Below are 49,792 nucleotides of genomic sequence, written 5' to 3'. Positions count from 1 at the left end.
GCGCGCATGATCCTGATGCTGAAGAAGAAGGGCTACACGGTGGTGATGGTGGAGCAGAACTTCCGCTTCGCCGCGCCGCTGGCCGACCGCTTCTACGTGATGGAGCACGGGCAGATCGTCGAGCGCTTCGCCGCCGCCGAACTGCAGGCCAAGATGCCGGTGCTGAACGAACTGCTTGGGGTCTGATCCGCGCGCGCCCTCGTGCGTGCGGGTTACTCGATTGATGGTGGCAGGAACGGGTGGCGTGAGCACGCTGCCGAAACTCAGGAGACAAAACATGAAGATGACTCGGCTGGCCGTGGCTGTGGCGGCGACTGTTCTGGGCGCGGTGTCCACGGGGGCATCGGCGCAGGTGTCGGGCGACACCGTGAAGATTGGCTATATCACCGACCTGTCGGGCCTGTACGCCGACATCGACGGCCCGGGCGGCCTGGAAGCGGTGAAGATGGCCATCGAGGACCATGGCGGCAAGGTGCTGGGCAAGCCGATCGAGCTGATGTCCGCCGATCACCAGAACAAGGCCGACATCGCCGCCTCGAAGGCGCGCGAGTGGATGGACCAGCAGGGCCTGGACATGCTGCTGGGCGGCACCAACTCCGGCACGGCGCTGGCCATGAACAAGGTGGCGTCCGAGAAGAAGCGCGTCTATATCAACAACGGCGCCGGCACGGCCCGCCTGACCAACGAGGAGTGCTCGCCGTACACGGTGCACTACGCGTATGACACGGTAGCGCTGGCCAAGGGCACCGGCAGCGCGGTGGTGAAGCAGGGCGGCAAGTCGTGGTTCTTCCTGACCGCCGACTACGCCTTCGGCCACTCGCTCGAGACCGACACCGCCGCCGTGGTCAAGGCCAATGGCGGCACGGTGGTTGGCTCCGTGCGCCATCCGCTGTCGGCATCGGACTTCTCTTCGTTCCTGCTCCAGGCGCAATCGTCCAAGGCGCAGATCCTGGGCCTGGCCAACGCCGGTGGCGACACGATCAACTCGATCAAGGCGGCCAAGGAATTCGGTATCACGAAGAATATGAAGATCGCTGGTCTGCTCATGTTCATCAATGACGTGCATAGCTTGGGCCTGAAGAACACCGAGGGCCTGCTGATGACCGACAGCTGGTACTGGGACATGAACGACGACACCCGCAAGTGGGCGAATCGCTACTTCGGCAAGATGAAGAAGATGCCGAGCAGCTTGCAGGCAGCCGACTACTCGGCGGTCAGCACCTACCTGAAGGCGGTGGAGACGGCCAAGACCGACGATCCGGACAAGGTGATGGCCGAGCTGAAGAAGATGAAGATCAACGACTTCTACAACAAGGGGCAGATCCGCGCCGACGGCCGCAACATCCACGACATGTACCTGATGCAGGTGAAGGCGCCGGCGGAATCGAAGAAGCCTTGGGACTACCTGAAGGTCGTGGCAACGATCCCGGGTGACCAGGCCTTCACGACGGTTGCCGAGTCGAAGTGCGCAATGTTGAAGAAGTAAGCATTGGTTTTGCGCCCCTCTCCCGCTGGCGGGGGAGGGGATAGACACTCAGGCACTCGACGCCAATGGACATATTCGGAATTCCTCTACCCGCCATGCTGTCCCAGTTGCTGCTGGGGCTGGTCAATGGCGCTTTCTACGCGATGCTGAGCCTCGGGCTGGCCGTGATTTTCGGCCTGCTAAACGTCATCAACTTCGCACACGGCGCGCTGTTCATGCTCGGCGCGCTGCTCGCCTGGGCGGGCATGGAGTACGCCGGGCTCAATTACTGGGTCATGCTGGCGCTCTCGCCGATCATCGTCGGCGTGCTCGGCGTGATCATCGAAAAGTCGATGCTGCGCTGGATCTACAAGCTCGACCATATCTACGGGCTGCTGCTGACGCTGGGCATCACGCTGGTGATCGAAGGCGTGTTCCGCTCGATCTACGGCGTCTCCGGCCTGCCGTACTCGCCGCCCGACGCGCTGCAGGGCGCCACCGACCTCGGCTTCATGATCCTGCCGAACTACCGCGCCTGGGTCGTGGTCGCCTCGCTGGTGGTCTGCTTCGCCACGTGGTTCGTGATCGAAAAGACCAAGCTCGGTGCCTACCTGCGGGCAGGTACCGAGAACCCCAAGATGGTGGAAGCCTTCGGCGTCAACGTGCCGCTGATGGTGACGCTGACCTACGGCTTCGGCGTGGCGCTGGCGGCCTTCGCGGGCGTGCTGGCGGCGCCGGTGATCCAGGTGTCGCCGCTGATGGGCCAGAACCTGATCATCGTTGTGTTCGCCGTGGTGGTGATCGGCGGCATGGGGTCGATCATGGGTTCCATCCTCACCGGCCTGGGCCTCGGCGTGATCGAGGGCCTGACCAAGGTGTTCTATCCTGAGGCATCGGCCACCGTGGTGTTCTTCATCATGGTGATCGTGCTGCTGCTGCGCCCGGCTGGCCTGTTCGGGAGGGAGAAGTGATGAGCGGACAAACCGGACAAACCGCGGTGCCTGTGAGCACCGGAACCGTCAGGAACGGAGTGGGTGTGCAGAAGAAGGTGCTTTACGGCTTGCTGCTGCTGGGGCTGATCGTGGCCCCGATGGCGGGCGCCTACCCGGTGTTCGTGCTCAAGGTGATGTGCTTCGCGCTGTTCGCCTGCGCGTTCAATCTGCTGATCGGCTTCACCGGGCTGCTCTCGTTTGGCCACGCGGCCTTCTTCGGCGGCGCCGGCTACGCGGCCGGCCATGCGATGAAGGTCTGGGGCGTGACGCCGGAAGTGGGCCTGATCCTCGGCACGCTGACCGGGGCCGGCATCGGCTACGTGGTCGGCTCGCTGGCCATCCGACGGCAAGGCATCTATTTCTCGATGATCACGCTGGCGCTGGCGCAGATGCTGTTCTTCATCTGCCTGCAGGCGCCGTTCACGGGCGGCGAGGATGGCCTGCAGGGCATTCCGCGCGGCAAGCTGTTCGGCGTGCTCTCGCTCTCCGAGGACATCACGCTGTACTACGTGGCGCTGGCCATCATCGTCGCCGCGTTCGCGCTGATCGTACGCACCGTGCACTCGCCGTTCGGCCAGATTCTCAAGGCCATCAAGGAGAACGAGCCGCGCGCGATTTCGCTTGGATACGATGTCGATCGCTTCAAGCTGCTCGCCTTCGTGATCTCGGCCGCGCTGTCCGGGCTGGCGGGTTCGATCAAGGCGCTGGTACTGGGCTTCGGCACGCTGACCGACGTGCACTGGTCGATGTCCGGCTCGGTGATCCTGATGACGCTGGTGGGCGGCCTGGGCACGCTGTCTGGCCCGATCGTCGGCGCCTTCGTGGTGGTGGCGCTCGAAAACAAGCTTGGCGACATCGGTTCGTTCCTGGCGCACCTGACCGGCATCTCCTGGTTCAACGCGCTCGGCGAGTCGGTGACGATGGTCACCGGCATCATCTTCGTGATCTGCGTGCTGACGTTCCGCCGGGGCATCATGGGCGAGCTGATCGCGCTGACGAGTCGCAAAAAGTAGTAAAAGTGCGAGTGATGACAGGCCGACATGCCCGCTTTTGGGGCTAGGGTTTCTGCTAGCTTGTTTCATACGCACCGCTTCGTTACATTGCATATACGGTTTTCGCAGGTTAAATGGAGGCGGAAGCGAGGAGACGACAGGCGCGCACCCGGTGTCGGGTAGCAGCAGCCAATACAATGAAAAGGCGTTGCCAGGTGATCCTTGGCAGCGCCTTTTTGATTTGTAGCGCCCGCTGGCGCGCCAGGCTTATCTCCCGACCGTCCTTCCTGTCCATGGATCACCCATCCCCGCATTCCTCGCGCCCACAAGGGCTCGTGCGGGTCGGCACCCCTGCCGACGCCGCTTTGATCGACGCCTGGCTGATGGCCCGCGCGCCGCTTGCCGTACCCGAGGCCCGCGCCCGCAGGCTGTCGCTGGAAGCACTCCTGGCGCAGGGTGCGCAGGGGCTTTGTCTTATCGATGGCGCCATCGCCGATGCCGGAAACCCGGGCGGCGAGGCGAGCCCCAACACGGTGCATGGTCTGCTACCGGTGACACTTATCCACAGCTTGTCCACCGGAGGCCGCGTTGCGCTGGCGGCGGAGTGGTGGGGGCCGGCCGATCTGGACGATCCGGCGGCTTCGACGGCGTCCCTCGCCGCCTGCTGTGACGTGCTGGCCGACTGGTGCCGCGCGCATGGTATCCGGCAGGTGTGGCTGGCGCCCGGCTTGCTGGCCGATCCCGCAGCCGCGCCGCGCGGCTTCGCCCCCGGGGCCGACGGGCTCCTGCACCGCAGCCTCGTGCCGACGCCCAAGCAGCTCGGCTGACCTCGGCATCGACCCCAATCCCGCTACTGGCCGGCTTTCCCGGCCGACCCTGACTGTTGCGCCCGCGCCGCTGCGGGTTAATCCCGCCTTTTCGTACGAAATCGCTGTGTTAGACTCGATTCGCATTCCCGACCGCACGGTCGGGGAATGCAACTGCGCAATCCGGGGGTAAACCGCGCAGGACGGGAAAATCAAAAGGGACGGTCTTCGAAGTTCCCGACATTGACGCTGGTGCCAGCGCTGCGCCGGCCATAGAGCCCGAAAAACGGGCCAAACCAAGAACTGAGGGCATCCGCCGGCCGGAATCCGGCGGATGCCTTTTTCCTTTTTTGGAACCGAAGGAGACGAGATGACATTCAAGCGCGCCAGCGTGATGGCCCTTGCCGCCGCCAGCCTGTTCGCCGGGGCGGCCAGTGCCCAGGTCAAGGTGGGGGTCACCGTATCGGCCACCGGGCCTGCCGCTTCGCTCGGCATTCCCGAGAAGAACACGTTCACGCTGCTGCCCAAGGAGATCGCGGGCAAGAAGATCGAGTACTTCGTGCTCGACGACGCCACCGACACCACCACTGCCGTCAAGAACACCCGCAAGCTCATCAGCGAGGACAAGGTCGACGTGGTGGTGGGCTCCACGGTTACGCCGAACTCGCTCGCCATGGTCGACATCGCCGCCGAGAGCGAGACGCCGATGATCTCGATGGCCGCCTCGGCCCGCATCATCGAGCCGATGGACGCCAAGCGCGCCTGGGTCTTCAAGACGCCGCAAAACGACTCGCACATGGCCACTGCCATTGCGGAGCACATGACGAACAACAACGTGAAGACGGTGGCATTCATCGGCTTCGCGGATGCCTACGGCGAAAGCTGGGCGCAGGAATTCGCCAAGGTGGCGGAGATGCGCAAGATCAAGGTCGTGGCCAACGAGCGCTTTGCGCGCACCGACAACTCGGTGACGGGTCAGGTGCTCAAGATGATGGGCGCCAACGCCGATGCGGTGCTGATCGCTGGTTCGGGTACGCCGGCCGCGCTGCCGGCCAAGACGCTCAAGGAGCGCGGCTACAAGGGCAAGATCTACCAGACCCACGGCGTGGCCAACCCCGACTTCCTGCGCGTCTGCGGCAAGGACTGCGAGGGCACGTTCCTGCCGGCTGGTCCGCTGCTGGTAGCCGAGCAGCTGCCCGACAGCAATCCGGTGAAGAAGCCGGCGGTGACCTACAAGACCGCCTACGAGAAGGCCTTCGGCGGCCAGGTGTCGACCTTCGGCGGCCACGCCTGGGACGCCGGCCTGCTGCTGCAGAACGCGATCCCGGAGGCGCTCAAGAAGGGCCAGCCCGGCACCAAGGAATTCCGCAAGGCACTGCGCGACGCCCTGGAGCAGACCAAGAACCTGCCCGTCTCGCACGGCATCATCACCATGAGCCCCACCGACCACCTCGGCATGGACCAGCGCGCGCGCGTGATGGTGCAGATCGTGGATGGCAAGTGGAAGCTGCAAACGAAGTAAGCCGGCATTCGACCGGCGGTACGGAGCAAGTCGCGGAGTCACGAGGCAAAAAAGGGCGCATGGCGATCCATGCGCCCTTTTTTTGTCCGCCGGATCCTGTGATGATGCCCGCATGACCCTGTTCAGGAGGGCGGCGCCGCCAAGCTGGTAACGCCGCACCTCCTTCCACGACACGTTCCCAGACACGGGGAGACAATGGACCTCTCGATTGCGGCCATCCTGGCGCAGGACGGCATCACCTCCGGCGCCATCTACGCGCTGCTGGCACTGGCACTGGTGCTGGTGTTCTCGGTGACGCGCGTCATCTTCATCCCCCAGGGCGAGTTCGTGGCGTATGGCGCCCTGACGCTCGCCGCGATGCAGGCCGGCCACGCGCCGCAGACCACGTGGCTGCTGCTGGCGATGGGCGTGCTGACGTTCCTCTACGAGTGCGTGACCGTGCTGCGCAGTGCCGAACTGCGCCGCACCGCCCCGCGCCGGCTGGCCGTGCTGGCCGGCAAGTACGTCGTGTTTCCGCTGGCCGTTCACCTTGTCGTGCAGCAGTACGGCGGGCAGCCGCTGCCGATGCTCGCGCAGATCGCCCTGACGCTGCTGATCGTGATTCCGCTCGGGCCGATGCTGTACCGGCTGGCGTACCAGCCGCTGGCCGAAGCCAGCACGCTGGTGCTGCTGATCGTCTCCGTGGGGGTCCACTTCGCGCTCGTGGGGCTGGGTCTGGTGATGTTCGGCGCCGAGGGCTCGCGTACCAGCGCGTTCTCCGATGCGCGCTTCGACATCGGCACCTTGAGCGTCTCGGGCCAGAGCCTGTGGGTGGTGGGCGTGTCGGCGCTGCTGATCGGCGCGCTGTACTTCTATTTCGAGCGCACGCTCCAGGGCAAGGCGCTGCGTGCCACGGCCGTGAACAGGCTCGGCGCGCGGCTGGTCGGCATCGGCACCACGCAGGCGGGGCGGTTGTCGTTCACGCTGGCGGCGGCGATGGGCGCGCTGTGCGGCATCCTGATCGCGCCGCTGACCACGGTGTACTACGAGTCCGGCTTCCTCGTGGGCCTGAAGGGCTTCGTGGGCGCCATCGTCGGCGGGCTGGTCAGCTATCCGGTGGCCGCGCTCGGCGCGATCCTCGTCGGCCTGCTCGAATCCTATTCGTCCTTCTGGGCCAGCGCGTTCAAGGAGGTCATCGTATTTACCTTGATTATCCCGGTGCTGTTGTGGCGCTCGCTGACCAGCAAGCATGTCGAGGAAGAGGAGTAAGCCATGACACTGCTGACCGAGAAGCCCGTGGCCGACAAGCCGGTGGAGATCATCCACCCTCGCACGAAGGCGCGCACCCCAGCCGCCACGCGCAATCGTATTTTCACGATGTTGTTCGTCGTCGTGCTGGCCTTGCTGCCTGTGCTGCCGACGCCCGAGTTCTGGATCACGCTCGGCAACTACATCGGTCTCTATAGCATCGTGGCGATCGGGCTGGTGCTGCTGACGGGCGTCGGCGGCATGACCTCGTTCGGGCAGGCGGCGTTCGTGGGCCTGGGCGCCTACAGCACGGCCTACCTGACGACGCAGTTCGGCCTGTCGCCGTGGTTCGGGCTGCTGGTGGGGCTGGGCATCACGATGGCCTGCGCCTACGTGATCGGGCTGATCACCATGCGGATGTCGGGCCACTACCTGCCGCTGGCGACGATCGCCTGGGGGCTCTCGCTGTTCTTCCTGTTTGGCAACCTTGAATTCCTGGGCAAGTACGACGGCCTGAATGGCGTGCCGGTGCTGTCGTTCGTCGGTGTGTCGCTGCAGTCCGGGCGCTCGATGTTCTATCTGATCTGGGTGGTGGTGCTGCTCGCCGTGCTGGCCATGCAGAACCTGCTGAACTCGCGGCCGGGCCGTGCCATCCGTGCGCTCAAGGGCGGCGGCACGATGGCCGAGGCGATGGGCGTGAACACCGCCTGGATGAAGGTGGTGATCTTCGTCGTGGCGGCGGTGCTGGCCTGCGTGTCGGGCTTCCTCTACGCGCACCTCCAGCGCGCCGTGAACCCGACGCCGTTCGGGCTCAACTACGGCATCGAGTACCTGTTCATGGCCGTGGTGGGCGGCGTGGGCCACGTATGGGGCGCGGTGCTCGGCGCGGGCATCCTGACCATCCTCAAGGACGTGCTGCAGGGGCTGCTGCCGAAGCTGCTCGGCTCCACGGGCAATTTCGAGATCATTGTCTTCGGTGTGCTGATGGTGCTGCTGCTGCAATACGCGAGCGACGGCATCTGGCCGTTCTTGCGCCGGCTGTTCCCGTCGGGGCCACCGGTGACGGCGCCTGACGATGCCCAGCCGCTGCCGGTGCGCCAGAAGCCCGAGGCCGGCGAGCTGATCCTCGACGTGCGTGCGGCGCGCAAGCAGTTCGGCGGGTTGGTGGCCGTGAACGACGTGAGCTTCCAGGTGCGCGCCGGCGAGATTATCGGGCTGATCGGGCCGAACGGCGCCGGCAAGTCCACCACGTTCAATCTCGTCACGGGCGTGCTGCCGCTGACGCGGGGCGAGGTGCGGTACCGCGGTGAGGTGATTTCGGGCTTGCCGTCGCGCGAGATCGTCAAGCGCGGCGTGGGCCGGACCTTCCAGCACGTGCACCTGCTGCCGACGATGACGGTCCTCGAAAACGTAGCCATCGGCGCGCACCTGCGCGGCGATTTCCGCCCCCAGGGCGGCGTGGCGGCGGCGATTCTCCGCATGAATCAGGCCGAGGAGCAGAAGCTGCTGTTCGAAGCGCGCCGGCAGCTCGAGCGCGTGGGGCTGGCCGACTGCATGTATATGGAAGCCGGCAGCCTCGCGCTGGGCCAGCAACGCATTCTGGAGATCGCGCGTGCGCTGTGCTGCGACCCGGCGCTGCTGCTGCTGGACGAGCCAGCGGCCGGCCTGCGTTACAAGGAGAAGCAGGCGCTGGCCGAGCTGCTGAAGAAGCTGAAGGGCGAGGGCATGAGCGTGTTGTTGGTCGAGCATGACATGGACTTCGTGATGAACCTGACCGATCGCCTCGTGGTGATGGAGTTCGGGACGCGCATCGCCGAGGGCGTGCCGGAGGAGGTCCAGAAGAATCCGGCTGTGTTGGAAGCCTATCTGGGCGGCGTCGAGTGAGGATATGAGATGAATCTGATTCTGGAAGTCGATGACCTGCATGTTCGCTACGGCAAGGTCGAGGCGGTGCATGGCGCCAGCCTGAAGGTGGAGGCCGGGAAGATCGTGACCGTGATCGGTCCGAATGGCGCGGGCAAGTCCACGATGCTCAACGCGATCATGGGCGCGCTGCCGGTGAGTGGATCGTCGAACGGCGCGGTGCGCTACCTCGGCCATGACATGGCGGGCATTCCGGTGGAGGGGCGCGTCGCGCGCGGCATGTGCCTGGTGCCGGAGAAGCGCGAGTTGTTCGCGTCGATGACGGTGGAGGACAACCTGCAACTGGGCGCGTTCCGTCGCAAGAAGGCCGGCGAGCGCAATTACCTCGATCAGATGGAGGTGGTCTACGGGCTGTTTCCCCGGCTGAAAGAGCGGGCGAAGCAGGACGCCGGCACGCTGTCAGGCGGCGAGCGCCAGATGCTGGCGGTGGGCCGCGCGCTGATGGCCAAGCCGCAACTGCTGATGCTCGACGAGCCCAGCCTTGGGCTGGCGCCGCTGATCGTCAAGGAGATCTTCCACATCATCCACAACCTGCGCGAGACCGGCGTAGCGACGCTGCTGATCGAGCAGAACGCGCGCGCCGCGTTGCAGGTGGCCGACTATGCCTATGTGATCGAGACCGGCGACATGGCGATGGAAGGGCCGGCTTCCGAGTTGGCTAGCAATCCGAAGGTGATCGAAACGTACCTGGGGCTGGCGAAGAAGGCGGCCTAGTGTACGAAGTAGGTACGGTTGGTTACCTGGATGAATGAAAGCCGGCGTTGAGCCGGCTTTTTTATTTGTGCAGGGAATATCAGGCTGGAGTAGATGGGCGGGATGGATGTTTTTTCCCTTGGCTTAGGAAATCTCATCTATCCAGTTCATCCTCCTTCGCCACCTCCAACAGCCATGCGCGGAAGCAATTCAGCGCCACATGGTCGCGCCGCTCCTTCGGGGCGCAGAGGAAGTATCCACGCTGCAGCCGGATCGGCAGATCGAAAGGTGCGACCACTGCGCCGGCGGCGATTTCGTCGCGCACCAGGCAGCGCTGGAGCACCGCCACGCCCATGTCCGCCTTCACTGCCTGGACGAGGATCGACACCTGATCGAAGCCGGTGGCCAGTCGGGGCGCAGCACTGGGTACGCCCGCTGCTTCGAGCCAGTGCTGCCAATTGGCGGGCGCCGTGGTGTGGAACAGCAGCGGTTCCTGGAGCAGATCGGCGGGGTGCTGCCATCTTCCCGCCGCGCGCCGTGCGTGGGCCCGTGCGGGGTGGCAGATCGGCACCATCTCGCGGCCAATCACATAGTCGACTTGCAGACCCGGCCACTTGTCGGCCACGCCGGCGAGCAGCGCCGCATCGGGCGACGGCCCGGAGAGATCCTCGTTGCGGCGATAGGGCACGAAGTCGAGCCGGATGTCGGGGTGTCGGCGGTGAAAGTCGGGCAGGCGCGGCACGAGCCAGACGCTCGCCAGCGTGGGGACGGCTGACAGCGTGAGGTGGTGCTGCCGGGCCTGATCCCGTTGCAGCATCGCCGCGCTGGCGGCTTCGATGGCGGCCAGTGGGCCAGCCACGGCCTCAAGATAGATTCGTCCCGCCTCGGTGAGCGTCAGCCGATGTGCGTTGCGATGGACCAGCGGCTGGCCGAAGTGTTCTTCCAGGCGCGCGATGGCCCGGCTGATGGCGCCCTGGGTCACGCAGAGCGTCTCCGCCGCGCGCGTGAAACTGCCCAGCCGCGCCGCCGTGGCGAACGCGTGCAACTCGGACATCGACGGGGAACGGAGCCGCATGGGGCAGGGCGCGGGGGCGCTTGGTTAGGATGAGCTTTGGTAATGCAACCGTGCAATATAGTCGTTTGTGCGCGACCGGTAAACTCCCGACACTCGACGCTCGGTATCCCCATCGAGAACGATAAAGAGGAGTTTGATCCCATGACCCGAGCCCGTTCCCCGCGACGCCAGTTCCTGCTGACCGGCATCGCCATGGCCGCCACGTTGGGCGCCACCGTCAGCGGCCACGCCATCGCGCAAGGCAGCTATCCGAACAAGCCGATCCGGCTTGTCGTGCCGTTCGCGGCGGGCGGTTCCACCGATCTGTCGGCACGCCTGGTGGCCGAATTCGCCGGCCGGGAGCTGGGCCAGACCATCGTCGTGGACAACAAGGGTGGGGCGGGCGGCTCCATCGGCATGGAGCAGGTGGCGCGCTCGGCGCCGGACGGCTACACGATCGGCATGGCCACTGTGAGCACGCACGGCTCGAACCCGGCCGTCTACCCGAAGCTCGGCTATGACCCGATCAAGGACTTTGCGCCGGTCACCAACGTGATTGCCATCCCGAGTGTGTTCGCCGTCCACCCGAGCGTGCCGGCCAAGACGATGCAGGAGTTCATCGCGCTGGCCAAGGCCAACCCGGGCAAGTACACGTTCGCGTCGCCCGGTGCGGGCTCGCTGGGGCACGTCAACATCGAGAACTTCATGATGCTGGCCAAGATCGACCTGCTGCACGTGCCGTACAAGGGCGCCGGGCTTGCGCTCAATGACGCCGTGGCAGGGCAGGTCAATGCGATCACCGACAACCTGTCGTCCACGCTGCCCCACGTGAAATCGGGCCGCCTGCGCGCGCTGGCGGTGCTGGGCGCGGCACGCTCGTCGCAGTTGCCGAATGTGCCGACCTATAACGAGCTCGGCTTCAAGGACATGGGCGATGGCGGCTGGTTCGGCATCGTCGCACCGGCCGGCACGCCGCCGGCCATCGTCGACAAGCTCAACGCCGCCATCCACAAGGCCATGCAGAACCCCGAGTTCAAGCGCAAGGTCGAGGAGTCCGGCGGTACGTTGGTCCCGACCACGCCTGACCAGTTCAAGGCGCAGATCCAGCAGGCCATGGCCCGCTATGCCCGCGTGGCCAAGGCTGCCAACATCAAGCTGGACTGAGCGATGACGACCTTCGAAGCTGTACAGGGCGACGCCCCGATTGGCCCGTTCTCGCTGGCCGGCCCCCAGGGTGATCCGCTGCCGCTGGTTTGCGATTCTCCGCACAGCGGCGTGTTCTATCCGGACGACTTCCGCGCGGTGGTGCCACTGGCGCGGCTGCGAGGCGGGGAGGACACCCACATCGACACGCTGTGGGAAGCCGTGCCCGAGGTCGGCGGGACGCTGGTCGCGGCCACTTTCCCCCGCGTCTATATCGACCCGAACCGGATGCTCGACGACCTCGACCCGGACCTGCTCGACGGCCCCTGGCCGACCACGCTGGCCCCGGGCGAGAAGACGCGCCTCGGCTACGGGCTGGTCTGGCGCAGGCTGGATGCGAATACCCCGATCTATGACCGCAAGCTGTCCGTAGCGGAAGTGCAGACACGGATCGACCGCTATTACCGGCCGTACCACGCGGTGCTGTCGTCGGCGGTGGAGGCCGCTTACAGCCGCTTCGGCGCGGTGTGGCACTTGAACCTGCACTCGATGCCGAACAACGCCTACGAGCGGCTCAAGATCCAGAGCCCGCACCCGCTGGCGGACTTCGTACTGGGCGACCGGGACGGCACCACATGCGAGCCCGGCCTCGTCAACCTCGTGGAGCGGGAACTGCGGAAGATGGGCTACACCGTAGCCCGCAACGACCCGTACAAGGGTGTGCAGCTCATCGCCCAAATCGGCCGCCCCGCCGAGCGCCGCAATAGCCTCCAGATCGAGATCCGCCGCCCGCTCTATATGGATGAGGCAACCAAGGTACCCAATGCGGGTTTCGTGACCCTCCAGCGGGATTTGGGATTGCTGTCGGCGAGCATCGCCACGTATATCCGCGGGAAGCTTTGAAAGCGGTACGGTGATGTTTCACGTGAAACATCGGAGAGGGAAGGGCCCCGCGGAAGCGGGGCTTTTTCTTTGGGGGCTTAACAGATGACGCCGCCGATGCTTTTGCCGGTTTTCAAGTCGAAACCGACGTAGCACACGTATTCCTTGGCAGAGTATCGTAGACAAGAAATTTCTCTTTTTTCCCTCACGCGAGTCGAGGCGTCCGCACCGCATGCATCAGGCCGGTCCGGCCCAAGGGCGTTGAACATCTCTCGGGCGGCGCTACCCGAGATCAAAAAGGAAATCTTACTGTCGCCTTTGCTGGGCGGGATCGTGTCGCCAAGATAGCCGCCATATACAACGTACTCCACTTTTGCTGGACGAAACTCGTACTCCCATGCCGAAGCTGCAGCGCTCACTGCCGCCACGCCCAGCAATGTGGCGACCAGGACTATAGCCATTTGATATCTCATTGTCCTTATCCTCGGACACGAACGTGCAGATGGTTATCGTGGAACGGCTTCCGGACGACCCGTGGGATTGTGAGGTCGTTAAAGTACACATAATCCACGTGTCCGCATTGCCAAATGAGCTCGACGAGTCGGCGTGTGGCGGCGCGATCATAGGCCGCTTGCTGGTATTCGACTGGCATGTGTTTCCCGTCCTTACGGACGGGCCGAATGTCGATATCCAGCCCATCCCTATGCGATTTGTGGCCTTCGAAATAGGTGCTGTCGGCGAGACTAATGTTCCCGAATCCCAGCTTCCGATCATCGTGCCGGCCCCATTTGAACTCAAGGTTGAACAAGAACGACAGCATATTCGGATGCGCGTATTGCCCCAGGCCCGCGCTGGGCGTTCCATAGGTGTAGTACGACGCTTCCTCTGGCGCCTGCGGCAGCATGTGAAGACCCCGTGAATCCTGGAAATTCATGACTGAACTCCTGTCTGGTGAGTCCAAGATCATGCGCCGAGTCATGTTGCGACGCAAAAAATGCATCAAATACGTCACAAATGACGTGCGTGGCGGAGATCACAGATTGTGTTCCACGTGAAACACTTCCTCCCACCATGTACCGCACCCGCCATGTTTCACGTGAAACATGGTGTCCGACCAAAGTCCCTCATGGGATTGCCGCTATAATTCGGCATCCTGAATTTTTCCGCCCAGCCTCCCGGAGGAGGTGTCCCATGCTTTACCCGAAAGAGTTCGATGTCATTGTCGTCGGTGGTGGTCACGCCGGCACCGAAGCCGCGCTTGCCGCCGCCCGCATGGGCTGCCAGACGCTGCTGTTGAGCCATAACATCGAGACGTTGGGTCAGATGAGCTGCAATCCGTCGATCGGGGGCATCGGCAAGGGGCATCTGGTCAAGGAAGTGGATGCCATGGGCGGCGCAATGGCGGCGGCCACGGACGAGTCCGGTATCCAGTTCCGCATCCTCAACTCCAGCAAGGGTCCGGCCGTCCGTGCCACGCGTGCCCAGGCGGACCGTGTGCTGTATCGCAAGGCGATTCGGACGCGGCTGGAGAACCAGCCGAACCTGATGCTGTTCCAGCAGGCCGTCGATGACCTGATGGTGGAGGGCGACCGCGTGGTTGGCGCCATGACCCAAGTTGGCATCGCCTTCCGGGCGCGGGCTGTGGTGCTGACGGCGGGGACGTTCCTCGATGGCAAGATCCACGTCGGGCTGGATAACTACACGGGTGGGCGTGCCGGCGATCCGGCGGCGGTCTCCTTGTCGGCACGTCTGAAGGAATTGAAGCTGCCGCAGGGCCGGCTCAAGACCGGCACGCCGCCTCGTATCGACGGGCGCACCATCGACTTTTCGGTGATGGAAGAGCAGCCGGGCGATCTCGATCCGGTGCCGGTGTTCTCCTTCCTGGGCCGTCCGGAGCAGCATCCGCAGCAGCTTCCGTGCTGGATCACGCATACCAACAGCCGTACCCACGACATCATTCGCGGCGGCCTGGACCGCTCGCCGATGTACACCGGTGTGATCGAAGGGGTAGGGCCGCGTTACTGCCCGAGCATCGAGGACAAGATCCATCGCTTTTCGAGCAAGGAAAGCCACCAGATCTTCCTCGAGCCGGAAGGGCTGACGACGACCGAGTTCTATCCGAATGGCATCTCCACGAGCCTGCCGTTCGACGTGCAGCTCGATCTGGTTCATTCGATTCGCGGGATGGAGAACGCGCACATCCTGCGCCCGGGCTACGCAATCGAATATGACTATTTCGATCCGCGCGCGCTGAAGGCGTCGCTGGAGAGCAAGGCGATCCAGGGGCTGTTCTTCGCCGGCCAGATCAACGGCACGACCGGGTACGAGGAAGCCGCCGCGCAGGGCCTGCTGGCTGGTATCAACGCGGGCTGCTTTGTGCGCGAGCGCGATGCCTGGACGCCGCGCCGGGACCAAGCCTACCTCGGCGTGCTGGTCGATGACCTGATCACGCGTGGCGTGACCGAGCCGTACCGGATGTTCACGAGCCGCGCCGAATTCCGTCTGAGCCTGCGTGAAGACAACGCGGACATGCGCCTGACCGAGATGGGGCGCGAACTGGGCGTAGTCGATGATGCCCGCTGGGACGCTTTCAATCGAAAGCGCGACGCTGTTTCACGTGAAACAGAGCGCCTGAAGAGCACGTGGGTCAACCCGACGCTGCTGCCGGAAGCCGACGCCGTGCCGCTGCTCGGCAAGGCCATCGAGCGCGAGTATTCGCTGGCTGATCTGCTGCGGCGCCCCGAGGTCACCTATGAGGCACTGATGGCGATGCAGGATGGCCGTCATGCGCCGGAAGGGGTGCTCGATGCAGACCCGATGCTGGCCGAGCAGATCCGCGAGCAGATCGAGATCGGCGTGAAGTACCACGGGTACATCGCCCGCCAGGCCGCCGAGGTGGACAAGCTGGAAGCCAACGAGGCGACAAAGCTGCCGCCTAATTTCGACTACACCGAGGTGCGCGGGCTGGGCTTCGAGGTCAGCCAGAAGCTGAACCAGCATCGTCCGGAAACGCTCGGGCAGGCGTCGCGGATCTCGGGCGTCACGCCGGCCGCGATCTCGCTGCTGTTGGTACACCTCAAGAAGAAGGGCATGGGGCGCGGTGCGTCCGCTGCCGCGCCGGCCGGCAACGGCCAGGAGGCTGCCTGAGTGGGCGGCCCCCGACACCCCGCGATCGACGACGCCGCGCAACGCCGCCGCCTGGAAGCCGGGTTGGCGGCCATCGGCCTGACACTGGCGCCGGCCCAGATCGACACGCTGTTCGCCTACCTGACGCTGCTGCGCAAGTGGAACAGCGTCTACAACCTCACCGCCATCCGTCATCCTGACGAGATGCTCACGCACCATCTGCTCGATTCGCTGACGGCCGTCCCCGCGTTGGCGGAAGCCGCGCGCGCCACGGATGTGGCCGAGCCGGCCCAAGGCAGGGTGCTCGACGTCGGCTCCGGCGGCGGCATGCCCGGGCTGCCGTTGGCGATTGCCTGTCCGGACGTGTCCGTGCTGATGGTCGACATCGTCCAGAAGAAGACCGCGTTCCTGACACAGTGCCGCGCGCAGCTTGGGCTGTCCAACGCCGCCGCGCATTGGGGCCCGGTGGAGAAGCTCGAGGACGCCAGCGGCTATGCCGTGATCACGTCGCGGGCGTTCGCGGAGTTGACCGATTTCGTGAGCCTGTCTGGCCAATTGCTGGCGCCGGGCGGGAAGCTGATCGCGATGAAGGGTATTTATCCACAGGCGGAGATCGATCGCATGGAAGCTGCTGGACTGATGGCGACGTGGCAGGTGGAGGCGGTACCGAAGCTGACGGTGCCGGAACTGGATGCGGAACGGCACCTCGTGGTGCTGTCGCGCCGGTCATGAACGATAATGTGAACAATTCAGCACAAACCGGCCTCGCGCCGGCGGTAAGCACTGAGGAGCAGCAAGCGCCTATGGCCAAGGTATTCGTGATCGCCAACCAGAAGGGCGGTGTGGGCAAGACCACCACCACGGTGAATCTGGCCGCCGGGCTGGCTGCGCAGGGGCAGCGCGTGTTGCTGGTGGACCTCGATCCGCAGGGCAATGCCTCGATGGGCTCCGGCATCGACAAGCAGTCGCTCGAACACAGCGTGTACCAGGTGCTCGTGGGGCTGTCGACGGTGCAGCAGGCGCGCCAGCGTTCCGAGTCCGGCCGCTACGACGTGGTGCCCGCCAACCGCGAACTGGCCGGTGCCGAGGTGGAACTCGTCGAGTTGGACCAGCGTGAGCGCCGGCTCAAGCAGGCGCTGGCCGAGGTGGATGGCGAGTACGACTTCGTGCTGATCGACTGCCCGCCGTCGCTGTCCCTGCTGACGCTGAACGGCCTCTGCGCCGCGCACGGCGTGATCGTGCCGATGCAGTGCGAGTACTTCGCGCTGGAGGGCCTCTCGGACCTCGTCAACACGATCAAGCAGGTCCACGCGAACCTGAACCGCGAGCTGAAGGTGATCGGCCTGCTGCGCGTGATGTTCGACCCGCGCGTGACGCTGCAGCAGCAGGTGTCGGCGCAGCTGGAGGCCCACTTCGGCGACAAGGTGTTCAAGACCGTGATTCCGCGCAACGTGCGGCTGGCCGAGGCTCCGTCCTATGGCATGCCGGGCGTGGCGTTCGACGCCGCGTCGAAGGGCGCCAAGGCGTATCTCGATTTCGGCGCGGAGATGATCGCGCGCGTGCGGCAGCTCGGTTGAGCGTCGCGGATTAGGATAGAAGGATGGCGACCATGAGTACCGCGAAGAAGAAGGGCCTCGGCCGTGGACTGGAGGCACTGCTGGGCGGCCCCGCCGAGATCGTCGAGACCGCGAAGCAGGAGGGCGCGCCCACCGTGCTGCGCCTGGAACAGCTGCAGCCGGGCAAGTACCAGCCGCGCACGCGCATGGACGAGGGTGCGCTGCAGGAGTTGGCCGCGAGCATCCGCGCGCAGGGGCTGATGCAGCCGATCCTCGTGCGCCGTGTGGCCGAGCCGGACCGCTACGAGATCATCGCTGGTGAACGCCGCTTCCGCGCCTCGAAGATCGCGGGCCTGGACAAGGTGCCGGTGCTCGTGAAGGACGTGGCCGACGAGGCCGCCGCCGCGATGGCGCTGATCGAGAACATCCAGCGTGAAGACCTGAACCCGCTCGAGGAAGCGCAGGGCATCATGCGGCTGATCCGCGAATTCCAGTTCACGCACGAGCAGGCCGCCGAGTCGGTCGGCCGCTCGCGCAGCGCGGTGTCGAACCTGCTGCGCCTGCTGAACCTGGCCAATCCCGTGCAGACGATGCTGATGGCGGGCGATCTCGACATGGGTCACGCGCGCGCGCTGCTGGCCGTCGACGGCGCCAACCAGATCACGCTCGCCAACCAGATCGTCAACAAGCGGTTGTCGGTGCGCGAGACCGAGAAGCTGGTCACGTCGACGCTCAAGCCGTTCGACCTCAAGTCGCTCAAGCAGAAGACCGGCAACGGCACGCGTGACGTGGCGCGCCTGGAAGAAGAATTGTCCGATACGCTGGGCCTGGCCGTGCAGATCAAGCTCGGCGCGCGCGGCAAGGGTCAGCTGACGATCCACTTCACCAGTAACGACGCCCTCGACGGCGTGCTCACCCGCCTGCGCGAGCCTGCGGATGGCCAGCGCGTGGCCTAGCGTCATCCGCGCGTTACGGCAACCGCTTTGTGCCCCGGAGGCACGCGGTTGTCGGCCTGTTGCGACAATGCCGCGATGTCCGTCGCGGCGCTTCCCACAATCTGCGCGATAACCGAACGGCTTGCACCGTCGAAGGGCAGGGTGCACCGCTCGCGCGCAGGTCAAATCGCCATCATGCGGCCCGTTGCGCGCGCAATCCAATTACGTCTTGCGTCATTGCCGCGCAATATCCCGCCAGCCATCATGGAGGCGTGATAGCAACCGTTGTGCGCAACATGCTGCAAGCTAACTGAAAGCAGATTGACTCGTCTCGTGGATTCCCCGTAGAATCGTGCGGTTTGAATTCTGGCCGGACCCGAAAAGTTCCGGCCTGGAACGAGGCTAGGCAGGTGGTGGTACGAGACCGACAGCAAGACCCTTCGCTGGACCGTGCAGCGTCTCCGGATCAACCGAATACCGCTCGTCGTTACGACGACTGGAGCGATCGGGATGATGACTGGGGCGATGATGGCGCGAATGAAGAACAGGCTGTCGATCCGCTATCGCGTGCCGATGCGGTGACGCTGCTGGGCGAGCGTGCGCTGCGCCCGTCGCGGATGACACCAGCCAGGGTGGTGATGGCGCAGGTTGTTGTGACGCTGCTGTCGGCCTTGGCCTGGGCGGTGTTCGCGCAGGAGCAGGCGGCGTCGGGCTGGTCGGCGTTCTTTGGCGGCACGGTGTGTTTCGTGCCGAGCGGTTTCTTCGCGCTGCGCCTGTGGATGTCGCGCGGGCAGCCGTCGGTCGGCGGCCTGGTGGCCGGCGAGGCGATCAAGGTCTTCGGCACCGTCGCACTGTTCGTGCTGGTGGTGGTGCTGTACCGCGATCTGCGCTGGGTACCGATGCTGGTCACGTTCCTGTTGGCGCTGAAGACATATTGGGTGGCACTCGCGATTCGCTGAGTGGATTCCTGAAGCGGTGGCCGGATGCAAGGGTCGGCTGCCGATTCAAATGAGGCACCCCTCCGGAATATCAAGAGGTTTCAGTTTCACGCGCGGCGGGCCCACGAAGGGGCCAGTGCCGCGTGAGCAAGGTTTGCCCAGAACAACGAGGCGGCTTGCCTGGCGGTGACCGGTCACGTGACCGAAGGCCATGCAAGACGCGTACCGGGCTTCCGCCAGAGCGGGGGCCAGTACCTATCCATTTCGCAATATACGGTTCGCAACGACATGTCAGCAGAAGCTACGCAAGGCGCAGGGCATACGCTCACACCCTCAGGCTATATCGCCGAACATTTGCAGAACTTGAATTCGATCGGCGGGAAGCAGCATTCCGTGGTCGATTTCAGTGTCATCAACTATGACACGGTGTTCTGGTCCGTCCTGTGCGGCGTGCTCGCACTCTCGTTCCTCTACGCCGCCGCGCGCCGCGTGACGCCTGGCGTGCCGGGCCGCTTCCAGGCCTTCGTGGAAATGATCGTCGAGATGGTGGACGACCAGGCCAAGGGCATCATCCACGGCGACCGCTCGTGGATCGCCCCGCTGGCGCTGATGGTGTTCTGCTGGATCACCGTGATGAACGCGATCGACTTGATCCCCGTGGACTGGGTCACCGGCCTGAACCACCTGCTGGGCGTGTTCCACATCCACCTGCCGCACCACCGCGCCGTGGCCACTGCCGACCTGAACGGCACGCTGGGCATGTCCTGTGCCGTGCTGGTGCTGATGATCTACTACAGCTTCAAGATCAAGGGCGTGGGCGGCTTCATGCACGAGCTGTTCTCGGCCCCGTTCGGCGCCAAGTGGTACCTGGCCCCGTTCAACCTGATCCTGAACGTCATCGAATACCTGGCCAAGGCCGTCTCGCTCGGCATGCGGTTGTTCGGCAACATGTACGCCGGCGAACTGGTGTTCCTGCTGATCGCGCTGCTGGGTTCGATCTGGACGTTCAGCGGCGACCTGTCCGCGCTGGGCTTCGTCGGTCACGTGATTGCTGGCGCCGTCTGGGCCATCTTCCACATCCTGATCGTGCTGCTGCAGGCATTCATTTTCATGATGCTGACGCTGGTGTACATCGGCCAGGCTCACGATCACCACTGATTTCAAGGTTTTTGGTTTTTTGGTTTTTTGGTTCTAAGTCTCTCTCAATTTAAAGGAGTCATCATGCAAGCATATCTCGCCAACATCCAGGGTCTGACCGCTATCGGCATCGGCATCATCATCGGTCTGGGCGCCATCGGTGCCTGCCTGGGTATCGCCCTGATGGGCGGTAAGTACATCGAGGCATGCGCACGTCAGCCCGAGCTGATGAACCCGCTGCAAACCAAGATGTTCCTGCTGGCTGGCCTGATCGACGCGGCATTCCTGATCGGCGTGGGTGTTGCAATGCTGTTCGCCTTCGCCAACCCGCTGCTGGCTGTCATTCAGTAAGTCTTTTCGGTCTGCATGATGCTGACGGGCGGCGCAGGCCTCAGTCCGATGGCCTGGCCGCCCTTGTGCATTTATCTGTAGTTTGATTACCGAAAGGAACACACCATGAATCTGAACGCAACGTTTTTTGCGCAGATGGTCGTGTTCTTCATCCTGTGGTGGGTTGTTGCCAAATTCATTTGGCCGCCGCTGGTGAAGGCGCTCGACGAACGCGCAAAGAAGATCGCCGATGGCCTCGCCGCTGCCGAAAAAGGCAAGGCCGAGCTCGAACTCGCTAACAAGCGTGTGGACCAGGCTATGGCCGAAGCCCGCACCGAGGGTGCTCAACGCGTCGCTGACGCCGAGAAGCGCGCCCAGCTGACGGCCGACGAGATCAAGCAGAACGCCCAGGCAGAAGCCGCACGCATCATCGCCCAGGCCAAGGCCGAGGCGGATCAGCAAGTGACCCGCGCTCGCGAACAGCTGCGCGACCAGGTCGCCACGCTGGCCGTGAAGGGCGCCGAGCAGATCCTCAAGCGTGAAGTGAACGCGCAGGTGCACGCCGACCTGCTCAATCAACTCAAGGCTGAGCTCTAATCATGGCTGAAACCGCAACCATTGCCCGTCCCTACGCCGAGGCGCTGTTCCGCGTCGCGAGCGAAGCCGGTGCAGGCAACCTGGGTGCATGGTCCGAACTGGTGTCGGAGATGGGGCAGGTTGCTGCCAATCCCGACATGAAGGCGCTTGCCGACGATCCGAACGTTTCCGCCCAGAAGCTGGCGGAAGTGTTCCAGTCGGTGCTGAAGAGCCCGGTCAACGACGAGGCACGCCGCTTCGTGAACCTGCTGGCGGAGAACCACCGCCTGACGGTGCTGCCGGAAATCGCCGAACAGTTCCATGCGCTCAAGAACGCCCGCGAGGGGTCGTCCGACGTCGAGATCACCAGCGCTTTCCCGCTGGAGACCTCGCAAGTCAACGAACTGGTCGCCGCACTCGAACGCAAGTTCGGCCGCAAGCTGTACGCACAGGTGGCGGTGGACCCGTCCCTGATCGGCGGCGTGAGCGTCAAGGTCGGCGACGAAGTGCTCGACACCTCCGTGCGCGCGCGCCTGGCCGCCATGCAAGCCGCGCTGACCGCCTGACCGCAACGGCCGACGGATTGAAGAATTAGGAGCATTGTGATGCAACTGAACCCCTCAGAAATCAGCGAGCTGATCAAGTCCCGCATCTCGGGTCTTGGCGCCGACGCTGAAGTGCGCAACACCGGCACGGTGATCTCCGTGACCGATGGTATCTGCCGCGTGCACGGCCTGTCCGGCGTGATGCAGGGCGAGATGCTGGAATTCCCCGGCAACACCTTTGGCCTGGCGCTGAACCTGGAGCGTGACTCCGTGGGCGCCGTGGTGCTGGGTGAGTACGAACACATTTCCGAAGGCGACACGGTGAAGTGCACCGGCCGCATTCTGGAAGTGCCGGTGGGACGCGAACTGCTGGGCCGCGTGGTGAACACGCTGGGCCAGCCGATCGACGGCAAGGGCCCGATCAACGCCAAGGAAACGGACGTGATCGAGAAGGTGGCCCCGGGCGTGATCGCACGTCAGTCGGTGAGCCAGCCGGTGCAGACCGGCCTGAAGTCGATCGACGCGATGGTGCCGATCGGCCGTGGCCAGCGCGAGCTGATCATTGGCGACCGCCAGACCGGCAAGACCGCCGTGGCTGTCGACGCCATCATCAACCAGAAGGGCAAGGGCGTCTTCTGCGTGTACGTGGCAATCGGCCAGAAGGCTTCGACGATCGCCAACGTGGTGCGCAAGCTGGAAGAGCACGGCGCGATGGAATACACCGTCGTCGTGGCCGCTGCCGCTTCGGACTCGGCCGCCATGCAGTACCTGGCCGCCTACGCCGGCTGCACGATGGGCGAGTACTTCCGCGACCGCGGCGAAGACGCACTGATCGTCTATGACGACCTGACCAAGCAAGCCTGGGCCTACCGCCAGGTGTCGCTGCTGCTGCGCCGCCCGCCGGGCCGCGAAGCCTACCCCGGCGACGTCTTCTACCTGCACTCGCGTCTGCTCGAGCGTGCTGCCCGCGTGAACGAAGACTACGTGTCGAAGTTCACCAACGGCGCCGTGACCGGCAAGACCGGCTCGCTGACCGCGCTGCCCGTGATCGAAACGCAGGCTGGCGACGTGTCCGCCTTCGTGCCGACCAACGTGATCTCGATCACCGACGGCCAGATCTTCCTGGAAACCGACCTGTTCAACGCCGGTATCCGCCCCGCTATCAACGCCGGTATCTCGGTGTCGCGCGTCGGTGGTGCTGCCCAGACCAAGGTCATCAAGAAGCTGTCCGGCGGTATCCGTACCGACCTGGCCCAGTACCGTGAACTGGCTGCGTTCGCGCAGTTCGCCTCGGACCTGGACGATGCCACCCGCAAGCAGCTGGAGCGCGGCCGCCGCGTGACGGAACTGCTGAAGCAGCCGCAGTACCAGCCGCTGCAAGTGTGGCAACTGGCCGCGTCGCTGTACGCCGCGAACAATGGCTTCCTGGACAACGTGGACGTGAAGGACATCCTGCCGTTCGAGAAGGGCCTCCACGACCACCTGAAGACCAAGTTCGCCGATCTCGTCAACCGCATCGAAGATACCAAGGATCTGTCGAAGGACGACGAGGCCGCACTGCGTGCCGCGATCGAGGATTTCAGGAAGTCCGCCGCGTTCTAACCGCGTAATTCCACGGATCGTGCCGCGCGCCCGGAGTAACGGTGGCGCGGCGCGAAACGAATGGAGAGGAAGATATGGCCGGAACGAAAGAGATTCGAACCAAGATCAAGAGCGTGCAGAACACGCGCAAGATCACCAAGGCGATGGAGATGGTCGCCGCGTCCAAGATGCGCAAGGCGCAGGAACGGATGCGGAATGCCCGCCCCTACGCCGAGAAAGTGCGGAATATCGCGGCGCACCTGGCTACGGCCAACCCCGAGTTCAAGCATCCGTTCATGCAGGCCCGCGATGTAAAGCGCGCTGGCATGATCGTGGTGACGACGGACAAGGGCCTGTGCGGCGGCATGAACACGAACGTGCTGCGCGCGGTGACCAACGAACTGAAGACCCTGCAGGGCCGCAACGTGGACGTACAAGCGACCGCGATCGGTACCAAGGGCATGCAGTTCCTGGGCCGCATTGGCGCCAAGGTGGTCTCGCATGTGGTGCACCTCGGTGACACCCCGCATCTGGAAAAGCTGATCGGCGCGATCAAGGTCCAGCTCGACGCATTCGCCAATGGCGAGGTCGACGTGGTGTACCTGGCGTACACCAAGTTCATCAATACGATGAAGCAGGAGCCGATGGTCGAGCAACTGCTGCCGCTGGCAGCCGACAAGCTCAGCCAGACCGAAGACGAAAAGCGTGCCTACTCGTGGGATTACATCTACGAGCCTGACGCCCAGACCGTGGTGGAAGAGCTGCTCGTCCGCTACGTCGAAGCGCTGGTGTACCAGGCCGTGGCCGAGAACATGGCGTCCGAGCAATCGGCGCGCATGGTGGCCATGAAGGCTGCTTCCGACAACGCCAAGAACGTGATCGGCGAACTGCAACTGGTCTACAACAAGACCCGTCAGGCAGCGATCACCAAGGAACTGTCGGAAATCGTCAGCGGTGCCGCTGCGGTCTAAGGCGTCAAGTATTCAAGCTATCGGAGATACGAAATGAGTATCGGAAATATTGTGCAGTGCATTGGCGCCGTGGTGGACATCGAGTTCCCGCGTGACGCAATGCCGAAGGTGTACGAGGCACTCGTGCTGGAAGAATCCGGCGACTCGTCGTTTGCCGAGAAGGGCCTGACCTTCGAAGTGCAGCAGCAGCTGGGCGACGGCGTGGTGCGTACGATTGCCCTGGGCTCGTCCGACGGCCTGCGCCGCGGCATGCCGGTCAAGAGCACTGGCGCTGCCATCTCCGTGCCGGTTGGCCACGGTACGCTGGGCCGCATCATGGACGTGCTGGGTCGTCCCATCGACGAAGCCGGCCCGATCCAGGCTGACGAGCTGCGCGGCATCCACCAGAAGGCCCCGAAGTTCGACGAACTGTCGCCGTCGGTGGACCTGCTGGAAACCGGCATCAAGGTGATCGACCTGGTCTGCCCGTTCGCAAAGGGCGGTAAGGTTGGCCTGTTCGGCGGCGCCGGTGTGGGCAAGACCGTGAACATGATGGAGCTCATCAACAACATCGCCAAGCAGCACAGCGGTTTGTCGGTGTTCGCCGGCGTGGGCGAGCGTACCCGTGAAGGGAACGACTTCTACCACGAAATGAAGGACTCGAACGTGCTCGACAAGGTGGCCATGGTGTTCGGCCAGATGAACGAGCCGCCGGGCAACCGTCTGCGCGTGGCGCTGACCGGCCTGACGATGGCCGAGCGCTTCCGTGACGAAGGCCGCGACATCCTGTTCTTCGTGGACAACATCTACCGCTACACGCTGGCCGGTACCGAAGTGTCCGCACTGCTGGGCCGTATGCCTTCCGCCGTGGGCTACCAGCCGACGCTGGCCGAGGAAATGGGCAAGCTGCAGGAGCGCATCACGTCGACCAAGACTGGCTCGATCACGTCGATCCAGGCCGTGTACGTGCCTGCGGATGACTTGACCGACCCGTCGCCCGCCACGACGTTCCTGCACTTGGACTCGACCGTGGTGCTGTCGCGTGACATCGCAGCGCTGGGTATCTACCCGGCCGTTGACCCGCTCGACTCCACGTCGCGTCAGCTGGATCCGCAAGTCGTCGGCACGGAACACTACGAAGTGGCCCGCCGCGTACAGCAGACCCTGCAGCGCTACAAGGAACTGCGCGACATCATCGCGATTCTGGGCATGGACGAACTGTCGCCGGAAGACAAGCTGGCTGTGTCCCGCGCCCGTAAGATCCAACGTTTCCTGTCGCAGCCGTTCCACGTGGCCGAAGTGTTCACGGGTTCGCCGGGCAAGTACGTGCCGCTGAAGGAAACCATCCGTGGTTTCAAGATGCTGGTGGATGGCGAGTGCGATCACCTGCCGGAACAGGCGTTCTACATGGTCGGTTCGATCGACGAAGCCTTCGAGAAGGCCAAGAAGCTCCAGTAAGCGGTGGGTTTCGCCTTCATGCACCGTGGCAACTGCCGCGGCCCGCGTGGAGGCGAAAACTTGCTTCCTGGTATCGGGAAGCTAACGCTTTCAGGAGAAAGGATCTGATATGGCAACCATTCTTGTAGACGTCGTCAGCGCGGAAGCGTCGATCTTCTCCGGTCAGGCGAAGTTCGTGGCGTTGCCGGGCGAGACGGGTGAACTGGGTATTCTGCCGGGCCACACGCCGCTGATCACCCGCATCCAACCGGGTGCGGTGCGCATCGAGAAGGAAGACGGTAGCGAAGAGTTCGTATTCGTTGCCGGCGGTATTCTCGAAGTCCAGCCGAAGCACGTAACTGTGCTGGCCGATACTGCCATCCGCGGTAGCGATCTGGACGAAGCCAAGGCGCAGGACGCCAAGCGTGCGGCCGAGGAACTGATGCAGAACCAGGGCAGCGACCTGGACCTGGCGCGCGCACAAAGCGAGCTGGCCGTGGCCGCTGCGCAGCTGGCTGCCATCGCCCGTCTGCGTCGTAAGAAGTAAGCAGTTAAGTAGGACTGGCGCACCTGTTGTTTTTTCGGTGCGCCATGGAAAAAGGCAGCCATGTGGCTGCCTTTTTTGTTCGACGGGCGCTATATTTTCCTGCCTGGACCACAAAAAAAAGCGCGCGGGCCGGGGAGGCTCCGCGCGGACGGGAAAATCCCTTCGAGGGGTCAATTCGAAGGAACGGGTTCGGTCCAGGATTTACTCACGAGCGCATCGGAGTCTTCTCTCCGCATCCTTGGCGAGGTCTCCGACATCACGTCCGGGGAAACTCAAGCCACGCGCCGATCGGTCTTTCCTGGTGCTCCGGATCGGCAAGTTCTGACTTGCTGGTCCGGAAAATCGGGATACTGCCAAGCAAACTCTTCAGGCTTTCTTCCGCATCCCCTTATTTTTCAATGCTTTACGGGTGGGGACACTTCACACCAGCGCTTCGGTGTGTCAATGCATTGTGGGGGAAACTTCTGGGGATGGCAGTAACAAAATGTATCGTTTTGCAAGTAGTTGAAAGCCCGGCGAGTAAGAAACCGGCGTTTTAGACGCTTTTATGCGCCGATCGGGGCCCAATCTGCACACGGATCGCCGCAGCCCCGGCAAGCCAATGTTAAGACATTTAAGCGCTAGGCTACTGAATGCATTAGGTTTTCTGCGAATGCATAATCCGTACTCCCCACTTTTGGGGGATAAAGAAAACTCCCGCTTTAAAACTGTGTTCGGTAGCGCCTCTAGCGTTACGATTCGATACGGTTCAAGCGCACCCTTCGCCGCTTTGTTTCCTTCGTCGCCCTCCGCCGGGCGATTACACTGGCGCCAGTTCAGATTTTCCACGACGCGCCATGGCCATCGACCCCCAGATTCTCGCCTATTACCAACGCATGGCCGAGCAATACGCCGGCCAGCCCGTACCCGTTGATGCGTCCGCGCGCCGCGCACGCTTCGACGAGGTGGCCGCGCAGTCGTTAATCGACGACCCGGCGGGCATGGCCGTTACCGACATCACGATCGAGACCGGCACGGCGTCGCTGCCTGTGCGCCTGTTCCGTCCTGCCGATGTGGAACGCCCACGCCTGATCCTCTATTTCCATGGCGGAGGCTGGGTGGTTGGCTCGCCGCGCACCCACCACACGGTGGCCGCCTTGCTGGCCGAAGACACGGGTTGCGTGGTGGCCAGCGTCGATTACCGGCTCGCGCCGGAACACGCTTTTCCTGCGCCGTGCGATGACGCGATCGGCGCCGTGCGCGCGCTGGCGGCAATGCGCGAGGCGCTCGACGTCGATCCGACCTTCCTCGCCGTGGCCGGCGACAGCGCGGGCGCGCACCTCGCCGCCGTGGCCGCCCGCGAGGTCAATGCCGCCGCCGGCGCCCCGGTCGTCAACGCGCAGCTGCTGATCTATCCGGTCACCGCACCGGTGCTGACCACGGAGAGCTACCGCGCCTTCGCCGACGGTCCGGGCCTGACGCGTGACGAGATGGCCTGGTTCTGGACCCAATTCATCGGCGCCGATGCCCTGGTGCGTGGCCCCGAGACCACCGACCCGCGCATCCATTTGATGGCCACCGCGCCCTCGCGGCTGCCGCCGGCCAGCGTGGTGCTGGTCGCCGCCAACGACGTATTGCGCGATGACGGCCTCGCCTACGCCGATTTTCTCGTGCGCCACGACGCCCCGGTCGTCACGATCGAGGCCAGCGGTATGACCCACGGCTTCGCGCGCCTGCAGCCGGACGCGCCGCGCGCCCGCGAGTGGATGCGCCGCGCCGCGCAAGCCTTCGTCGGCATCTTCGACGAGGCATGACACCTTTCCCGGACACCGTGTGGCGGCGGGCATCCCTTAGAATGGCGGTCTTGAGAGGATGACCATGACCGCATTGCAGAACGATACCTTCCTGCGCGCGCTGCGCCGGCAACCCACCGAGTACACGCCGCTGTGGCTGATGCGCCAGGCGGGCCGCTACCTCCCCGAATACAACGCCACGCGCGCCCGCGCCGGCAGCTTCCTCGGGCTGGCGAAGAATCCCGCCTATGCGACGGAAGTGACGCTTCAGCCGCTGGATCGCTACCCGCTCGACGCCGCGATCCTGTTCTCGGACATCCTCACCGTGCCGGACGCGATGGGCCTCGGCCTGTCGTTCGCCCAGGGCGAAGGTCCGCGTTTCGCGCACCCGCTGCGCACGGAAGGGGATGTGGCCAAGCTCGCCGTGCCGGACATGGCTTCCCTGCAATACGTTTTCGATGCCGTGAGCGAGATCCGCCGCGCGCTGATCCAGGACGGCCGCCAGCGCGTGCCGCTGATCGGCTTCTCGGGCAGCCCGTGGACGCTGGCCTGCTATATGGTCGAAGGCGGCGGCTCGGACGACTTCCGCACGGTCAAGGCGATGATGTACGGCCGCCCGGACCTGATGCATCGCATCCTCGACATCAACGCCCAGGCGGTGTCGGCCTACCTGAACGCCCAGATCGAAGCAGGCGCCCAGGCCGTCATGGTGTTCGATACCTGGGGCGGCGCGCTGGCCGACGGCATGTACCAGCGCTTCTCGCTCGAATACATGCGCCGCGTGCTGGCCGGCCTCAAGCGCGAGCACGAGGGCCAGCAAATCCCGGCGATTGTCTTCACGAAGGGCGGCGGCCACTGGCTCGAGCAGATCGCCGAGATCGGCCCGGATGCCATCGGCCTCGATTGGACCGTGAACCTCGCCCAGGCCCGTCGCCGCACGGGCGGCCAGGTGGCGTTGCAGGGCAATATCGATCCGACGGTGCTGTTCGCGCCCGAAGCCGCCATTCGTGAGCAGGGGCGTGGCGTACTCGACACCTACGCGGCAGGCGGTGGCAGCGACGGCCACGTGTTCAACCTCGGCCACGGCATCTCGCAGTTCACGCCGCCCGAGAGTGTTTCCGTGCTGGTGGACGAAGTGCATCGTTACAGTCGCACCCTGCGCGGCGCGCGCTAACACAGGCTCCCGGCCGTTTGAAATACCCCGCGTCGCAGCGACGCGGGCCCGTGCGCCGGCCTTGTGCACGGGGAGGCTCACGGCAAGGGCTGTCAAGTAAACTATTTTTTGATTTGTCTCCAAAAAGGTGCCGATGGGTCGTTGTCAAGGCTTGACTTATGCACACTGATAGGTTTGCGGCAGTGCACGAGCGGGTTACCCCTTAACTCAGTTGGGGGGTCTTCGCAAGTCCTTGATTCATAAGACTTTGAATCTTCTTCAAGCGAGCCCGCGACAGCGATGGAACCTTGGATTCAAGCGCCTTCCGGGGAAGATGGAGCGACTTTTCAACAAAGTTATCCACAGGCACTTCGGGGGAGGTGGAAAACCATCCATGGATCATCGACTTAGGGTCACATTTGAAGTTTTACTTTAAGTTGATGTTGCGCCGCACACAGACTTTTCTCATGGTGTCGACCATGCGTCGCATGCACAACGATTGCGCATCTGGACTGCACCAGTCGGGGGTCCGTCGATGACCGCCACGGCGCTCGACGTCGCGCAAACATCACAGACATTGGAAGCCGATCCCGCCCCGGCACCAGCGCCGATCGTGCGCGTTGCGCTCGATACGCCCGCTGACGATTGCTTCGACTACGTCGCCGCGCACGATGTGGCGCCGGGTGACCTTGTCGTGGTGCCATTCGGCCGCCGCAGCATGGTCGGCGTGGCCGTGGAGATGGCCGACAGCAGCGATGTGCCTGCAGACCGCCTGCGCCCGGTGGAGCGCCATATCGGCTGGATGCCCCCGGTGAATGCCGAATGGATGGCGCTGGCGCGTTTCGCGGCGCGCTATTACCACCGGCGGCTGGGCGAGGTCATGCTGCCCGCGCTGCCGCCTTCCCTGCGCGAGGCCGAGACGTGGGACCGCCTCGGCCAGCGCGCCCAAAGCACGCAGTACCGGGTACGCGACGGGCAGGGCGACGCCTTGCTCGCCGCCGTGCCCACGCGCGCCCGCACCGCCCACGCGCTGGCTGCCGCCCTGGCCGCAACGCCGGACTGGATCGGCCTGACCGACGCCCGCGCGCTCTGCACCGCCGCCCCGGCCCGGCTGGCCGAATGGGAGGCCGCCGGCTGGATCGAATCGTCCATTGCGGCCCGCAGGCTGCTCGATATTGCGCCAGACCAGCCGCCCTCCGTCGCCCCCCCCCTTCACGACGAGCAGCGGCAGGCCGTGGACGCCATCGCCAATGCCGAAGGCTTCGCGCCGTTCCTGCTGCATGGCGTGACTGGCAGCGGCAAGACCGAGGTTTACCTGCACGCCATGGCGAGCCTGCTGGCCGCCGACCCCGCCGCACAGATCCTGATGCTCGTGCCTGAGATTAATCTCACGCCGCAGCTCCAGGCGCGCATCGCCGCCCGCTTCCCGCACGAGCCGCTGGCCGTGCTCCATAGCGGGCTGGCGGATCAGGAGCGCAGCCTGCAATGGCTGGCCGCCCATCGCGGCGAGGCGCGCATCGTTCTGGGTACGCGGATGGCGGTGCTGGCGTCGATGCCGCACCTGCGGCTGATCGTTGTCGATGAAGAGCACGATACGTCATACAAACAGCAGGAAGGGTTACGCTACTCGGCGCGCGATCTGGCCGTCTGGCGCGCCAACCAGTTGAAGATCGGCATCGTGCTGGGTTCCGCCACGCCGTCGATGGAGACCTGGCATCGGGCGGAGCAGGGCGCCTACCGCAAGCTCGTGCTGCGCGAGCGCGCCCAGGCAGACGCCGCGCTGCCCACGGTGCGGCTGATCGACCTGAACCATGAACGGCAGCGTCAGCGCCATCTGTTCGAAGGGCTGTCCGTGCCGCTGCTGGACGCCATTCAGCAACGGCTGGAGCGCGGCCAGCAAAGCCTGCTGTTTCTGAACCGGCGCGGCTATGCGCCGGTGCTGGCCTGCGATAGCTGTGGCTGGCTCTCCGGCTGCCCGCGTTGCTCGGCGTACCTGGTGCTGCACCGGCCGGAGCGCCGGCTGCGCTGCCACCACTGCGGGCTGGAATCGCCGGTGCCGCATCACTGCCCCGATTGCGGCAATGTCGACATTGCGCCACTTGGGCGCGGAACCCAGCGCATCGAGGAGGCCCTCGCCACGCGCTTCCCGGACGCCCGCATCGCCCGGATCGACGCCGATTCCACGCGCCGCAAGGGCACCGCGCAGGCGATGTTCGACGAAGTCCACGCGGGCGAGGTCGACATCCTGGTTGGCACGCAGATGGTGGCCAAGGGCCACGACTTCCAGCGCGTGACGCTGGTCGGCATCGTCCATCCGGACGCCGCGATGTTCAGTCACGACTTCCGCGCCGCCGAGCACCTGTTCGCGTCGCTGATGCAGGTCTCCGGCCGCGCGGGCCGGGCCGGGCTGCCGGGCGAAGTCCTGATCCAGACCCGTTACCCGGACGCCCCGGCGTTGCAGGCGCTGGTCCGGCATGACTATGATGGATTTGCCGCCAGCCAACTGCGCGAGCGCCGTCAGGCCGGCCTGCCGCCGTTCGCGTACCAGGTGCTGGTCACGGCCGAGCACGGCCAGCTCGAACGGGCGCTGGCCTTCCTCCAGGCCGCGCGCGAACGGGCCGATGCCTGTGCGCTGGCGCCAGAGGTGCAACTCCACGACCCGGTGCCGATGTCGATGGTGCGCATCTTCAACAAGGAGCGGGCGCAGATGCTGGTGGAAGCGAGCGCGCGCCCGGTTTTACAACGGTTTGTGAGCGAGTGGGTGCAAACATTTGGCGAGGTCGGCAGCGCCGTGAAGGGGGTGCGCTGGCAGCTGGAGATCGACCCGCTGCGGATCTAGACGGCGTGCAAAGTGTTGTAGTGGTGCAACCGTCGCCTCCCTTCGCAGGCTAAGGGGTTGCACTAGGTTGCACCTCGCAATTTTCCGAGGGTAATATCGCGGCAGCCCTGAAGCGGCCGGGGCTCGCGTGCGCACCGCGCGCGGACCGCGTGGCCGCTTCCCCCCGCTTTTCGGAGAACTGCTCGCATGGCCACCACCACCCTCGGCGTCAAGCTCGACGACGCCTCGCGCGACCGCCTCAAACGCGTTGCCCAATCGATCGACCGTACCCCGCACTGGCTGATCAAGCAGGCGATCTTCACGTATCTGGAGCAGGTCGAACGCGGCCATCTGCCGCACGAAGGCGGGTTCAGCGCCGGCGCAGACGCCGAGGGCGGTGACACCGAGGTGCAACCGGGCGATGCCGCCCCGCAGCCGTTCCTCGAATTCGCCCAGAGCATCCAGCCGCAGTCCGTGCTGCGCGCCGCGATTACCTCGGCCTATCGTCGCCCGGAAACCGATTGCGTACCGGTGCTGCTGGAACAGGCCCGCCTGCCGCAGCAACAGGCCGACGCCGCGATCAAGATGGCCAAGACGCTGGCCCAGCGCCTGCGCGAGCAGAAGGTGGGCACCGGCCGCGAAGGCTTGGTGCAGGGCCTGATTCAGGAATTCTCGCTGTCGTCACAGGAAGGCGTGGCGCTGATGTGCCTGGCCGAAGCGCTGCTGCGCATTCCCGACAAGGCCACGCGTGATGCGCTGATCCGCGACAAGATCAGCGGCGCCAACTGGCAGTCGCACCTGGGCCAGAGCCCGTCCCTGTTCGTCAACGCCGCCACCTGGGGCCTGCTGCTGACCGGCAAGCTGGTGGCCACGCATACGGAGTCAGGGCTGTCGAAGGCGCTGACGCGCATCATCGGCAAGGGCGGCGAGCCACTGATCCGCAAGGGCGTGGACATGGCCATGCGCCTGATGGGCGAGCAGTTCGTGACCGGCGAGACCATCTCCGAGGCGCTCGCCAACGCCCGGAAATACGAGGCCGAAGGCTTCCGCTACTCGTACGACATGCTCGGCGAAGCCGCCATGACCGAGGCCGATGCCCAGCGCTACCTGGCCTCCTACGAGCAGGCCATCCACGCCATCGGCCAGGCCTCGCGCGGCCGGGGCATCTACGAGGGCCCGGGCATCTCGATCAAGCTGTCCGCGCTGCATCCGCGCTATAGCCGCGCCCAGCACGAGCGCGCGATCTCGGAACTCTACGGCCGCCTGAAGTCCCTGACGATGCTGGCGCGCCAGTACGACATCGGCATCAATATCGATGCGGAGGAGGCCGACCGCCTCGAAATCTCGCTCGACCTGCTCGAACGCCTCTGCTTCGAACCCGATCTGGCCGGCTGGAACGGCATCGGCTTCGTGGTGCAGGGCTACCAGAAGCGCTGCCCGTTCGTGATCGACTATGTGATCGACCTCGCGCGGCGCAGCCGGCACCGCCTGATGATCCGCCTGGTCAAGGGCGCCTATTGGGATAGCGAGATCAAGCGCGGGCAGGTCGATGGCCTGGAGGGCTACCCGGTCTATACGCGCAAGGTTTATACCGATGTGTCGTACATCGCGTGCGCGCGCAAGCTGCTGTCCGTGCCCGATGCGATCTATCCCCAGTTCGCCACGCACAACGCGCACACGCTTTCGGCGATCTACCAGATTGCCGGCCAGAACTACTACCCCGGCCAGTACGAGTTCCAGTGCCTGCACGGCATGGGCGAGCCGCTGTACGACCAGGTGGTGGGCCCCCTCGCCGAGGGCAAGTTCAACCGGCCTTGCCGGATCTACGCGCCGGTGGGCACGCATGAGACGCTGCTGGCCTATCTGGTGCGCCGCCTGCTCGAAAATGGCGCAAATACGTCGTTCGTGAACCGCATTGCCGACGACACCATCGCCCTCGACGAACTGGTGGCCGACCCGGTCGCCGTGGTCGAGCAGATGCACAAGACCGAAGGCACGCTCGGCCTGCCCCACCCCCGCATCCCGCATCCGCGCGCGCTGTATGGCAAGTCGCGCGCCAATTCGATCGGTATCGATCTGTCGAACGAGCATCGGCTGGCGTCGTTGTCGTCGGCGCTGCTGGCCGGCACCAGCGACACCGTGCGTGCCGAGCCGCTGCTGGGCGGCGATGTGTCGCGCGCCGACGCCGTGTTCGCCCCGGTGCTGAACCCGGCCGACCACCGCGACGTGGTGGGCCACGTCAGCGAAGCCACGCCCGATGAGATCGAGGCCGCGCTGGCCGCCGCCGTCAACGTGGCGCCGATCTGGCAGGCCACGCCGCCCGAGGTGCGCGCCGCCGCCCTGGAGCGTGCCGCCGATCTGATGGAAGCGCAGATGCAGTCGCTGATGGGCACCATCATGCGCGAGGCCGGCAAGACCTTCTCGAACGCGATTGCCGAAGTGCGCGAGGCCGTCGACTTCCTGCGCTACTACGCGGTGCAGGTGCGGGACGGCTTCTCGAACGATACCCATCGCCCGCTAGGCCCGGTGGTCTGTATCAGCCCGTGGAACTTCCCGCTGGCGATCTTCACCGGCCAGGTGGCCGCCGCGCTGGCCGCCGGCAACCCGGTGCTGGCCAAGCCGGCCGAGCAGACCCCGCTGATCGCCGCCCAGGCCGTGCGCCTGCTGCGCGAGGCCGGCGTGCCGGCTGGTGCCGTGCAACTGCTGCCGGGCCGCGGCGAGACCGTAGGCGCCATGCTGGTGGGCGATGCCCGCGTCAAGGGCGTGATGTTCACCGGCTCCACCGAGGTGGCGCGCCTGCTGCAACGCAACGTCGCCGGCCGCCTGGACGCCGCCGGCCGTCCGATTCCGCTGATCGCAGAGACCGGCGGCCAGAACGCGATGATCGTGGATTCGTCCGCGCTGGCCGAGCAGGTGGTGGCGGACGTGGTGTCCTCCGCCTTCGACTCGGCGGGCCAGCGCTGCTCCGCGCTGCGCGTGCTGTGCCTGCAGGAAGACGTGGCCGACCGCATCCTGGAAATGCTCAAGGGCGCGATGGGCGAGCTGACGCTGGCCAACCCGGACCGCCTCTCGACCGACGTCGGCCCGGTGATCGACGACGAAGCGCGTACCGGCATCGTCCGCCATATCGAGGCGATGCGCGCCAAGGGCCGCCGCGTGCACCAGGCCGATCCGGGCGCCGCGCAGTCCGCCGCCTGCCGCCACGGCACCTTCGTGCCGCCCACGCTGATCGAGCTGGAAAGCCTTGAAGAACTGCAACGCGAGGTCTTCGGCCCGGTGCTGCACGTGGTGCGCTACCCGCGCGCCGCGCTCGACACGATGATCGACCAGATCAACGGCACCGGCTACGGCCTGACGCTGGGCATCCATACGCGGATCGACGAAACCATCGCCCGCATCGTGGATCGTGCCCATGTGGGCAACCTGTACGTGAATCGCAACATTGTGGGTGCAGTGGTCGGCGTGCAGCCGTTTGGTGGCGAGGGCCTGTCCGGCACCGGCCCCAAGGCGGGCGGCCCGCTCTACCTGCACCGGCTGCTGTCGGTGTGCCCGCAGGACGCCGTGGCGCGTACCGTGCGCGGCGCCGATACCAATGGCGGGGCACAGGTCGCGCCGGTCTCGTCCGGCCTGGCCGCGCTGAAGGCGTGGGCGCAGGGCTCGCAACCCGAACTGGCCGCCGCCTGCGACCGCTTTGCCGAGGCGAGCCCGTCCGGCCTGGCCGTGACGCTGCCCGGCCCCACCGGCGAGCGCAATACCTACTCGCTGCTGCCGCGCGAGCGGGTACTGTGCCTGGCCCAGCAAGAGGCCGACCTGCTCACCCAACTGGCCGCCGTCCTGGCCGTGGGCGCCCAGGCGTTGTGGCCAGACACCACTGCAAACAAGGGCTTGCTGTCGCGCCTGCCCCAGGCAGTACAATCGCGCGTCCGCCTGGCCGCCAACTGGCAAGATGCGCAGGCCGCGGACGCCGCTTTCGACGCGGTGCTGCACCACGGCGATTCCGACCAGCTGCGTACCGTCTGCGAACAGGTGGCCCAGCGGCACGGTCCCATCGTCGGCGTGCAGGGGTTGGCTCACGGTGAACCGAATGTCGCGCTGGAGCGTTTGTTGATCGAGCGTTCGCTGTCCGTCAACACGGCGGCTGCGGGCGGCAATGCAAGTCTGATGACGATCGGCTAAGTATTAAGCATGTCCTTAGTTGATCGGTTGTCGATGCGTGCGGTGGGGGCCGGCGATCCCGACCCCGCCGCGCAACCGAGGAACGGAGCGGTGCTGCCAACGCCGGTCCGTGATGCGCGCCGGAGGCCGGCCGCGCAGCTACAACACGGCACCCTAAGCACCCAATGGGACCCAAGGAGAACTGATGAGCTCGACATTCCAAAAAACGGCCATGACCGTTGCCATGGCCGTTGCAGGCCTGACCGCCGCGCAGGCTGCCTTCGCACAGGCGCAGGAAATCAAGCTGGGCTTCGCCGCCCCGATGACCGGCGGCCAGGCGCAGTACGGCAAGGACATGCAGAACGGCGTAGTCCTCGCCATCGAGGACATGAACGCCACCAAGCCGAAGATCGGCGGCAAGGATGTCAAGTTCGTGCTGGTCTCCGAAGATGACCAGGCAGATCCCAAGACGGGTTCCGTGGTCGCCCAGAAGCTGGTGGACTCCGGCATCCAGGGCATGCTCGGCCACTTCAACTCGGGCACCAGCATCCCGGCGTCGATGGTCTACAACCGCGCCGGTATTCCCCAGATCGCCATGGCCACGGCTCCGGAGTACACGCGCCAGGGCTTCAAGACCACGTTCCGCATGATGACGTCCGACACCCAGCAGGGTTCGGTGATCGGCGCCTTCGTGGTGAAGAAGCTGGGTGCCAAGAACATCGCCATCGTCGATGACCGCACCGCCTACGGCCAGGGTCTGGCTGACGAGTTCGAGAAGGCCGCCAAGGCCGCTGGCGGCAAGATCGTGCGCCGCGAGTTCACCAACGACAAGGCGGTGGACTTCAAGGCCGTGCTGACCAACCTGAAGCGCAGCAATCCGGACGTGATCTTCTACGGCGGCGCCGAGACCCAATCGGCCCCGATGGCCAAGCAGGTCAAGGAACTGGGCCTGAAGGCACCCCTGGTGTCGGGCGAAATGTCGAAGACCGACAACTTCCTGAAGCTGGCTGGCCCGGCTGCCGATGGCACGGTGGTGTCGCTGGCCGGCCTGCCGCTGGACCAGATGCCCGGCGGCTCCGCGTACGAGAAGAAGTACGAAAAGCGCTTCGGCAGCAAGGTGCAGACCTACTCGCCGTACGCCTATGACGGCGCCACCGCCATGATGACGGCGATGATCAAGGCCGGCTCGGCCGACCCGGCGCGTTACCTTCCAGTGCTGGCCGCCACCAACATGCAGGGCGTGACCACCAAGACGCTGGCCTATGACGCCCGCGGTGACCTGAAGGACGGCGGCATCACCGTCTACAAGGTCGCGGACGGCAAGTGGACCGTGCTGGAAACGGTCGGCGGCAAGTAAGCCCTGACTGCGCAAGACACAAGGCCGCCGGCTGGCTTTCCTCCGGCCGGCGCGTCTGCCGGACTGACGCCACCCCCCGGGGTGGCGTTTTTTATGCCAAAGCGGATGGGTTTCCCACGCTGTTCTTCCCATGGTCTTTCTCGGCGTTGGCGCATAATCGCGCTTTTGCATACTTTTTCCATAGGAGCCGTCCGTGCAGGAAGTCAGTTATGAGCACGCGATTGCGCTAGCCAACGCCGGGCGCCACGCCGAGGCGCTACAGATCGCCGACCAGCTTTGCGAGGCCCATCCCGAGGTGGTCGACTATGCCGCGCTGCAGGCGCAACTGCATGCGGACCAGGACGATGTGCCCGGCGCGCTGGCTGCGCTGGAAGCCGCCATGGCCCGTCTGCCCGAGCTGTCGCTGGCACCGGTGCACCGCTGGGCGTCGCGCGGCGCGCTCGCCCATCTCTACGGCACGCTGTTGATGCGCCAGGGACAGGACGCCGAGGCGCTGCCCTGGCTACACGAGGCCGCGCGCCGCAACGGGCTGGCCTCGGGCGAGTGGGCCGCGCATTTCTACGCCGGCTTCGTCGCCTTCCGGCTCAACGATTTCGCCCGCGCGGGCCGCTACTGGCACGATCTGCTGTATCGCGCGCCGGACCTGGGCGCCGCCGACATCCTGCCGCTGGTGCAGGACTACGTAGACCGCGCCGACGCCGCCAGCCAGCTTGGCGAGCCGCTGATGCGCATCTGCCTGGCCCGCATCGCGCTCGATTCCCCCGAATTGCTCGACCTGACGCCGGAAGCCGGCGACGCCATGGCGGGCATGGAGGCCGAGCGCGTGCTGGCCGAGCACCCCGATCACCCCGAGGCGCGCCGCCTGCGCGCCCCGCTGCGGCTGGGCAGCGACCGCGCCGGTGCGCTGGACGACCTGGCCACCTACCTGCGCCAGCGGCCGGACCCGCAGGCGCAGGTACGCGACCTGACCTGGCGCTATCAATCTGCCGACGCAGCGCCGGGTACGCCCCCGGCGTGGCAGGGTTTCGCGATGACCGCCGATGCCGACGACGGCGCCGCCTACTTCCACGCCGCCACGGCGCTGGGGGCCTTCATCGACGAGGTGCCGGCGTCCGAGGCGACCCTGAAGCCGATGCTCGAGGCCACCTGCCGCAAGGGGCTGGAGCGCTTCGAAGCCTACTTTTCCACAGGCGAGGGCGATGCCGACGGCCACGGCGGCAACGCCGACCCGCACCTGTACTCGCTGCTGTGCCGGCTGACGGCGCGCCTGCTGCCGGCCGATGCCGTCCATGTCGAGGAAAAGGTGGCGCTGCACCGCAAGGGCATGGCCGCGAGCGATTTCATCGACCATTGGATCGACCTGCTCGACGCTCACGCGTCGGCGGGCCAGCACAAGCAGGTGGTGGAGCTGGCCGGCGAGGTGCTGAACCGCTACCCGGTGGAGCGCAATCCGGCCGATGTCACGTGGGCGTTCAGCCGGCTCGTGGCCGCCTGGCGCGCGCTGGGCGGGCGCGATGCCACCGAGTCCGCCCGCGCTGCCATCACCCATATGGACGCCCGGCTGGACGCGCTGCCCGTGGAGGCCCGCACCGCCGGCGCCCACGCCATGGCGCACGCGCGCGCCCACTATGCGGCGTTGCTGCAGGCGGGCATGGCAGCGATGGACGAGCACGACAAGATCGACGCCCTGGGCGAGCTCGAAGCCCTGCAACGCCGCTCCTTGCTGGTGGAGGACGCGTGGCTGTTCAATCACTTCGGCCAGATCTGGCACGAACTGGCCGAGCCGGCCCGCGCGCTGCCGTTGTTCGAGCGGGCGGTGTCGCTGACCGAGGGCGATCCGGCCGACCAGGCCGCGCCCCGCGCCCAGCGAGCCCGGCTGCTGACGGAGATGGAGCAGTTTCCGGAAGCGCTGACCGACTTCCAGCTCGCCTTTGCCGCCCGTGCCGACTGGGACGCCGAAACGTGGCTGCACGCCGTGCTGGCGGCGCTGGGCATGGGCCAGCGCGAGACGGCGCTGGGCTGGTTCGAGCGCGCCCGCACGCTCGGCGCGGACAAGGGCCGCACCCGTCCGCTGTACGCCAAGGCCGAGGCCGGCCTGAAGGCCACCCGTCCGAAGTGGAAGGTGTGGGGCGTGTAACTTCGGAACGGCTCGCGGGGGCTCCGGGCGCTGAAACAGGTCCGGAAAACCGTCCCCGATTCTGATTCTTGAAAGACCTACAAAACGCCATCGACGACGATGGCGTTTTTTATTGGAATTTGCTGTAAGTTGCCGGCGTCTTCCACGTAGGGTCGGACAAAGCCCGACACTGCAACCCAAGTGCTTCCGTTACCATGTCGGCCATGAACGGATTGAGCCAACTTTTCCCGACCCTGCCGCTGGCACCGGGCGGCCTGTTCTGGGTGGGTCTCGCGCTGGTGGGCGCGGGCCTGGCCGGAGAGGTTTGCCGCCGCTGGCTGGGCCTGCCGCGCATCGTCGGCTACGCGGTGGTGGGGCTGTTCGCCGGCATGCTCGGCCGCAGCATCGTCGACGACAACATGATCCTGCAGACGCGGGTGCTGATCGACATGGCGCTGGCCCTGGCCCTGTTCGAACTCGGGCACCGGCTGTCGCTGTCGTGGCTGCGCGCCAACCGCTGGCTATTGTTTACCAGCGCGGCCGAGAGCCTGCTGACCTGGGGGCTGGTCTCCACGGTGCTCCAGTGGCTCGGGGCGTCGCCGGGCGTGGCGATCCTGGCCGGAGGCATCGCGGTCAGCACCTCGCCCACCATCGTGCTCCAGCTCAAGAACGAGTTGCGCGCCGAGGGGCAGGTCACGGAACGGCTGATGGCCATGGCGGCGCTGAACAGCATCTACGCGGCGGCCATCGTCCAGGTGGCCACGGGTTGGCTCCATTCCGAATACGGCAATATTGGCGCGGCGCTGCTGCATCCGCTCTACCTGCTGGTGGGCTCGTGCCTGCTGGCGTGGGTGGTCGGCAAGCTCGGGCACGCGCTGTACGCGCGCATGTCCGCGGACGATCACTACAGCTTCCTGGTGCTGGTGGGGCTGGTCCTGTTCACGCTGGCGCTGACGCGCGTCCTAAAATTGTCCATGCCGCTGACGCTGATGCTGGCCGGCGTGGTCTTCAAGCACCAGGACCGCCAGCCGCACGTGTGGCCAGCGCACTTCGGCAGCGCCGGGAGCCTGCTGATCATCGTGATGGTAGTGTCGCTGGGCCTGCCGCTGACGGCGCACGACTGGGTAGTCGGCGGCACGCTGGCCGTGGCCCTGGTGGTGATGCGCCATGTGGCGAAGCTGGCCGGCGTGGTGTCGCTCGGTTCGTTCTCGGGGTTGAGCCTGCGCCAGTGCATGGCGCTGGGGCTGGCGCTGGCGCCGATGTCGGGGCTGGCCTACCTGCTGATGAACGACGTGGCGCGCCTGTACCCGAGCACCGGCGGACCGCTGGCATCGATCATCCTGTGTGCGCTGGCCATCGAACAGCTGCTGGGGCCGGTCATCGCGTCCTGGGCGCTGCGCTATGCTGGCGAGGCGCGTGACAATGGAGGAGGGCGCTGATGTCGCTCGAACCGTTCAAGCATTCCGAGGCGCTGACGTTCGGCGTGGAGCTGGAACTCCAGCTTGTGAACCGTCATGACTACGACCTCGCGCCCTTCGCGCCGGACCTGCTGCGTGCGGTCAAGGGCGCCCAGCACGCGGGCGACATCAAGCCCGAGATCAGTCCGTCGATGATCGAGATCAGCACCGGCATCTGCCGCGACTACGCGCAGGCGCTGGAGGAACTGACGGTCATGCGCGACCTGATGACGCGCGCCTCCCGCTCGCTGAACCTGGGCATCTGCGGCGGCGGCACCCATCCGTTCCAGCAGTGGTCGGACCGGACCATCTCCGATTCGCCGCGCTACCAGTACATTTCCGAGCTGTATGGCTATCTCGCCAAGCAGTTCACGGTGTTCGGCCAGCACGTCCATATCGGCTGCCCGAGCGCGGACGAGTCGCTGTTCCTGCTCCACGCCATCGGCCGCTACGTGCCGCACTTCATCGCGCTGGCGGCGTCGTCGCCGTACGTGCAGGGGGTGGATACCGGCTTTGCCTCGGCGCGCCTGAACTCGGTGGCGGCCTTCCCGATGAGCGGCCGCGCACCGCATGTGCTGACGTGGGACGCCTTCACCGCCTACTTCAACAAGATGCGCAACACGGGCGTGATCGAGAGCATGAAGGACTTCTATTGGGATATCCGTCCCAAGCCGGAGTTCGGCACGATCGAGGTGCGCGTGATGGACACCCCGCTGACCGTGGAGCGCGCCTGCGACATCGCGGCGTACATCCAGGCGCTGGCGCGCTACCTGCTGCTGTCACGGCCGTTCATGCCGCAGGAAGACGACTACCTGGTGTACACCTTCAACCGCTTCCAGGCGTGCCGCTTCGGGCTGGAGGGCGAGTACGTGCATCCGAACGAACTGACGCGGATGCCGATCTCGGATCATATTTTGTCGATTTGCGACGCGCTGGTGCCGCACGCGGAGGCGCTGGGGTCGCTGAAGGCGCTAGAAAATATCCGCGCGCTGGCTTCGAGCCGTGACAACGACGCGCACTGGGTGCGCACCGTCGATGCCGATGCGCACAGCCTGCGCGAGACGGTGCGGCGTACCTGCGAGCGGTGGGAGGCCTGACGCCGACGGCGGGCCGGGGTGACTGCACCGCTTATTGAACGGTATAGCCCTTGCCTCCCATGCAAGCCTTCCACGCCTGGTAGTAGCTGCCCATCGCCTGTTGCTGGCTCGCGGCGTTCTGTTCGTTCGCCGCCTGCACGTTACGGCGTTCCTGCCGGTTCCGCGAGCCGCCCGCCATGGTCCCGACGGCGGCTCCGGCCGCCGCACCCTTGCCGGCATCGCCCGCAACTGCGCCAATCACGGCGCCGCCCGCTGCCCCGCGCGCCGCGCCTTGCACGCGCTGGCCGCCCTGGGCCTGCTGGGGCGGCGGGGCCTGGGCCACCACTGCGGGGTCTATGCCGGTTTGTTGTTTGGCCCAGCTGTAGCACTCCCCGTCATCCTTGGATTGCTGCTGCGCGGACTGGCCCTTGGCCGGATAAGCCACCGGTTTCGACTGTGCCTGCACGCCGGCTGCGGCCAACGCGATTGCCGCGCCGAGCACCATCCCCCATCGCTTGCTGTGATGCATGATGTACCTCCTCCGGCGGGGCCATGTGCCCGCGTGTGCGGTCTCAGTATTGCAGCGCAGGGGGCGAAGTCAAATGAATTCCTTCGTGCCGCGTATTAGGCGTTTGCAGGGGTCAGGTCGGATACACCGGCTCGCATCGGATCTCGGATTTCACCGAATTGGCGATGAAGCAGGCGTCGTGCGCGGCGTGGTGCAGCTGATCGATGTCGGCGCGGGTCGGCAGGCGCTCGCCCGAGAACGTAACGTCGGGACGCAGCGTCACCACGGTCACCGCCATGCGGCCTTCGGCGGTCTTGGCCAGCGTGCCCACGGACTTGTCCACATAGCGATCGACCACGAAGCGCTGCTTGGCGGCCAGCGCCAGGAACCACAGCATGTGGCAGGCCGAAATCGACGCGATCAGCATTTCCTCGGGATCCACCGCGCTGGCATCGGACATCGGCGGCGGCACCACGTGTGGCGACGCCGAGCCCGGCACTTCCGCGCCGCCGTCGAACCGCAGCACATGCTTGCGGCTGTAGCGGTTGCTCACGAAATCCTGATCGCCGCGCTCCCACGCGATCTCGGCACTGTGCTCGGCCATGCTGGTCACTCCGGGTAGTAGAAGAACGAAAAATCAGATGCCGTGCGGCACGCTTTCCCCATCTCGCCCGGTCACGAGCCCCAGGCGCTGGTTCGCCGGCACGGCGATATCGATCAGCTTGGGGCGGGGCAGGTTGAGGTTGCGCATCATGACGATGAACTCGTCGCGCGAGCGCCCCGCCACGCGGCTGTTGTGGGCGCGCTCATGGCCAATGGTCGACTGGGTGTGGCCCTTGTAGTCGTGGGCGGGGTAGACCAGCGTGTCGTCGGGCAGGCGGAAGAGCTTCTCGGTGAGGCTGTCGAACAGCGTGCCGGCGTCGCCGGACTGGAAATCGGTGCGCCCGCAGCCGTCGATCAGCAGCGCATCGCCGGTGAAGATGCGGCGCACCACGCCGTCCGGCGTGGCTTCCTCCCAGAGGTAGCTCATGCTGCCGGCGGTGTGGCCGGGGGTGTGGATCGCGCGAAGCACCTGCTTGCCGAAGCTGACGGTGTCACCGTCGATCAGTTGTTTCAGCGCAGGCTTGATGTCGCAGCCGGACGGCGCGGCGGTGTTGGCGCCAGTCTGCAGGGCGAGTTGCCCGGCGGAGGTGATGTGGTCGGCGTGCGCGTGGGTCTCGACAATCCAGACCAGCCGCGCGCCAGTCTCGCCCAGCAGCGCCAGGTCACGCGCGTACTGCCGGTCCACCGGATCGATCAGCAACGCCTCACGCGTCTCGGCGTCGATCAGCAGGTAGGTGAAGGTGGACGAAGTCTCGTCGAACAGCTGATGGAAGGTCTGCATGGCCGTTTTCTTCTTGGCAAACCGGGGGTGCCGCCATGATACGCCGGCGCCTGCTCAACATTCCACGATATTCACCGCCAACCCGCCGCGCGCCGTCTCCTTGTACTTGGTCTTCATGTCGGCGCCGGTTTCGCGCATGGTCTTGATGACCGAATCGAGCGAAACATAGTGGGTGCCATCGCCGCGCAGGGCCATGCGGGCGGCGTTCACCGCCTTGACGGATGCCATGGCGTTGCGTTCGATGCACGGGATCTGGACCAGGCCGCCGACCGGGTCGCAGGTCAGGCCGAGGTTGTGCTCCATGCCGATCTCGGCCGCGTTCTCGACCTGCTCCGGCGTGCCGCCGAGCACCGCCGCCAGCGCGCCGGCGGCCATCGAGCAGGCCACGCCGACTTCGCCCTGGCAGCCGACTTCGGCGCCCGAGATCGAGGCGTTGAGCTTGTAGAGCAGGCCGATGGCGCCCGCCGTGAGCAGGAAATCGACCACGCCCGCGCGGTTGGCGCCGGGGATGAAGCGGTCGTAGTAGTGCAGCACCGACGGGATGATGCCGGCCGCGCCGTTGGTCGGCGCCGTGACGACGCGCCCGCCGGCGGCGTTTTCCTCGTTGACGGCGATGGCGTAGAGGTTGACCCAGTCCATCACGGAGAGCGGATCGGACAGCGCCCGCTCCGCGTGCAGCGTCAGTCCCCGGTACAACTCGGGCGCGCGCCGCCGTACCTTGAACGGCCCCGGCAGCTCGCCATCGGTGCGGCAGCCGCGCGCCACGGATTGCTGCATCACGTCCCAGATATGAAGCAGGCCATCGGTCACTTCCTGCTCGGGCCGCCAGGTCAGTTCGTTCTCCATCATGAGCCGGGCGATGGACTTGCCGCTCGCGTGCGCCATCTCCAGCATCGCCCGGCCGCTCCGGAACGGGTGCGGCAACTGCCGCTCGGCCGCCAGGATCTGGGTGTTCGGCGCGCCGGCGGTGACGACGAAGCCGCCGCCCACGGACAGGTAGCGCGCCTCGCGCAGCGGCGTGCCCTCCGCGTCGAAGGCGTGGAATTTCATGCCGTTGGGATGCTCGGCCATGGCCTCGCGCCGGTAGAACACGATGTGCTCGCGCTCGACGAACGGCACCTCGTGCGTGCCGAGCAGGGCCAGTTTGCGCTGGGCGCGTAGCGTGGCGAGGCGGGACTCGATGGTTTCGGGGTCGACGGTGTCGGGCGCATCGCCCATCAGCCCCAGGATCACGCCCTTGTCGGTGCCGTGGCCCTTGCCGGTGGCGCCGAGCGAGCCGTATAGCTCCACGCGCACGCTGCCCACCTGGGGCAGCAGGCCGTCCCGCTCGAGCCCGTGCGCAAACATCAGGGCCGCACGCATCGGCCCCACGGTATGCGAGCTGGACGGCCCGATACCTACCTTGAACAGATCGAAAACGCTGACAGCCACGGGGAACTCCGGTAGGGGGCGGCGCGCAGGGCGCAGGGGCGGGGAGGCCGTCGGGAAAGTGGTCGGGTGTCGGGTCAGAGCGACATATCGGCATCGGGCCGGCCGGGCTCGCGCCACATGGCGTCGATGGCGGGCCTTGCGTGCCCGTCCTCGGACTTTTCCTTCTGGATCACGCTAATCGTGCCGTCTGTCTCAAGAATAGCGAAATGCACGTCTTCCACACGCGCGCAACCGTTGCGGCGTAGCGCCTTCTGCAGCTCGCGCGGTGTGATGCGCTCCCGGCGCATCACATCCTGGAAGATCTCGCCCTGGTGAATGATGATCTCGGGCCGGCCTTCCACCAGCGCCTCCAGGCGGCGGCTGCGCCAGGTGCCGTAGCCCACCAGCACGTCGGCGCCGAACAGCGTGGCGGCCAGGATCAGCCCGGCGGTGACGGAGTTGTCGCCGCCGTTCATGGCGTTCTGCACCGCGTTCGAGATGATCAGTAGCAGCACCAGATCCAACGGCGACAACTGGCCGATCTGGCGCTTGCCCGACACGCGCATCAGGAACAGCAGCGCGGCGTAGACGATCAGCCCGCGCAGCACGAATTCCCACCAGGGGGCGCTCAGATTCCACATGGACTAGACCTCCGCTAGGGATGGTGTGCTGCACGCCGGCCCGGGGGGCCGGGGCGGGAGGCGCAAAGCGCGCCAGCGGCGTCCGGGCAGGCCGGACGCCGCCAGACACGGCGCCTTAGTCCTGCGCGTACTCGCTCATCGGTACGCAGGCGCAGAACAGGTTGCGGTCGCCGTACACGTTGTCCGCCCGGCCCACCGGCGGCCAGTACTTCTGCGTGCGCAGCGAGGCAATGGGGTAGGCCGCTTCCTCACGCGTGTACGCGTGGGTCCACTCATTGGCGGTGATCACGGCGGCGGTGTGCGGCGCGTGGCGCAGCGGGTTGTCGTCGCGGTCAAAGCTGCCGTCCTCCACGCGCGCGATCTCGCCACGGATGGCGATCATGGCGTCGATGAAGCGGTCCAGCTCGTGCAGCGCCTCGCTCTCGGTCGGCTCGATCATCAGTGTGCCCGGCACCGGGAAGCTCATGGTCGGGGCGTGGAAGCCGTAGTCCATCAGGCGCTTGGCCACGTCCTCGTTGCTGATGCCGGTGGCCTTCTGCAGCGGGCGCAGGTCCAGGATGCACTCGTGCGCCACCAGACCGTGCTGGCCGGCGTAGAGCACCGGGAAGTGCGGCGAGAGCCGGCGCGCCACATAGTTGGCGGCCAGGATGGCGTTCTCGGTGGCGGCGGTCAGGCCGGCCGAGCCCATCATCGCGACGTACATCCACGAAATCGGCAGGATGCTGGCCGAGCCGAACGGCGCGGCCGAGACGCCGCCGATGCCGTTGTCGTCGCGGCGATAGCCCACGCTGTCCTGGTTCGGCAGGAAGTCCGCCAGGTGTGCGCCCACGGCCACGGGGCCCACGCCGGGGCCGCCACCGCCGTGCGGAATGCAGAAGGTCTTGTGCAGGTTCAGGTGCGAGACATCGCCGCCGAACTGGCCCGGCGCGGCGGTGCCGACCATCGCGTTCATGTTGGCGCCATCCACGTACACCTGGCCGCCGTGCTGGTGCACGATCTCGCAGATCTGCTGCACGCCCTGCTCGAACACGCCGTGCGTGGACGGGTAGGTGATCATGATTGCGGCGAGGTTCTGGCTGTGCTGCTCGGCCTTCTTCGCCAGATCCTGCAGGTCGACGTTGCCGTCGGCGTCACACGCCACCACCACCACCTTCATGCCGGCCATCTGGGCCGACGCCGGGTTGGTGCCGTGCGCGGACGAGGGAATCAGGCAGATGTCGCGATGGGCTTCGCCGCGGCTGGCGTGGTACTTCTGGATGATCAGCAGGCCGGCGTACTCGCCCTGCGAGCCCGCGTTCGGCTGCAGGCTCACCGCGGCGTAGCCGGTGGCGGCGCAGAGCATGGCTTCGAGCTGGTCGATCATCTCGCGATAGCCCACGGTCTGGTCGAGCGGGGCGAACGGGTGGACCTTGCTGAACTCGGGCCACGTCACCGGAACCATCTCGCTGGTGGCGTTGAGCTTCATGGTGCAGGAGCCGAGCGGGATCATGGTGCGATCCAGCGCGAGGTCCTTGTCCGCCAGCGAGCGCAGGTAGCGCAGCATCTCGTGCTCGGCGTGGTGCGTGTTGAAGACCGGGTGCGTCAGGTAGGCGCTCTGGCGGGCCAGCGCGGCCGGGAAACCATCGCCGACGGCGGCCTCGGTCGCATCGAAGGCCGGCACCGGCTTGCCGTGCGCGAAGATCTCCCACAGCGCGACCACGTCCTCGCGCGAGGCGGTCTCGTCCAGCGAGATGCCCACGCGGGTGGCGCCGATATGGCGCAGGTTGATGCCGCGCGCGGTGGCGGCGGCGTGGATCGCCTCGGTGTTGAAGCCGGTGTCCAGCGTCAGGGTGTCGAAGAACGTGGCGTTGACCGGGGTCACGCCCATCGCCTTCAGGCCGGCAGCCAGCGTGGCGGTCAGGCGGTGCACGCGCTGGGCAATGCGCTGGAGGCCCTGCGGCCCGTGGTACACGGCGTACATCGACGCCATCACGGCCAGCAGCACCTGCGCGGTACAGATGTTCGACGTGGCCTTCTCGCGGCGGATGTGCTGCTCGCGCGTCTGCAGCGCCAACCGGTACGCCTTGTTGCCCTGCGCGTCGATGGTCACGCCCACCAGACGGCCCGGCATCGAGCGCTTGAATTCGTCCTTCACGGCCATGTAGCCGGCGTGCGGGCCGCCGAAGCCGAGCGGCACGCCAAAGCGCTGCGAGTTGCCCACGGCCACGTCGGCGCCCCATTCGCCCGGCGCGACGATCAGCGTCAGCGCCAGCAGGTCCGCCGCCGCCACCACCAGCCCGCCAGCGGCGTGCACGGCATCGGCGATGGCACGGTAGTCGGCCACATCGCCGTTCACGCCCGGGTATTGCAGCAGCACGCCGAAGGCATGGGCGCCGGCGGCCTCGGCGGCGGGGCCGACCTTGACCTCGATGCCCAGCGGCAGCGCGCGCGTGCGTACCACTTCCAGCGTCTGCGGCAGCACGTCGTCCGCCACGTAGAACGTGTTCGAGGCGTGCTTGTTCACGCGCTGGAGCAGCGTCATCGCCTCGGCGGCAGCGGTGCCTTCGTCCAGCATCGACGCATTGGCGATGTCCAGCCCGGTCAGGTCCGTGACCATCTGCTGGAAGTTCAGCATCGCCTCCAGGCGGCCCTGCGAGATCTCGGGCTGGTACGGCGTGTAGGCCGTGTACCAGGCCGGATTCTCGAAGATATTGCGAAGGATGACGCCCGGCGTGAGCGTGTTGTAGTAACCCTGCCCGATGAAGCTCTTGAGCACGCGGTTCTTGTTCGCCAGCCCGCGCAGCTTGGCCAGCGCGGCTTCCTCGGTCAGCGGCTCGGTGAATTCGCCGAGCGGCATGCCGTCGCGGCGGCGGATGGCGGCGGGCACCACGGCGTCGATCAGCGCGGCGCGTGTCTCGTAGCCAAGGACCTTGAGCATGTGTTGCTGTTCGGCGGCATCCGGGCCGATATGACGGGCGGCGAAGGCGTCGCGCGCCTCCAGTTCGGCCAGCGTGGGCCGGCTACCTTGGGCGGCGTTCATGGGAAGAGGGGCGTTCATGGCAAGTGTCTCGTGGGGCGGGGCGGCAGGTGGTCAGCCTGGCCGCCGCGCGGGCATCTCGGGCGCCGTCTCCTGGCTCGGGAGACGGCTGGTGCAGCGCGTCAGGCGCCGACGCTGGCCTTGTAGGCGTCGACGTTCATCAGGCCGTTCACATCGTCGCCATTGGCCGGCTTCAGCTTGAACAGCCACGCGTCGAAGGCGTTGGCGTTGACGGATTCCGGCGCGGCGCTGGCGGCCTCGTTCACGGCGATGACTTCGCCGGCCACCGGGGCGTAGATGTCGGAAGCGGCCTTCACGGACTCCACCACGGCCAGCGCGTCGCCGGCGCCGACCGACTTGCCCACTTCGGGCAGTTCCAGGAAGACGATGTCGCCCAGCGCGTCCTGCGCGTGGTCGGTAATGCCGATCGTCAGCGTGCCGTCGGCTTCAACGCGCACCCATTCGTGCGATTCGGTGTACTTCAGGTCAGCAGGGAAATTCATGACGGATTCTCCGGGAATGCAGTGTTTGTCTTGTTTCGGTTCGCCTGCCGGGGCCAGCCGGGCAGGCGT

At 65.8% G+C, this 49,792-nt stretch carries 41 protein-coding genes and 1 pseudogene; 32 read left to right on the top strand and 10 right to left on the bottom strand.

The genetic code is table 11. The features are described from left to right. The 9 genes and pseudogenes from BM115_RS24135 to BM115_RS24095 all read left to right on the top strand — a co-directional run. Nucleotides 1-186: pseudogene (locus BM115_RS24135) on the top strand (ABC transporter ATP-binding protein); the annotation flags it as partial. Nucleotides 187-277: 91 nt separating this feature from the next. Continuing rightward, nucleotides 278-1,486: an ABC transporter substrate-binding protein gene (locus BM115_RS24130; RefSeq protein WP_092300387.1), complete on the top strand. Its 1,209-nt coding sequence runs from the start codon at nt 278-280 to the stop codon at nt 1,484-1,486. 65 nt (nt 1,487-1,551) lie between these two features. Then, a complete protein-coding gene (locus tag BM115_RS24125) occupies nt 1,552-2,436 on the top strand; it encodes a branched-chain amino acid ABC transporter permease (protein ID WP_092300384.1) in 885 nt (294 codons plus the stop codon). Continuing rightward, nucleotides 2,436-3,470, top strand: a complete 1,035-nt coding sequence (locus BM115_RS24120) for a branched-chain amino acid ABC transporter permease (protein ID WP_369823531.1) — start codon at nt 2,436-2,438, stop codon at nt 3,468-3,470. Before BM115_RS24125 ends, BM115_RS24120 begins: the two co-directional genes overlap by 1 nt. A gap of 194 nt (nt 3,471-3,664) precedes the next feature. Further along, on the top strand, nt 3,665-4,276 hold the full coding sequence (locus BM115_RS24115) for a hypothetical protein (RefSeq protein ID WP_255370966.1): 612 nt from the start codon (nt 3,665-3,667) through the stop codon (nt 4,274-4,276). A 349-nt stretch (nt 4,277-4,625) separates the two neighbouring features. Beyond that, complete coding sequence (locus BM115_RS24110; RefSeq protein WP_092300378.1) at nt 4,626-5,777, top strand: ABC transporter substrate-binding protein; 1,152 nt, start codon at nt 4,626-4,628, stop codon at nt 5,775-5,777. A gap of 195 nt (nt 5,778-5,972) precedes the next feature. Continuing rightward, a complete protein-coding gene (locus BM115_RS24105; RefSeq protein WP_092300375.1) occupies nt 5,973-7,025 on the top strand; it encodes a branched-chain amino acid ABC transporter permease in 1,053 nt (350 codons plus the stop codon). A 108-nt stretch (nt 7,026-7,133) separates the two neighbouring features. Next, a complete protein-coding gene (locus BM115_RS24100; protein ID WP_255370969.1) occupies nt 7,134-8,888 on the top strand; it encodes a branched-chain amino acid ABC transporter ATP-binding protein/permease in 1,755 nt (584 codons plus the stop codon). Between the two features lie 9 nt (nt 8,889-8,897). Further along, entirely contained in the window at nt 8,898-9,641 is a 744-nt protein-coding gene (locus tag BM115_RS24095) for an ABC transporter ATP-binding protein (protein ID WP_092300369.1), read from the top strand. A 133-nt stretch (nt 9,642-9,774) separates the two neighbouring features. Here BM115_RS24095 and BM115_RS24090 read toward each other — a convergent pair whose 3' ends face one another. Further along, nucleotides 9,775-10,695 (bottom strand): LysR substrate-binding domain-containing protein, encoded by a 921-nt coding sequence (locus BM115_RS24090; RefSeq protein WP_092300366.1) that lies wholly within the window; start codon nt 10,693-10,695, stop codon nt 9,775-9,777. A 141-nt stretch (nt 10,696-10,836) separates the two neighbouring features. Between BM115_RS24090 and BM115_RS24085 the strand changes: the two genes are divergently transcribed. Together BM115_RS24085 and BM115_RS24080 are read left to right on the top strand one after the other, a co-directional pair. Continuing rightward, the gene (locus tag BM115_RS24085; RefSeq protein ID WP_092300363.1) at nt 10,837-11,838 is read left to right on the top strand and encodes a Bug family tripartite tricarboxylate transporter substrate binding protein; all 1,002 of its coding nucleotides are present in this window, start codon (nt 10,837-10,839) and stop codon (nt 11,836-11,838) included. A 3-nt stretch (nt 11,839-11,841) separates the two neighbouring features. Then, nucleotides 11,842-12,720, top strand: coding sequence for an N-formylglutamate amidohydrolase (locus BM115_RS24080; protein WP_092300360.1), 879 nt, complete (start codon nt 11,842-11,844; stop codon nt 12,718-12,720). A 77-nt stretch (nt 12,721-12,797) separates the two neighbouring features. Here the strand turns inward: BM115_RS24080 and BM115_RS24075 are convergent, their stop codons facing one another. Both BM115_RS24075 and BM115_RS24070 read right to left on the bottom strand, forming a co-directional pair. Then, entirely contained in the window at nt 12,798-13,160 is a 363-nt protein-coding gene (locus tag BM115_RS24075) for a hypothetical protein (protein WP_092300357.1), read from the bottom strand. Nucleotides 13,161-13,177: 17 nt separating this feature from the next. Continuing rightward, on the bottom strand, nt 13,178-13,633 hold the full coding sequence (locus BM115_RS24070; RefSeq protein ID WP_092300354.1) for a penicillin-insensitive murein endopeptidase: 456 nt from the start codon (nt 13,631-13,633) through the stop codon (nt 13,178-13,180). Nucleotides 13,634-13,890: 257 nt separating this feature from the next. Between BM115_RS24070 and mnmG the strand changes: the two genes are divergently transcribed. The 21 genes from mnmG (at nt 13,891) to BM115_RS23965 (ending at nt 42,282) form a co-directional block, all read left to right on the top strand. Continuing rightward, nucleotides 13,891-15,846 (top strand): tRNA uridine-5-carboxymethylaminomethyl(34) synthesis enzyme MnmG, encoded by a 1,956-nt coding sequence (gene mnmG, locus BM115_RS24065; protein WP_092300351.1) that lies wholly within the window; start codon nt 13,891-13,893, stop codon nt 15,844-15,846. After that, a complete protein-coding gene (gene rsmG, locus BM115_RS24060; protein ID WP_092300348.1) occupies nt 15,847-16,557 on the top strand; it encodes a 16S rRNA (guanine(527)-N(7))-methyltransferase RsmG in 711 nt (236 codons plus the stop codon). Nucleotides 16,558-16,628: 71 nt separating this feature from the next. Beyond that, nucleotides 16,629-17,402: a ParA family protein gene (locus BM115_RS24055; protein ID WP_092300345.1), complete on the top strand. Its 774-nt coding sequence runs from the start codon at nt 16,629-16,631 to the stop codon at nt 17,400-17,402. A 32-nt stretch (nt 17,403-17,434) separates the two neighbouring features. Continuing rightward, entirely contained in the window at nt 17,435-18,337 is a 903-nt protein-coding gene (locus BM115_RS24050; protein WP_092300434.1) for a ParB/RepB/Spo0J family partition protein, read from the top strand. A 389-nt stretch (nt 18,338-18,726) separates the two neighbouring features. Beyond that, on the top strand, nt 18,727-19,275 hold the full coding sequence (locus BM115_RS24045; protein ID WP_092300343.1) for an ATP synthase subunit I: 549 nt from the start codon (nt 18,727-18,729) through the stop codon (nt 19,273-19,275). A gap of 267 nt (nt 19,276-19,542) precedes the next feature. Then, nucleotides 19,543-20,412 carry a F0F1 ATP synthase subunit A gene (atpB, locus tag BM115_RS24040; protein ID WP_092300340.1) on the top strand — a complete coding sequence of 290 codons (870 nt, stop codon included), beginning with the start codon at nt 19,543-19,545 and terminating at the stop codon, nt 20,410-20,412. 63 nt (nt 20,413-20,475) lie between these two features. Then, nucleotides 20,476-20,742, top strand: a complete 267-nt coding sequence (gene atpE, locus BM115_RS24035) for a F0F1 ATP synthase subunit C (RefSeq protein ID WP_092138471.1) — start codon at nt 20,476-20,478, stop codon at nt 20,740-20,742. A gap of 105 nt (nt 20,743-20,847) precedes the next feature. Beyond that, nucleotides 20,848-21,318 carry a F0F1 ATP synthase subunit B gene (locus BM115_RS24030; protein WP_092300337.1) on the top strand — a complete coding sequence of 157 codons (471 nt, stop codon included), beginning with the start codon at nt 20,848-20,850 and terminating at the stop codon, nt 21,316-21,318. A gap of 2 nt (nt 21,319-21,320) precedes the next feature. Further along, nucleotides 21,321-21,863: a F0F1 ATP synthase subunit delta gene (locus tag BM115_RS24025; protein WP_092300334.1), complete on the top strand. Its 543-nt coding sequence runs from the start codon at nt 21,321-21,323 to the stop codon at nt 21,861-21,863. 39 nt (nt 21,864-21,902) lie between these two features. Further along, entirely contained in the window at nt 21,903-23,444 is a 1,542-nt protein-coding gene (gene atpA / locus BM115_RS24020; protein ID WP_092300331.1) for a F0F1 ATP synthase subunit alpha, read from the top strand. 74 nt (nt 23,445-23,518) lie between these two features. Then, the gene (gene atpG, locus BM115_RS24015) at nt 23,519-24,394 is read left to right on the top strand and encodes a F0F1 ATP synthase subunit gamma (RefSeq protein WP_092300327.1); all 876 of its coding nucleotides are present in this window, start codon (nt 23,519-23,521) and stop codon (nt 24,392-24,394) included. 33 nt (nt 24,395-24,427) lie between these two features. Then, on the top strand, nt 24,428-25,831 hold the full coding sequence (gene atpD / locus BM115_RS24010) for a F0F1 ATP synthase subunit beta (protein ID WP_092300324.1): 1,404 nt from the start codon (nt 24,428-24,430) through the stop codon (nt 25,829-25,831). Nucleotides 25,832-25,940: 109 nt separating this feature from the next. Then, nucleotides 25,941-26,357: a F0F1 ATP synthase subunit epsilon gene (locus BM115_RS24005; RefSeq protein WP_092300321.1), complete on the top strand. Its 417-nt coding sequence runs from the start codon at nt 25,941-25,943 to the stop codon at nt 26,355-26,357. Nucleotides 26,358-27,193: 836 nt separating this feature from the next. Then, nucleotides 27,194-28,150, top strand: coding sequence for an alpha/beta hydrolase (locus BM115_RS24000; RefSeq protein ID WP_092300318.1), 957 nt, complete (start codon nt 27,194-27,196; stop codon nt 28,148-28,150). 64 nt (nt 28,151-28,214) lie between these two features. Then, complete coding sequence (gene hemE, locus BM115_RS23995; protein WP_092300431.1) at nt 28,215-29,303, top strand: uroporphyrinogen decarboxylase; 1,089 nt, start codon at nt 28,215-28,217, stop codon at nt 29,301-29,303. A gap of 514 nt (nt 29,304-29,817) precedes the next feature. Further along, nucleotides 29,818-32,121 carry a primosomal protein N' gene (locus BM115_RS23990; protein WP_092300315.1) on the top strand — a complete coding sequence of 768 codons (2,304 nt, stop codon included), beginning with the start codon at nt 29,818-29,820 and terminating at the stop codon, nt 32,119-32,121. Between the two features lie 186 nt (nt 32,122-32,307). Continuing rightward, nucleotides 32,308-36,276: a trifunctional transcriptional regulator/proline dehydrogenase/L-glutamate gamma-semialdehyde dehydrogenase gene (gene putA, locus BM115_RS23985; protein ID WP_092300312.1), complete on the top strand. Its 3,969-nt coding sequence runs from the start codon at nt 32,308-32,310 to the stop codon at nt 36,274-36,276. A gap of 184 nt (nt 36,277-36,460) precedes the next feature. After that, nucleotides 36,461-37,612 (top strand): branched-chain amino acid ABC transporter substrate-binding protein, encoded by a 1,152-nt coding sequence (locus BM115_RS23980; protein WP_092300309.1) that lies wholly within the window; start codon nt 36,461-36,463, stop codon nt 37,610-37,612. 193 nt (nt 37,613-37,805) lie between these two features. Beyond that, nucleotides 37,806-39,749, top strand: a complete 1,944-nt coding sequence (locus BM115_RS23975; RefSeq protein ID WP_092300306.1) for a hypothetical protein — start codon at nt 37,806-37,808, stop codon at nt 39,747-39,749. A gap of 194 nt (nt 39,750-39,943) precedes the next feature. After that, nucleotides 39,944-41,167: a cation:proton antiporter gene (locus tag BM115_RS23970; protein WP_177220002.1), complete on the top strand. Its 1,224-nt coding sequence runs from the start codon at nt 39,944-39,946 to the stop codon at nt 41,165-41,167. Then, nucleotides 41,167-42,282, top strand: coding sequence for a YbdK family carboxylate-amine ligase (locus BM115_RS23965; protein WP_092300303.1), 1,116 nt, complete (start codon nt 41,167-41,169; stop codon nt 42,280-42,282). The genes BM115_RS23970 and BM115_RS23965 overlap by 1 nt, the downstream gene beginning before the upstream one ends. Nucleotides 42,283-42,313: 31 nt before the next feature. Here the strand turns inward: BM115_RS23965 and BM115_RS23960 are convergent, their stop codons facing one another. From BM115_RS23960 to gcvH, 7 genes are all read right to left on the bottom strand, one after another. Continuing rightward, on the bottom strand, nt 42,314-42,790 hold the full coding sequence (locus tag BM115_RS23960; protein ID WP_369823529.1) for a glycine zipper family protein: 477 nt from the start codon (nt 42,788-42,790) through the stop codon (nt 42,314-42,316). Between the two features lie 112 nt (nt 42,791-42,902). Then, nucleotides 42,903-43,373 carry an OsmC family protein gene (locus BM115_RS23955; RefSeq protein WP_092300297.1) on the bottom strand — a complete coding sequence of 157 codons (471 nt, stop codon included), beginning with the start codon at nt 43,371-43,373 and terminating at the stop codon, nt 42,903-42,905. A gap of 33 nt (nt 43,374-43,406) precedes the next feature. After that, nucleotides 43,407-44,153 (bottom strand): MBL fold metallo-hydrolase, encoded by a 747-nt coding sequence (locus BM115_RS23950; protein WP_092300294.1) that lies wholly within the window; start codon nt 44,151-44,153, stop codon nt 43,407-43,409. A 54-nt stretch (nt 44,154-44,207) separates the two neighbouring features. Then, nucleotides 44,208-45,584 (bottom strand): L-serine ammonia-lyase, encoded by a 1,377-nt coding sequence (locus BM115_RS23945; protein ID WP_092300291.1) that lies wholly within the window; start codon nt 45,582-45,584, stop codon nt 44,208-44,210. Between the two features lie 74 nt (nt 45,585-45,658). Then, on the bottom strand, nt 45,659-46,204 hold the full coding sequence (locus tag BM115_RS23940) for a DUF421 domain-containing protein (RefSeq protein ID WP_092300288.1): 546 nt from the start codon (nt 46,202-46,204) through the stop codon (nt 45,659-45,661). Nucleotides 46,205-46,319: 115 nt separating this feature from the next. After that, a complete protein-coding gene (gene gcvP, locus BM115_RS23935; protein WP_092300285.1) occupies nt 46,320-49,241 on the bottom strand; it encodes an aminomethyl-transferring glycine dehydrogenase in 2,922 nt (973 codons plus the stop codon). 101 nt (nt 49,242-49,342) lie between these two features. Continuing rightward, the gene (gcvH, locus tag BM115_RS23930) at nt 49,343-49,723 is read right to left on the bottom strand and encodes a glycine cleavage system protein GcvH (RefSeq protein WP_092300282.1); all 381 of its coding nucleotides are present in this window, start codon (nt 49,721-49,723) and stop codon (nt 49,343-49,345) included. Nucleotides 49,724-49,792 lie beyond the last annotated feature (69 nt).

Origin of the sequence: Cupriavidus sp. OV096 (genome assembly GCF_900115455.1) — a bacterium.
GTDB lineage: Bacteria > Pseudomonadota > Gammaproteobacteria > Burkholderiales > Burkholderiaceae > Cupriavidus.
Note: the sequence above shows the minus strand (reverse complement) of the source record. Positions and strands in the feature narration are given on the sequence as shown.

Excerpts from the sequence above, each read along its gene's own strand:
- BM115_RS24125 (WP_092300384.1), top strand. The coding sequence starts at position 1,552 with ATGGACATATTCGGAATTCCTCTACCCGCCATGCTGTCCCAGTTGCTG.
- BM115_RS24130 (WP_092300387.1), top strand. The coding sequence starts at position 278 with ATGAAGATGACTCGGCTGGCCGTGGCTGTGGCGGCGACTGTTCTGGGC.
- atpD (WP_092300324.1), top strand. The coding sequence starts at position 24,428 with ATGAGTATCGGAAATATTGTGCAGTGCATTGGCGCCGTGGTGGACATC.
- hemE (WP_092300431.1), top strand. The coding sequence starts at position 28,215 with ATGACCGCATTGCAGAACGATACCTTCCTGCGCGCGCTGCGCCGGCAA.
- BM115_RS23990 (WP_092300315.1), top strand. The coding sequence starts at position 29,818 with ATGACCGCCACGGCGCTCGACGTCGCGCAAACATCACAGACATTGGAA.
- gcvH (WP_092300282.1), bottom strand. The coding sequence starts at position 49,723 with ATGAATTTCCCTGCTGACCTGAAGTACACCGAATCGCACGAATGGGTG.
- BM115_RS24100 (WP_255370969.1), top strand. The coding sequence starts at position 7,134 with ATGTTGTTCGTCGTCGTGCTGGCCTTGCTGCCTGTGCTGCCGACGCCC.
- BM115_RS24105 (WP_092300375.1), top strand. The coding sequence starts at position 5,973 with ATGGACCTCTCGATTGCGGCCATCCTGGCGCAGGACGGCATCACCTCC.
- BM115_RS23950 (WP_092300294.1), bottom strand. The coding sequence starts at position 44,153 with ATGCAGACCTTCCATCAGCTGTTCGACGAGACTTCGTCCACCTTCACC.
- BM115_RS23955 (WP_092300297.1), bottom strand. The coding sequence starts at position 43,373 with ATGGCCGAGCACAGTGCCGAGATCGCGTGGGAGCGCGGCGATCAGGAT.
- BM115_RS23970 (WP_177220002.1), top strand. The coding sequence starts at position 39,944 with ATGTCGGCCATGAACGGATTGAGCCAACTTTTCCCGACCCTGCCGCTG.
- BM115_RS24070 (WP_092300354.1), bottom strand. The coding sequence starts at position 13,633 with ATGAATTTCCAGGATTCACGGGGTCTTCACATGCTGCCGCAGGCGCCA.
- BM115_RS24000 (WP_092300318.1), top strand. The coding sequence starts at position 27,194 with ATGGCCATCGACCCCCAGATTCTCGCCTATTACCAACGCATGGCCGAG.
- BM115_RS23965 (WP_092300303.1), top strand. The coding sequence starts at position 41,167 with ATGTCGCTCGAACCGTTCAAGCATTCCGAGGCGCTGACGTTCGGCGTG.
- atpG (WP_092300327.1), top strand. The coding sequence starts at position 23,519 with ATGGCCGGAACGAAAGAGATTCGAACCAAGATCAAGAGCGTGCAGAAC.
- BM115_RS24110 (WP_092300378.1), top strand. The coding sequence starts at position 4,626 with ATGACATTCAAGCGCGCCAGCGTGATGGCCCTTGCCGCCGCCAGCCTG.
- BM115_RS24075 (WP_092300357.1), bottom strand. The coding sequence starts at position 13,160 with ATGGCTATAGTCCTGGTCGCCACATTGCTGGGCGTGGCGGCAGTGAGC.
- BM115_RS24120 (WP_369823531.1), top strand. The coding sequence starts at position 2,436 with ATGAGCGGACAAACCGGACAAACCGCGGTGCCTGTGAGCACCGGAACC.
- BM115_RS24050 (WP_092300434.1), top strand. The coding sequence starts at position 17,435 with ATGAGTACCGCGAAGAAGAAGGGCCTCGGCCGTGGACTGGAGGCACTG.
- BM115_RS23940 (WP_092300288.1), bottom strand. The coding sequence starts at position 46,204 with ATGTGGAATCTGAGCGCCCCCTGGTGGGAATTCGTGCTGCGCGGGCTG.
- BM115_RS24090 (WP_092300366.1), bottom strand. The coding sequence starts at position 10,695 with ATGCGGCTCCGTTCCCCGTCGATGTCCGAGTTGCACGCGTTCGCCACG.
- atpB (WP_092300340.1), top strand. The coding sequence starts at position 19,543 with ATGTCAGCAGAAGCTACGCAAGGCGCAGGGCATACGCTCACACCCTCA.
- atpE (WP_092138471.1), top strand. The coding sequence starts at position 20,476 with ATGCAAGCATATCTCGCCAACATCCAGGGTCTGACCGCTATCGGCATC.
- BM115_RS24025 (WP_092300334.1), top strand. The coding sequence starts at position 21,321 with ATGGCTGAAACCGCAACCATTGCCCGTCCCTACGCCGAGGCGCTGTTC.
- putA (WP_092300312.1), top strand. The coding sequence starts at position 32,308 with ATGGCCACCACCACCCTCGGCGTCAAGCTCGACGACGCCTCGCGCGAC.
- mnmG (WP_092300351.1), top strand. The coding sequence starts at position 13,891 with ATGCTTTACCCGAAAGAGTTCGATGTCATTGTCGTCGGTGGTGGTCAC.
- BM115_RS24005 (WP_092300321.1), top strand. The coding sequence starts at position 25,941 with ATGGCAACCATTCTTGTAGACGTCGTCAGCGCGGAAGCGTCGATCTTC.
- BM115_RS24055 (WP_092300345.1), top strand. The coding sequence starts at position 16,629 with ATGGCCAAGGTATTCGTGATCGCCAACCAGAAGGGCGGTGTGGGCAAG.
- BM115_RS24085 (WP_092300363.1), top strand. The coding sequence starts at position 10,837 with ATGACCCGAGCCCGTTCCCCGCGACGCCAGTTCCTGCTGACCGGCATC.
- BM115_RS24030 (WP_092300337.1), top strand. The coding sequence starts at position 20,848 with ATGAATCTGAACGCAACGTTTTTTGCGCAGATGGTCGTGTTCTTCATC.
- BM115_RS23960 (WP_369823529.1), bottom strand. The coding sequence starts at position 42,790 with ATGCATCACAGCAAGCGATGGGGGATGGTGCTCGGCGCGGCAATCGCG.
- BM115_RS24080 (WP_092300360.1), top strand. The coding sequence starts at position 11,842 with ATGACGACCTTCGAAGCTGTACAGGGCGACGCCCCGATTGGCCCGTTC.
- atpA (WP_092300331.1), top strand. The coding sequence starts at position 21,903 with ATGCAACTGAACCCCTCAGAAATCAGCGAGCTGATCAAGTCCCGCATC.
- gcvP (WP_092300285.1), bottom strand. The coding sequence starts at position 49,241 with ATGAACGCCCCTCTTCCCATGAACGCCGCCCAAGGTAGCCGGCCCACG.
- BM115_RS24095 (WP_092300369.1), top strand. The coding sequence starts at position 8,898 with ATGAATCTGATTCTGGAAGTCGATGACCTGCATGTTCGCTACGGCAAG.
- BM115_RS23980 (WP_092300309.1), top strand. The coding sequence starts at position 36,461 with ATGAGCTCGACATTCCAAAAAACGGCCATGACCGTTGCCATGGCCGTT.